We start from the raw sequence: 42,926 nt of genomic DNA on the forward strand, positions 1-42,926 counted from the left end.
TATTTTTGTATTTCGGGCTTACTAATTAACAATGAATTCACCTGTTTTTTCTTATGTGCATTTAGAGTATGAAGGAGATATCAAGGGCTGAAAAATAGAAAAATAAACGTAACTGGCACCGCTTCAGGGATTCGATGAGAAGTTGTTAAATATTGCTTATGGGAAGGGGCTTCAGTCATTGCCTGTAATATTAATGAACAATCCTTATCTGATTAAAAAAATTATTAATAGTTTTGCTTAATATCAATTAGATATAAGTATGAAGAAGTAGTTAATTTTTTTGCGATTGTAGATGAAGAGCATTCTGACGTAGATAGTTTAGTGAAAATTCCAGGTATCTATTTGGCTAAAGCTATACTTGATTATCAATTAATATGTTCCTAAGAAAGGAAAAAGGAAATGACGATATATATTGCGTTACTTAGAGGAATTAATGTAGGAGGCCATAATAAAATCATAATGGCACAATTAAAAAGCTCTCTTAAACAACTTGCATTACAGAATATAAGGACGTATATTCAAAGTGGAAATATCATTTTTGAATCAAATGAATATGAGGAAGATTTACAAAAGAAAATGCAAGAAAAAATTAATGAGGATTTTGGAATATTCACTACAGTTGTCATTCGAACGGCTGAAGAATTACGACAAATCGTGCGTCAATGCCCTTTTTCAGAGCAAAAAATTATCGAAGCAAGCACTTCATGTAAGGGGGAGTGTCTACATGTCGCTTTACTGCCGGCCTCACCTGCAATGGCTGATAGTGAGAAGTGTTTATCTTTTACAAATACAAAGGAACTTGCTGTGATCCAGGGAAGAGATGTCTATCTTTTATTTTATGACAGTATTCGAAATTCAAAAATTGGCAGCAAATTAGATATCTTGGGTATTCCAGCGACTGTCCGTAATTGGAAAACGCTTTCTAAGCTACTAAAGATGGTTGAAGAGTTCTACTCTAAATAGTAGGAAGAGCTAACGCTTAGTGAAGATTTCATTTGATATATCTATAGATTTTAAAAATAATAAAATTTACCACATTAAAATAAGAGTATGCTTTGACTAATTTTTATTTCAAAGCATGCTCTTTTGATTTTTTCTAATCTTTTTAAAAGTTGACAAAGTCCACTAAATGAAATATAGTTGACAAAATCCATTAAAAAGGAGCCTCTTAATGCGCTTAGAAGATAACAATATTGTCTCTGATATTCGGAAATTTAATCGCTTTTATACAAAGCTGTTAAATTTATTGGATAGTCATGTGCTAAATACCGATTATTCATTTACTGAGGCAAGGATTATTCTAGAAATTGGATTTATGGAACAGTGTATAGCAAATAATTTAGTTGAGAAGCTTGATATTGATCGAAGTTATATGAGTAGAATTATTGCCAAGCTAGGTAGAGATGGTGTCATTCGTAAAAAGGCTTCAACAGCTGATAGCAGAACAAGCCTTATTAGTTTAACACCAAAGGGGATTGATTTATTTAAGCAGCTAAATAAAAAATCGGATGAGCAAATTGTTAAATTGTTTCATGGTCTTTCACAGAAGGAAATAAAAGAAGTTCATTCTTCTATGATGTTGATTCAGCAAAAATTAGATAAATTGGGGGATTTGAATGATACGTTTTGAAAATGATTACGCAGAAGGTGCCCATCTACATATACTAAAAAGAATCGTGGAAACGAATGAAGAACAGTCTCCTGGATATGGAATGGATGAGCATTGTGAAAAAGCAAGAGCTTATATTAAAAAAGAGTGTGGTATAGACAATGCAGATATACACTTTTTAGTAGGGGGAACACAGACAAATACTACCGTTATTGCTTCAATTTTGCGTCCTCATCAAGGCGTTGTTGCAGCAAAAACAGGTCATATAGCTGTTCATGAATCAGGGGCAATTGAAGCAACGGGCCATAAAGTGCTGACCGTTCCGAGTGAAGATGGAAAAATTCAAGCAATACAGGTAAAAGAATTATTTGATACCCATTGGAACGATGCTACTCATGAACATATGGTGCAGCCAGCCTTAGTTTATATTTCTCATCCTACAGAAAATGGAACGACATATAGTAAAAAGGAATTGGGAGAATTAAGTAAAATTTGCCGTGAGTGTGGTATACCTTTATTTATGGATGGTGCAAGATTAGGGTATGGATTGGCTTCTAAGGATAACGATTTATCGCTAGTGGATATTGCGAGGCTTTGCGACGTGTTTTATATTGGGGGTACCAAAATAGGCGCATTATTTGGGGAAGCAGTCGTTATCATAAATGAGGACTTAAAAAGGGATTTTCGATACTTAATCAAACAAAAAGGTGGATTATTGGCTAAAGGAAGATTATTAGGAATTCAGTTTGAGACATTATTTGAGAATGGCTTATACTATGAGATTTCTAGTCATGCTGTAGCATTGGCAATGAAGATTCGAGAAGCATTTGTTGAAAATGGGTTTTCTCTACGATATGATTCTAAAACAAATCAACAATTTCCAATTTTATCAAACGATATGCTTGCTAAATTAAGTGGAAAATATGCCTTTTCAATGTGGGAACAGATCGATGCTAATTTTAGTGTTGTAAGATTTTGTACGAGCTGGGCGACAAAAAAAGAAAATGTTGACATGCTGATAGAGGATATAAAACAACTGAAAATCAACGGCTAAAAAACGATGCATCACCAAAGTTCCTTAGAGGGGCTTTGGTAATGCAATTTTACTTACTCTTTTATTGTTTCAGCAAACGTTTTTCTTCCAGGATTAATTTTGATGACATGGACAGCTAGTTTACTGATTGAATCTTTCGTCAATGGAATTTTCCCATCCTTCTCTAAATTTTTCCACACTTTCACGTTTTAACGATAAAGATATTCAGATAAACGTTAAATATCAGTGTCTATTTGTAATCCTTCCTCATAAGTTTCCATTACTTCTTTTTTTATTTGTTTTGTGATCTTCTCCCTAATTTCCTTGGAGACTACTTTGCCTTTAAAACCATTTAGTGAGGCATTAAGCTTAATATCAATATCAAACCAATTAACGATAACGATAACGATGAAGAGATGAATTGAATATAATGTTTCAAAAAAATTAATGAATTCGCAGGGAGGGGAAAGAATGGAATTTATTGTTGTAAGTGTGGTCATGATTCTTTTAGTGGGATTTTTACTCAACATAAAGAAGTCAAAACATAATATAAATGCAAAAAGCCGCTCTGGACATTCAGGCACTGGTACAACAGATTTTATTTCAACGGGTTCAGTAGTTTCTTTACAAGACAACGACAATAATCATTGTTCAGACAACACTTCAAATTACAGTGACTCATCAGACGGAGGTTCTTCTTGTGATTAATTGTCATTTCTCTTTAGTTACTGTGAATAATTTTTGAGCTTAAATTGCCTTTTGATTGTTCAGATTTTGTATAGAGCTATATGATAATCTAAAGTTGTCATGAATCAATGAAAAAATGACTAGGCATTCAATTTTGAGCCTAGTCATTTTTTTTGAGGAAACCTAGATATTAAAGCATAGTGAAAACATGTAGTGTTCAACATAAACCGAAAGGAAAATAATCGGTGTCCGAAAGGTTTACTTTCGGAAATCCACAATTGAAATTTCGGTATAACTATTGATAGGCTAGAAATAACCCAAAGGTAAGAAAATATGAATAGTATTCATAGAATGAGCACTTGTTTTAAAAATAGACTATAAATAAATAAAAAGGAGTACATACTATGAAATATCTAAAGTGCCTCAATTGAATCGATTCATGAAGTCAAAACAACTATTAAAGACCAGCGTTCAATTATTAAATTTTGAACCTGGTCCTTTTTTATGGTTGTAAAGGCTTGTTAACTACTTTAGTAATTTTCCTGATTATATTGTATTTATTCTATTATTGTTTCAGCAAATGTTTTTCTTCCTGGGTTTATTTTATTGATATGGATATTGATCTTACTAATTGAATCTTCTGTTAATGGGATCTTTCCATTTTTCTCTAACCCTTTCCACATTTTTACGTTATCTCTATAGAGTACTTCTGATAGACGATATATATCTGCGTCTAATTTTAGCCCCTCTCTATACGTTTCTCGTATTTCTTTTCTCATTTCTTTTTTTATTTTTTTTCTTAATTCATCTGTCGTAACTTTTGTTTTAAATCCATTGATTGTAACGTTAATATTTATATGAAATTCAAATGAAACCTGCTTTTCATTTTTTATGATGGGTTCCACTATAATTTTTAGCTTTTCAATACTTACAGTTAAATAGTCCTCAGGATTATCTAATTTAATAGTAAGTTCTCCTTGTTTTGTCTCATCGTGAGTCCACTGAAATCCTCTTGCTGAAACATTCTCTATACTTCCTTTAAAGCCATCTTTTGATAATATACCAATGCCTGAAAAGAAGGTCTCTTCTGTGGCTTCCTTTGTTGTTGCCCAATCTTTTTTCATTGTTACATAGGGGAGATTAATTTCATGGCTTGGTTCATCTAATCCAATAACTAGGTCTCTCAGGTTTCTTGGTAATATAAATGTTTCTTCTCTAGTCGGATTTATAGGATTACTTAATTTTGAAACAGCATGCGAACCTTCTAATAGTGGCGTTGTGAGTAATATTTCATTTATTGGATCTTTTGTACAATAGACCCAAATTTGGTATCGTGTATCTCTATAACGAATAAATGTATCAATCGCTGGAATACTTCGCTCATCCTCTAAAGCACTTTCTGAGAAGATCATGTATCTCATATGTCCCCAAAAAATCTTTTGATCACTTGAATTATATAATTTGTATATAGCCTCATCCACTGTCCTTCCTTTTGCATAGCCTATCTCTGCTGGTACAATTTCAGGATTTGGCTGTTCTGATTTCGCCACATCATCAAAATTAATAAATTGAACATACACCTCATACAGATTATCCTTAAAATCAACACCAACGGCATTAATATAATACATTCTTTGAGGTTCATTAACATCCCAGCAACCTGATAATAAGAATGTACTAACTATAATTATGAAAAGGGTTAAAGGATGTTTATTCATATGTATCCTCCCAATGGTATGTGTCGAATCGGATCATGGTCCATTACTATGAACACAGGGGGATAGATGGGGCTAATCATTGTTCATAGTAATAAACCTAATATTGTTTAGTATTGGCTTATTCGTAATAAGATAAACAAAAAATCACTACTAAATCTAGAAGTGACAAATTGTTAAATACTATAGCTCGGATAATAAAGAAAATGTTTTTGTTCCGAAGTTGTATTAAAGAGGGTGCTTTTTTATTTGGCATTATGATATAATTTTAGCATAAAATTCCTGTAAAGTGTTTAAGTGTGAAGGGACAAAAGATATAATTGACAGAGATTTGTTTCTATTAAGAAATTAAAAGAATATTTCAAACCAAAAAGGAGGACATAGCAAATGAGTTCAAGCGTAACGACCACTTGTAGAGACCTAGCTGAGTTATTACCTGCTGCACAAACTGCTTGCCGATTATTATTTCAGGAGTGTTTTAAAGCTGGAATTAAAAATATCTTTATTACAGAGACTTATCGCTCACAAGAACGACAAAATTTTCTTTATGCACAAGGACGTACAAGGCCAGGACAAATTGTTACATGGACTTTAGCCAGCAATCATAAGTCACGGTTAGCTTGGGATATTGCTGTTGGTCCTCCTCATTCCTTATATGATGTAACGACGCTCACTCAAGTAGGGGCTATTGCTAGAAAGCTAGGAATCACATGGGGGGGTGACTGGGTTGGTAGAATAGATCGACCACATTTTGAGACTAGAGCAAATTGGAAGATGCCAGTGGGCTATAAATTGGAAAACAAGGTTATTGTGCCAAATAGCTGTAAAACGAAAGTTGAAGTAATTGTTGAAAACAGAAAAAAGGAGGAAATAAAAGTGACGCAAACATGGAATCCAGGCTCTCCAACTATGAAAACTGAAACAGAAAATTTTATTGCACAGGCAGTTAAAGATGGCATTGTTCAGGAATTACATTTGAAGGATTTACAGAATGGTGCAATGACTACTGATCGTCTAATCGGTTTATACATTACGATTCAGCAAAGACGAAGTAATTTATAAACAGTTTCAAGAAAGAAGATTTGGTTACTAAATAGCTTGAATTCAAAGATTTGAAGCTGAAGTAAAAATTACATGAAGAGGCTTTAATTTTGGATGTTTGTGAACATGTTTAATAATTCTCTTCAGATAATGTAACCTATCACATGATTGGAGGGTATTTTTTATCAAAAAATTGGTATATGTGCATAAATTTAAAAATAACAATAGAACTTCCTCCATAACCTATGTATATTTATGGAGAAGGGGGCTCAAACAATGAAAAAAATACTTATATTACCACTAACATTGTTATTCAGTATTTTACTAGTAGCATGTGGTCAAGATAAAGAGAGTGAAAGTGGTAAGAAAAGCGAAAATGCTGATAGAGCAGCAGAAGAAACTAAAAATGAATCATTTAAAGTTGATAAAGGACTTTTAAATGTGGAGGTTACAATTCCAGCTTCCCTTTTCGAAGGCCAGGAAATCGATTCTGCTATTACTGAAGCAAAAAAAGAAGGGATTAAGGAAGTCATTAAAAACGATGACGGTTCGGTCACTTATAAAATGTCTAAATCCGTTCATAAAGAAATGATGAAGGAGATGGAAAAGGATATTTTAGAAACGATTGAAGAAATAAAAACTAGCAAAGATTTTGCCTCAATCAAGGATGTTTCATATAATAAATCCTTTACTGAGTTTACGCTAACTGTCAATAAAGAACAATTTGAAAACAGTTTTGACGCAATGGCTTCAATGGGACTAGCATTCACAGGCATGTATTATCAACTTTTTAGTGGTGTTGATTCTGAGAAATTTAAGGTTACAGTTATTTTTAAAGACGAATCAAACGGAGAAGTAATTAACACAATTGTTTATCCAGATGATCTAAAAGGATAATTAAATTAAAAAGGACTCTAATGGGTCCTTTTCTGTTGCTAGTGTAGGAAAAATATACGGATAAAATTCAAATCTTTTAAGATGAAGGAGTATTGTTAAATATTTTTTTATTTACCAACTTTCTATTTGCCACTGAAAAGTAAACAGTATAAAGTCATGTTGAAAAAACAGAATGACATGACTATTCAGTTGCCCTTTTTATGGCACAAGCCCAAGAAGCAGAAATTAACGATGAATTTCCGATGTTTGCCCATGGACTTTTCAAGAGGGCTTTAGATGCAGGCTACAGAAATCAAGGACTTGGTGCTTTGATTAAAGGATTGAGATAGTGTATTCTAGGAAAAATTGTGATGAATTTTGTGAATTGGTAGTTAAAAATATGTTAAAGACCACTTTATGGGTGGTTTTAGTTAATGTTAATGAGTAACCTCTATATAGAAATGAGAGTAAATCTCCAATCTAACATAAAAATTAAGTGAAATAATATTAAAAAATTATGAAAAATATATTGTTTATTTGATTAACTAGGCTAGAGATGGTAAAGTAAAGGTAACTTTAGGTAAAGGAGGAGAATTCTTATGAAAAAAAGATCTATTCGTTTTTTAAGTATGGGTATAGGATTCTCCACTGCTGTTTTTTTCTAAAATTGATGTTCAAGGGAGAAGTCTGCCCTTTTTTAGAAAAATAGTAACCTAAAGGAGATTATATCAATGAAATCAAAATTAGTTCGAAAAAATCCAATGCAGGTGCCAAATCCTGTTGGGAAATATAGCCATGTAACAATCATTCCTAAAGATGCGACAATATATGCATTTTCTGGACAAATCGGTGTAGGGCATGATGATCAATTGCCGACAACTATATATGAACAAATCGTAAATACACTAAAAAATATCGAAATTATTTTAGCGTCTGAGGGAATGGATGCCACACATGTTGTGAAGGCAAACATTTGGGCAACAGAGGAAATAGATTGGGATTATTTCGATCACAAATGGGATACTATGTTTGGTGATTCTTATCCCTCAATGACCATTGCCTACGTGTCAGCACTAGGTTTATCGGATATTAAAATAGAAATCGATATATGGGCTGCTAAATAAAGTGAAAAATCGATCATATCCTCCAAAAAGATTATGAAATGTTTTACAACCAGAATGGATTTCTCCGTTCTGGTTTTTCTTTTATGCAGTCAATTTTAGGTGACTGGATAACATCCAAGTTTAATGAATGGGCTTCAGCTCCAAAGGATAGTTAAATGTTCATACTTTAAATAGGCTAAAAAGCTAGATATTCATGGGGATGCACTAGGACAGGTAATATTGATTGGCCACACTTTGAGGTAAAAGCAAACTGAAAGATACCTTCAGTTATAAATTAGAAGGACAACTAAACATTCCAAGTAACAGTAAAATGAAAGTACAACTAATCAAAAGGATAAAAAAGAGAATTCAAAAATGAACAATTCAAAATGTTCAGTAAGGTTAGGCATTCTGAGGCAAGAAACTAAAAAAAGGGTCACTAGGCTGGGGGGTGACCCTTAAGGAATGTTAATATCCAGTCATGAATGTAGCGCCAACAATAATTAAAAGAATAAATAGAACGACAATTAGAACGAATGATGAGCCATTACCATAACCGCCGCCACCGCCGCAGTAGTATCCCATAAAAAACACCTCCTTTTTACTATATATTATGTTGGCTGCAGAGAAGGAGTAGGGTTGTTAAACTACTCAGCTATGAGCATTAAAAAATATATTTTTGTGAGATAAGTCAATAAAAAAGGGTCACCTGGGATAGGAGTGACCCTTAGTAAAAAAATTCGGAGGTGTAAGGCTAAATTAGCTTTACATTACTATTAATATGACATGATAGCTGTGTTTGTATAGTGAATTGTCTGTGAAATAGATTTTAAAAATAAAAAAGCCGTAGCTTCGTTGAATGCTACAAGGGCGTTGGAAGTGCTACTTTAACATGGCACAAGTAGTAAGATTTCGTATTAAAATTAAAAGTTTTATAGCATTTCCTTAATGTGGGTGTTTTTTATTAAAAAATGTTGGAGGTGGTGTTTATTAAATATAGCAATTGGAATGAAATTAAACAGGAGTGGGAAACCACGAAGATTGCACTGGTTGATCTTGCTGAAAAGCATAAAATATAGCTCAATCCATAAGAGCCGCGATGGTCGAGGGATGCAACCGAAGAAAAGCAGCTAGGAGCCCAAAAAGGCAATACCTCCGCTGTAGGAAAGGTAAATATTGATTGGCCACACTTTGAGGTTAAAGCAAACTAGAAGACACCTGTAGGTAATAAATTAGAAGGTCAACTAATCATTCCAAGTAAAAGCAAAATGAAAGTATAACTAATCGTAGAGATAAAAAGTAGGAAATCAAATTGACTCAAATATGGAACCTTGGTACACCAGTTATAAAAACGAAAAAGAAAACTTTTTTGCACAGGCGTTTAAAACCATTATTCAGAAATCGCATTTGAAGGATTTACAGAATAGTACGATGATGATTGACCGTTTAATGGGCCTTGTAACTTGATTCAGCAAATACGTGGTAAATAATCATATATAAAGTTCATCAAAGCTAATATTTTTAGCCAAGTTGGTTTTTTTAAAATCAAAATACCAATATTATCCTTTTTAGGGATTATGGAGAAATGAAGTAAAATAATCAAGTGTTTTAACAAAAAAGTTCACTAAAAACGTATCTTATGACATTTAAAAAATATCTGGACGCCCAAAAAATGGCGTTGTACTTGGCGTAATTTGGCGGTATAAGGTAAAAAAACAAGTAAAACCGCGGCAAAAAAGGAGGTGACCGAAAATGAGATTTCGGAAACTCACCATTGTAACTTCGGCATTGGTATTGATAGACTTTAGTTAACTCGCGAGATAAGTGATTATGCTATGGATTTATACAGTTAGATAGAAATTATAAAAATAAAAGGAGTACATGTTGTGAAAATATCTAAAATAGTTGTTGGTTTAGTTGTTTGTGGTACGTTAATTTTTCCAGGAGCATTAAGCTCATCAGCACAAGAAGTTAATTCCACTGTTTCTACAGAAACTATTAACTATTCAACAGGACAAGAAACAAAACTATTAACTTCTACTAGTACGAACCCAAGAATGCATTTTACAGTTATACCGTACTATGCGGGTGAAACATATGAATATACTATGATTACTATGGGTAAACACTATCGAGGAACTTTATATTATCAGTCTAAAGATAAATGGGGGTACTATTATACAGGATGGATGTATGAGTATACACCGTAAAAATAGTGATGGAGTATATAAATTCTAATTGAGTATGAAAAAGACTTTGATTAATATGGTTGTCTCACAATAGTCAGTTCATTAGAAAATAGGAGGATTTGTACTTACCTCTAAAAAGATCAGGACTCACTAAAATGAGTGCCTGATCCTTTTGCGTGTATTTTATTTATTGAGGTCAATAAATTTTACATTATGGGTTTGCGATAAGGCTTTTTTATAAGTTGGTAAAATATCCTTTCCTTTGAAAATTTAGATGATAATTAATGCAGGAAGTGGGGTAGTTAAATGTTGTTTTTACTTTTACTAATAATTTTAATAGCATTATTATTTAGATGGTTAAGAATTATTGCTTTAAATAGTAATATACAAGTTGAACAAAATAAAAAAATTATTGAGCTATTAACAAAGAATAGTGGAGATAAAGTGGAAGATGCAAAAAAATAGCACGCACATTTTTGAAAGGTACTACCAGAAAGGATAGTGTAAATATGGGGATGGCTGACTATAAAGAGAAGGGGAATATTCAAGAAACGCCTTTTGGATATGCATTGTCAGTGATTGGTGGTAAATGGAAAATTCTTATTATTTATATTCTTGCAGAAAATCAAACAGTTCGGTTTAATGATTTGAAAAGGAAAATAGGAGCTATTACCTTTAAAAAATTAAGTTCACAACTTAAAGAATTGGAAGCAGATGAGATGGTTAATCGGAAAAGAGTATCCCCAAATTCCTCCTAAAGTTGAGTACAGTCTCACACATAAAGCAAAAACTCTACTACCTGTTTTGGATCAGTTATGTGAGTGGGGAGAAAAAAACTCCAATAATTAAGTACCTTCTTTATAGTTGATGTAAAAAATAAACGTTCCATATTGTTCAGTAACGTTACTCGTTTTTGAGTGACGTATTTTTATTAGAAAGAAGGTGGTTGTTTGCTTACTGTTACAGAGACAATTAATGCTGATAAGATAAATCTTAATGGTGCAGTAATGGTTAGTGGTTCTATTTCTGGTGCTGCTACTATCCAAGTAAAAGACAATATTAAGGTAGGAAACTATTTAACAATAGGGGATAGATTTGATGGCGAATACGAGATTATTTTTGGAGACTCAGCAAAAGGTATGACTATCAGAGGAGATATAGATGATTCTATCGTTTTAAGTGCTATAAACGGTGTAAGTGTTCCAGCTGGTTACTTATTTATAGATGGTCGCTCAGTATTATTAACCAATACAAGTGGAATGCGATTAGATTGGAATGGTGCTTGTGGTGACCGGCTTTATGTTCGCACAGAAAGTGATCAAGTAGAATTTATAAAAATTAAAGCATAATAAATAGAACTATGAATTATCAAGTACAATTAAACAATGGACAGGTAATCAATTTAAAAAATGTGGAGTTTGATGCAGGTGTTGAGGCGGTAGGTTTTCAAATTCCATTGCCCTCGATAATGGTTGTAATACATCATATAATCTTCTAATGTTTCACATTTTTCTATAGTTGTTTCATCTTTTAAATGCAAAAAAATTGATTCTTATGGCGCATTTTCTGTTAATGACGGTGTTCTTTCAATATACAGACTTGAAATTTCCATAACAAATTCAAAAATCCCAAACTATTTGAGATTAAAAACTTCTAATGTTTGGGATTATCTATTGCAGTTTGTTATTTCCCTTCGAAATACTGGACTAAAGAATTTTTAAATGCGTCAAGTTTTTTCAATAATAAGCTGTATGCCTCACGCTCTTTAATTGCTTCTTCAATATCCTTGTTATTTTTTTCACGATATTTATTAAAAGCGTCCATATCGAGTATTTCAGCATTATCAGAATTTAACGTACCGTCTTTTAACTTTTCCTCGTATAACTTCATCATTCGAGAAATGCCCTCCTCAGAAACATGAACCTCCCCACTTGTTATGCCTAAACCCCTGATAAGAAACATTGCCATATCAGCTCTTGCATTCTTTTCCTTAAAATAATTTTGAGCCTCTTCATTTATGGCTTTAGCGCGAAATTCATCAACCAAATCTAAAACACTGTTCTGAAAAATCTGGTTGGTGTTGTTATCGTCTGCCTGTCCGTCAAATATGCCTTTTTCCTTATATTGTTCAATTTTTGTCAAAAACTCGCCTAATAATTCGTTATCAGAATTGCTATCGGAATTATTTTTTAAGCTTAACTTTAATCGAGCTAAGTCATTCGAAAAATCTTTTAATGTATCGTTAGACACGTTCGGACTAAAAGGTGAACGGCTAAAAATAACTGCTGCGCTATTTTTCGTACTTCCATTTGTGTTAATAGAGCCTTTATTGCTTTTGTTAAACATGCCGATATTGCATTTTTGCAACCCGCTTTCAACCGATGAACTATTCAAACTCACTTTCATAATATCGCCCCTTCATTTACTTCTCTTAATATACATCGGTTAAAATCCAAAATAATTTATACTTGGTATTTGTTTTAAAGATAGGTCATTTTTTCCTCTTGCTTTCTGTAGGTTTCAAAATTTTACAATCAATATTAATTAGTGATCGTAGACTTTTTTTAATATATATTGCACCTGCTCGTTACTTGTTTAATAAAGGATCTTAATTGGTACCCCAGAAATTACCCCAATTAAAAGAGTTAATACGAGTTTATATGGAATTAAGTTAATTATTGCAAAAACTTGTTTTTAAATTAAATATCAAAAGAACATTTCTCAATTTTTTCAATCTTCCAATTCCCCTAGAGCAAAAACCCACCAAATCAATATTTTTACGCTATAATGTAGGACGAGGTGAAGAAAATGTTTGTAAGTGAAAAACAAATTGAAATCCGCTATGCTGAGACAGACCAAATGGGCGTGGTGTACCATGCGAACTACATCGTTTGGATGGAAATTGGACGTACACAGCTTGTTAGTGATGCTGGCTTTGAGTATGCAGCATTAGAAAAGGACGGGTATGTGTCTCCTGTTATGGATTTATCCATTTCTTATAAGGCTGCGATGCACTATGGTCAAGTAGCTACTGTACGAACATGGGTTGAAAAGCATGACCGTCTGCGTACGACATATGGCTATGAAATTTTACATGAAGACGGCACGATTGCAGCGACAGCACAGTCCGTACATATCCTTGCACATAAAGATACACTGCGTCCTGTGTCTTTAAGTAAAATTGATCCAGCATGGGATGCGAAATATAAAGAAATCGCTCGTGAGGCGAAATAGGAGAACGAGATATGGAAATTTTTCTTACTTTAGGAGCTATCTTGGCTGGACTTGGTGTTGTCCTTGGTGCCTTTGGAGCCCATGCTCTAAAGGATAAGTTTTCGTCTCCATACTATGCGGCAATTTGGGAAACTGCTGTGCAATATCATATGTACCACTCATTAGGCATTCTAGGTCTTGGTATTTTATCAAGTGATGCCCTTTTAGGTGCTTCTAGTATACTTTCTTGGGCAGGCTACTTAATGTTCGCCGGTATTGTGTTTTTCTCTGGCAGTTTATATGTATTAGCCTTAACAGGTGTTAAAAAGCTAGGTGCAATTACGCCAATTGGTGGACTGCTATTTATCATTGCTTGGGTTCTTGTAGCTATCGCTGCGCTTTCATAATCATTAATAACGAGGTTACGCTAAATGATTTTTCATTGGGTAACCTCGTTTTGTTTTTACAGTAGTTTTAAAAAATATGAAACAATTTGTCTAATCTTGCGTACTACATAGAGATTAGATTATTTTTAATGATAAAATAAGCTTAAATATAGATGTTGAAGGTGGGAATTTTATGGGGTTATTAAAAGCAGGAGTAGGCGCATTAGTAGGCGTCTTGGAAGATCAATGGCGTGAGTATTTTTACTGTGATTCTCTTTCATCGGATGTGCTGGTTGAAAAGGGTGTAAAGCGTACCTCCAAACGCGGCTCTAATAAGGGCAACGACAATATTATTAGCAATGGTTCTATTATTGCCATTAATGAAGGACAATGTATGATGATCGTTGAACAGGGGAAGGTAGTAGAATTTTCTGCAGAGTCTGGTGAGTATGTGTACGATACATCCACTGAACCTTCCATTATGTACGGCAGTGATTTATCTCAAGGAATTATGGAAACATTTAAGCAGATTGGCAAGCGATTTACATTTGGGGGTGAACCAGCAAAGGATCAACGTGTGTATTACTTTAATAAAAAAGAAATCGTAGGTAATAAATACGGGACACCAGCACCGATTCCATTCCGTGTGATTGATCGTAATATCGGTTTGGATATTGATATTGCCATTCGTTGTCATGGTGAATATTCGTATAAAATTGTTGATCCATTATTATTCTATACAAATGTTTGTGGAAATGTTGAACGTGAGTACACAAGGGATGCCATTGATAGTCAACTGAAAACGGAGCTAATGACTGCGTTACAACCAGCTTTTGCACATATTTCCGCAAGTGGAGTACGCTATAGTGAAATTCCTGCACATACTGTAGCATTAGCAGATGCTCTTAATAAAGTGTTATCAGAAAAGTGGCTGACAACTCGTGGATTAGCTGTTGTCTCATTTGGTATTAGCTCTTTAAAAGCATCTGAAGAAGATGAAGCAATGATTAAGCAATTGCAACGAAATGCAGTGATGCGTGATCCAGGTATGGCAGCGGCACATTTAACAGGTGCTCAGGCGGAAGCAATGATTGCAGCTGCAAATAACGAGGGTGGCGCAATTGCTGGTTTTATGGGTATGAATATGGCAGCACAGGCTGGTGGAGTTAACCCCGGTCAACTTTATCAAATGAATGAGCAAAATAAGCAAGCTCAAATGGCACAAGCTGCTGCACAGGGTCAAGCAACTTCAGCTTCTGGGGTATGGACATGTGCATGTGGCCATGAGAATACTGGGAAATTCTGTTCAAACTGTGGGGGAGCAAAGCCGCAAGAAGAGGGCTGGACATGTGTATGTGGTGCAGTCAACAAAGGTAAATTCTGTGGTGAATGTGGAACCAAAAAACCTTCAGGGACTTTGCAGTATGCTTGTGATAAATGTGGCTGGGAGCCTGAGAATCCTGGGAATCCTCCAAAATTCTGTCCTGAATGTGGAGATGTTTTCGATGAAAATGACATTAAGTAAGGGGATGACTAGTGATGTCAACACAAGAAGCTGAAAATGTTAAACAAGTAAAGCTTGATTTCGATGCTGAGTGTCCATCATGTAGTGCCTCTATTGAATTTAATCCAGCAAGCGGTAAACTTTCATGCCCTTATTGTGGTTATGAGTCTGAAATTGCAATTCCAGAAAAGGAAGAAGAAAAAGTTGCCCAGGAAATGGACTTTGCAATGGCTGAAGAACGTGGAAATTTTAACTGGGGTGTTGAGAAAAAAACAGTTATCTGTGAGGCTTGCGCAGCAGAAACAATTTATGATGCTTTACAGGTAGCTGATCGTTGTCCTTATTGTGGCTCTAATCAGGTAATGGAGGCAAGTGCAAAAAATACATTGGCACCAAATGGGGTTTGCGCCTTTGAAATTACCGATAAGCAAGCTGGTGAGAACTTTCAAAAATGGATTAAAGGAAGATGGTTTACTCCTAGAGCGGCAAAAATAAGTGCAAAACCTGACTCCTTTAAAGGTGTATATTTACCTTATTGGACTTTTGATACGAAAACAAGCTCAAGGTATTCTGCAAGATATGGTAAACATCGTACAGTTACTGATAAGGATGGAAAAACTCAAACTGTAACAGACTGGTATTCAACGAGCGGTTTTTATCAGGAATTTATCGATGATCATTTAATTAGTGCTACCACTCGATATGATCGCAATATGATGAGGAAAATAGAACCCTTCAATCTACTTAATAATAAAGCTTATAAACCAGAATATGTAGCTGGCTTTCTATCAGAACGATACAGTATTGGTTTGCAGGATGGCTGGGGCCAAGCGAAGAAGGAAATTCATGATCATTTACATGCACAAATCACTTCTAAAATTCGTTGGGAGAAAAATGCAGACGTTGTATCCAGTTTACGTTTTTCTACTACACATGATGATATTACATATAAATATCTAATGTTACCGATTTGGCTGTCCTCGTTCCGTTACAAAGAGAAAATATTCCGTTTTATGGTGAACGGACAAACCGGTCAAGTAGGTGGAGATGCTCCGATTTCAGCGCTTCGGGTCACAATTGCTGTCATTTTATCATTAGTGACGATTGCTATTATTTGGTATTTCTTTATGTCAGAATAATTATAAGCAGTATTCCTGTGGGGCTTAAAATCCATGAATAGGAATACTGCTTTTTATTTGGAATGGTTGGAGAAAAGATTACCACCGAACCAAATTTTCGTAAAATCGTCCAAAATAATGGGTGAACGAATGAATAATGACAAGGAAATAGGTGAAATATCCTTAGCTATCACGACTTACACCAAGACCTACTGCATAAGGTATAGTGATAAAGTGAAATCACTCAAAGCAGGATTTCATTTCTGTAAAAAGTGTTTGTGTTAGAAGTAATTGCTAGGAGCTATAAAAAATTTTCCACAATTAATTTTGAACAATTTATGGCAAGTGAAGTTGCGAATTTACTGTAAACAAATTATGATACAGTCAGAGAGCTTTTTTACAAATAAGCTTTGAATGTAATGCTATTCTTGAATAACGGTTACTTGGTTATTCATGTATGGAGGTTTCGACAATGGACGCAATTGAAGTGTTAACAAATTTAGATCAAATACATGGGTATTTTCAACCGATATTTAGCGCAGATGCGCATACGGTGATTGCCTACGAAATTTCCGGACAGTTACAAATTGAGGGTCAACAAATTAATTTAAAGGATTTTGTTAATAATGAAGATATTCCAGAGGAGTATCGTATTGACATGGAACATAAAATTTTGCATGCTGCATTAGTTAAAATAGACGAAATTGGACCAGAGCTTGATATATATATCCCAAGTAATCCCAATGTTTTAATGCAAGATTTTGGAGAGAGTCATTTTAATATTATTCAGCAATATATTCGAGAAGAAGATTTCCACCGGATTGTATTGGTCGTTTCGGAGCATCGTTTTTTAGGGGATATCCATAAATTACACCATGCATTGCGTTACTTTACGACGTATGGTGTGAAAATTGCTGTTCAGGAAGTCGGTGCAGAGAGTCATCTAGAGCATATTGCACTGTTATCCCCACAAATTCTAAAGGTCAATACACGAGATTTAAATTATGATTCTTGGTCCGCTCAATCCGATATGATTTCAGCAATAGGGGGGCTAGCCTATAAAATTGGGGCAAACCTCTTATTTGAAGGAATTGAAACTGTCTATCAGTTACAATTTGCCTGGAAAAATGGAGGACGGTACTATCAGGGGCCTTACTTAGCAAACCCTGCAATAACATTTGTTGAGAAGGATATATTAAAGGAGCGCTTCAAAGAGGAATGTCAGCAATTCATTACCTCTGAGAAGAAAATGCTAGAGACACAATATTTTGAGCTGAAAAAGCTGAGAGAGGAGCTAGAAGCAATTATCCATCGAGTAAAACCTTCTAGTGATAGCATCTCTCATTTGGAGCATTTAGCACAGCTATTAGATCATTATTCGTTCCGTCTTTATATTTGTAATGAGGACGGTTTCCAACTATCACCCAACATCATGCGTATAGATGGGAAGTGGGAATTACAGCCAAGAGCAATCAATAAAAATTGGAGCTGGCGCCCATATTTCCTACAAACCATTATCAAGATGCGCAATGATCAAAGCGGAGAAATTTCTGAGTTATATCGGGATATTGAAACAGGGGAAATCACAAGGACGTTTTCTATCGCCATTAACGAGCATGAATACTTGTTTGTCGATCTATCGTATGATTACCTTTATGAGCATAGTATATTTAGGTAGTTTAAAAATGCTTATATAGCAAGGGTTGCGGGGTACAAATTACGTTTGTACCCCAATTTTGTGTAAAAAGAATGTGACACCATTAAAAAATGGTCGTTCGGGCAAAAACGGCACAATACGGTATCAATGCCACACTATCAAAAGCAGCAATGTAGGTGATCCAATTATATTAAAAGTTTAAAGGCTTCTAGACATGTTTTATCCCCTTTTATTGGCTGTTAGAAAGTAATTATAACACTTAGGAAGGGCAGAGCTTTGTGTGGTTTTAAGCGTGTAATTTATAGAATATGATTTCAATTTATAGCCTCTCGAATTATTATGAAGTATGGGGAGATATTGTTATCCTCGCAAAATGTATAAATGGAGTGGAGGTCCCAAATGACACCAGAGCAAATAGTTAAAAAATTTTTTGAAGAAGTACGTTCAGGAAATAATCTTGATTACGCAACTGAATTAATGGCAGACCAAGTACTGGCACACCAAGTTACTTCTGAAGAAGAATTAACGGTTACTAGATCACCCAAAGATTATGCGGACCATGTAAAAGAAATGGTAGAAACATATGGCGATTTTTCATTAGAAATCCAAGAGTTTATGGTGCAAGGTAATAAAGTATATGTACGCTGGAAACAAGTTGGTACCCATGTCGGAGAAGTCGATGGATATCAGCCGACAAATCTACCAGTTATTGAAATAGCAAGCGCAGTATATAGAATTGAAGAAGAAAAAATAGCAGAATATTGGATTCAAATTGATCGGGCTGGTATTGAGAACCAACTCAAACGTAATAAAAGTAATTAACTTGGGGCATATATCGCCCTTTATTAAAAAATGCCAAAGCGCTGTTTAACGCTTTGGCATTTTTATACCCATTCGTGTTGTTAGAAGTGCAAAATATAAGATGTCCCTAAAATTGACTAGTATATTTTTTAGAAATCACTGATGGTGCTGGAAAATTTATCTTTGGGCATTTAAGAACACCAACTACACTGATATCCAATGTGTATGTTTGATTTTCTGTATCATACTCAATTGAGTGTACTTTATTGACTGTTTGTCCTAAGCTATTAGGTTGTGTTGAATCAATAAATTGATAGTTAAGAATTTCAGAAACTAATTGTTGACTTTGTCTGTTAAACTCTTCTTGCTTTAAAGAATAGGGAAGGAAATCTGCCAAACCATATAATTCGGATGACCTAGGAGTTGTAAGAGCATCTTTGAAGGCTGGCAAAAATGTGAAAAAATTTTCAGAACCACTATTCTTATTGATGATGTCAATAGTATAGTTAGTATTGAATAGTTGTGCTGATAAACCATCAACTAAAGTTTCAGAAGTATTATCTGAATTTTCCCATTTCATATGTAGTTCACCTCCTTTTTTATAGCAATATTATACAGTAAATAAAAGGAATTATTTTAGTAAATTTCAATGATGTTGAAGAGAGTAAAAGTGGCTTGGTTGTAAAGGAGGCACCATCAACAAACCAGTTGCTACTTTACAGCATAAAATGGTTGTATTCGTTTTGTAGAAAATGGATGGTCATATGTACAGTATGGGAATGGGAGAGGTTAGGCTGCATCAAACTTCATGAGCAAATCTAAGCCTATTTTTTAACGCATGGTCTTGTAATTAGAAATATTTCAAGTCCTTTAGGAAGAAATCTGAAAGAATTAATGAAATACGATGAAGTTTTAGTCCATTCAGCTGTTGCAGGGTGGTCATATATTACGAGCTCGATATATGTAGTTGAATCTCATTTCACTTCTGATACGTCCTCAAATTCTAGCAGTGGTGAGTTATGGATTTTTAGATTTATCACTATTAATCTTATTTGTTCAGACTTTGTTGAGTACGATTTTGTAATATGTAAGTAGGTAACCAACCTAAAGGAGATCAGCTACTCGATATTGATGAGTAGCTGGTCTTTTTTTTAGGGTATTTTATGTTTCTATAAAAAAGGATAGACAAAAAGATAAAAAAGTCCATGTACTTCATTTTTTGTCCATGGACATTTTGCGTTTTTCTCATGAATGTATATGTTCTTTTGATAATTTATAGCATTTTTTCTTGGTAACCAGATGAAAAAAACGCATTAGCGCATCATCTTTTTTATTTGCTTTATTTCATTATTCAGTTCATCAATCTGTTTTTGCAATCTCTCAATATCGTTATTCGAGTTATTGTTTTCGTTTAATTCCTCATCTAAAGCAAGTCCCGCAGCAATTGTTGTGATTGCATCGCCAAGGGTTGTAATGGCACTACCAATCAGGGCAAGTTTAGTCGCTTGATTTTCTGATTTTGGAAGTTGATTTTTGGGAGTTGATTTCTTATTGTTCATCATTTTTCCTCCATACAGAAATGGTTTTCTTTACAATTTATGCATATGATGAAAGACTTGTGCAGCGCCTTAACATGTAGCGATCTAGAATAAAAAAGGGGTCACTCTTGAGAAGTGACCAAAGTAGCTTATTGAGGATGTGTTTCTAACTGAAGGTATGAGCAAAGATGGAAGTTAGTTGGGTATAGTATCAGTATATGAGTGAGCAAAGTACTTGATTAGGTAGTAGCCAATTTTATCTTAAAAATCTCTAGTGCTTTTAAACATGGAAGGTATAGTCCAATAAGTCCCCATTCGCCAAAGCCATTCAAATGGACCAAATTGAAAGAATTTTAGCCAAAGCCTACTAAATAATAATTGAATGATATAAATGCCTAGACAGATCCATAGAGATTGGATGTAGCTAATGTTTCCAATTAGCTGAAAAGCATGACCTACAACTAATATAAGAGCTGTTTGCCCTAAATAGTTGGTAAGAGCCATTCGTCCGTACCCTTTTAAAGGAGAGAGCACAAATTTAAAGAAGGGAAGCTGTAGTAGCAGAATAATTAAGCCTACGTAAAATGCGGAAACAAATGGGCTAAATTGTAGTCCTATTAATGAAAACTGTTCAATATTTGTGATATGCTCAGCAAATTCTTCCTCTGATAGCGAATTGAAGTCAATAAGTGAATTTGGTACATAATTCCATTGGTAAAGCCAGCCTCCAATGCAGATGAAGAACATCATTATCGTAAAGACAATAATCTTTTTTCGCTTGACATTCATATTTTCAAAAATACGATATTGTCCAGCAGCTAATCCAAGTAATATTAGTGGAAGTGGCATCGCGATCTTTATACCGTAATAAGCTGTTATAGCTAGCAGTATAAGTCCTATTGTAAGGTTGATTTCTTTTCGGACTTTATAGAATGGTAGAGCTAGTAAACCAAATATCGCGTATACCGTTAAGGCTTCTCCAGGATGGAAAAAAGCATGTACAAGCCCTATCAGGAATAAAATAATAATTCTTCTAATAAATAATAAAAATGCCTTTTCATTTTTCGCATAAGCTCTAGCTATAAAAATATAGAAGCCTACACCGAATAAAAATGAAAAGATAGTAAAAAATTTCCCTTCCACAAAAAGCATTAGTATATGATGATACGCAATATCTATCGGCCTTTTTGGTGCTTCAATCCACAGAAGCCCTGGAATATTAACTAGAATAATGCCTAATAATGCAAAGCCTCTTAAATAATCTAATGTATCCATTCGTTTGTTCAAATCAATTGGTTGCAATATGATCTCCTCCTCTATACAAAGTATAGGTGAGTTGCATGAACTGTAGTAATGATGAATGTTACGTGAATCTTACAAATTCGTCATCTCCAGCTTCACATTTGTGGATACATGGTTAAAATATCATTTGCATGCTGTCGTAAATTTTCGATCAATGCTTGTGGTTCCAAAATTTTTGCATGTACACCAAGCCGATAGAAAAGGGAGCTAATAAAATGAAGCTCTCCTTCATCAATTAAGGAATCGATATAGCCTGACCCATCTTCTTTAGTAATTACCAACTCTTCAAAGCTAGGTACACTTTTACATTGTCGGACACCCTCGCTGGTTAATTGTACATGTAGCCGAATGGGGTGGTTAATCACATAAGTGTTGCTGAACCATTGCTGCAAATTTAAAAATTCCTTGCTATTGTTTTCATATTCGATGATAGCGTGTATTCGGTCTACTCGAAACAGCAGAATCTTTTCCTTTGTTAAATCAAAGGCAGGCATATACCATAGTCCATCTTGTGCATAGACACCAAAAGGGTGAACATATTTTATGGTGGTGCCTTTTTTTGATGCATATTGAAACCATATATGTTTATTGTCAATGGCTGCTTCTAAAACATCTTTTAATAATGGTGTCTCAATTGATCTTTTAGGGCTCCAAAAGGCAACATAGGACTGAAGCTTATCTACCTTTTGCTGTGTCTCCTTTTGTAGAGAACTATATAATTTGCGAGAAACGGAGTGGATTTCTGTCTCGAAGGGTAAATCACGATAATAATTGAAGGCTTGAAACGCAAAGAAAATCGATACCGCTTCTTCTTCAGTAAATAAAATTGGGGGAATCAGCCTGCTCGACAGTACCGTATAGCCGCCATTACGTCCTTGTTCCGCATAAATAGGTAAGCCCATATCACTTAAATCCAGCATATAGCGGTGAACTGTTCGAATGGAAATCTTAAATTCATCAGCAATTTCCTGTGCAGTAAAATTCTTTTTGGTACTAACAAACATAAGAATATCTAATAAGCGTTGGGCCTTAGACATATTTTCACCTTTTCTTTAATCATGCCATTAGTTGTCATGTTTTACGTTTAGTATAGCCATAGTTAATGATTTTAGCAAAAATAGAGAGCTAAAGGTATGTCAAGATAGATTAGATTACTTTATTTATTGGACTAGTTTAGGGACTTTTCTCAACAGAAAATGATGATTTAAGATGGCTAGAGGAAGGAGAAGGGAAAGCAGATAATGGTTACTATAGATTACATTGTGGAGCACATTGAAGGCTTTCCATACCCAGATTAAAAATTTTATGTATTAACAACGACTGAAATTGGGGAAAATCAACATGCGAATTTATGAAGGGGTCGCCTTTATGAAAAAAAAAGAGGGAGCGGGAGGGTTCAAAATTTGGATGGTGAGAGGGACAGATTTCTTGGATGTGTTTATGAAGGAAAGGTTCATTGATGAGTTGATTATTACCATATCTGTTAGGCTCAGGTTAACCTTGTTAAAACTACATAATCCATATCAAGAGTTACAGCTAATTCATTCACAACGTTATGGCCAAATGGTGCAATTGCATTATAAGGTGAAAAAAGAGGCATTATACCCCTTTTTTTGATTGATAGATTTCTCCTATGATTCCCTTCATTTGATGTTTTCCTGTATCTGTATTCGTCATAATAATTAATCCTTTTTCTAAATATGGATAAGCTACTAGCATACATTGAAAACCAACTCCCCAGCCAAGTGAGGAAAATTCAAGCATCTCCTCCTGACCATCTAGAAATACTCCTAGCCCTGACCACTCTAAACATCCCTGCGGCTGAAACAGTTCTTTTATGTTTGTCACAGAAAGGCCTATTTTGCTTCGTCCTTTTACAGCATTTAGAACTTCCTGTAATAAAATGGCTAAATCACAAGCGGAAGTCCATAGACCACAGGCTGCAGGATACGGATAAATGGCGTATTTTCCTGAATTAAGAGTACCAGTGTGATGATGACCACAAGCGAGATTATCCATAGTTGACAATGTTAAATTGTTAGGAAATATGCTGTTTGTCATACCTAATGGCTGAAAAATAAGTTCTTCCATCAGAACGGGAAACGGTTTACACATTGTATCTTCAATAAGTAATTGAATGACGCAAAAGCCTGCATCCGAATAGTGAAATTCACTTTCAGGTTCATACGTTACCTCAATAGGTGTTTTGCAGTAGGGCGTTTTACCATCCAATATTTCTGCCATGGATGGCATTTTATTGACAGATTCTACGGCTGTAAAACTACCTTCCAGGTCCATAATACCTGATTGATGACAGAGTAAGTTGCGTAATGTAACTTTTTTACGCTTTGTAAATTGATTGTCAGGAATCTTCCACGAAATTATCTTCTTATTAATATCTTCATCTAAGTTAAAAAAACCTTGTTCCACCAATTTTAATACTAATATGCTTGTTAGAAACTTACTTATCGAACAAGCATTGAAAATCGTGTGCTCATTAATTTTTCTATGGCTACCTGCTTCTAGAACTCCAAAATGATCTGACATATTGATTTTACTCTTTTCAATAGCTACAAGACTGAGACCAGTTATACGATTATGCTTCATGCGTTCACAAATGTTTATCATCTATATGCTCCTAGTTTTTTCTTTATTATAGCAGATATTCGAACGAATGTTTGTATAATGGGGTTTATTTTGTTTAATCACGACATCTACAATCATAGATGGACTAACCTAGTAAAGATAATAGCCTTTTTATCTCCACTATGTATTAGACCGCGAGAGACAGCTAGCTTTGAAGAGCATTTCTCGTATTCTAATACAAAATTCTCTACATAGGAGTAAAATTGATTAAAAAATATTGGAATTAATTTCCTGTAGTAATAAAGGTACTTGAAGTAAGTTACACAAGACTAATTCTATTAGTAAGTATAAATTGTCTGATTGAATTGAAGGAAAAAGAGTGGGTAAAAATTATACCACGCTTTCTTTGTGAACTACATAGTAAAAAAAATTTCCGATTAGTTACTAGAACGCACAAATGTTTGACAAAAAATTTATAGGGAATGGAAAATATCTTTCAGTCCATTTTAAATCTCAATATTGTTTCTTTTGGATTTCCATTCATCCTCAACTCCCTCTAAACGTTGAAAAATAAGCTGATATATCAATTGGAAGTCCATCATTCTCTTTTTAGCTACATGATAGTTTTCCTTTTGGTCTTCCGATATTTCTGACTCTTCCGGCCATTTTTCCAATATGCTGTCGGTACTTGATAGAAAACGTTTCATTTTTGCTAAAAATGACTCGGCCATTACAAGGCTAAAATTATCTGCTATGTAATAATAATCTCGCCGATCACTTATCTTTGACTTTTTAACAGCTAATCCACCTGCCTCTAATTCACGAATTCGAATACTTACGGCAGCTTTAGTTACTTCTAATTGATCAGCCATTTCTTGTAAACTTAATGGTTTAGACGAAAACAATAAAAGAGAGAATAAGCGTTCAGCTAATAAATTACCTCCGCCATCACTTAATTTCTCTAATTCTTGACTAAATTGTTCTTGTAAATTTTGATGATTAGACATTTTAGCTCTCCTAATTAACGTTATTATTAATGTTGTTAATGATAAGTAATCGTTAGGTCATTGTCAATGAGTTATCATCTAACATTACTTATATTTTGCAATATTCAAGTTTTTTATTGACTAAATATTACATTTGTTTTATCGTTAATATCGTTAAAAACATTTTTAACGATATTAACTTTAAGGGGTGTTTCCAATGAAATTATCAATTGATGAAAAACATTACGAGCGTGCGGAGAGATTACTTGTTTGGAATACGCTAAAAGATGTGCTTAACGGAAAAGTGATTCCGAACTGGATCGGTGAATCAGAATGTTTTTGGTACCAAAGAGATATAAATACGGATAGCAAGCAATTTATAGTGGTTGATCCAGTAAGGAGAATAAAAAAAGAAGCATTCGATCATGAAAAGCTGGCAAAGGCTCTTTCTCATTCAATTGGGAAACATTTTACTTCTTATGACCTTCCATTTGATTCGTTCAGCTATCTCAATAACGAACATTCAATTCAATTTAGTATAGAGGAAACCTCCTGGCTCTGTAATTTACATCAATATGAATGCAAAATGTTAGAAACAAATAAGAAAGTTTTGCCTCATGAAAGCTGTTCACCTGATGGAGACTGGACTGTTTTTACTAAGGATCATAACTTGTATTTACGCAATTTAAATACTAAAGAAGTTGAAACACTTACGAACGATGGTGAACCATATTACGATTATGGAAGTCAGCCAGAGTCAAGCACAAGTGCAATCTTCGAACGTTTGTATCAACAGCAGCCACCACCTGTAGCATTATGGTCACCAAATTCTAAAAAAATTGTGTCGCATAGGTTGGATCAAAGAAAAGTTAGAACACTACATCTGTTGCAGTATGCTCCACAAAATCAAGCAGGTGAACCTGAAGCACACGCATACCGATATCCTTTGGTTGGTGATAAATACGTTCCGTTAATTGAATTTTTTATTTTTGACATAGAAAAGGGATCTACAATACAGGTTGACTTTGATCCTATAATTTCTGGAATGGTGTCACCCTTAACAGAGTATTCTCAAACTGCGTTTTGGACGGAAGATAGTAATAGTTTCTATTTTTTAAATTTTTCTAGGGATTATCGAGTGGTTCAATTTATATTAGTAGATTCTGAGACAGGTAAGGCTAAAATTTTATTAGAGGAAAAAAGTGATAGTTTTATATTTACAGATCTATACAATCTTGGATTTGGAGGTGTGAACATAAGATGGATAAATAAAAGCAATGACTTTATTTGGCATTCCGAACGAGATGGTTGGTCACATCTATACTTATATGATGGAAATACTGGACAATTAAAAAATCGTATAACGTCAGGAGAATGGGGAGTTCGCCAAATTATAAGTGTGGATGAAGAAAAGGAATGGCTATACTTTACAGCGGGAGGAAGAGAATCAAACCGTGATCCGTATCTTCAACATCTATATAGAGTCCGCTTTGATGGAACTGAACTCAAGCTTTTAACCCCTGAAGACGCAGAACATGATGTATTTATCTCTCCTAATAATACCTATTTTGTTGACACGTACTCCCGTGTGGATTTACCACCTCAAACTGTTTTACGTAAAACTGATGGAAGCTTTGTCTGTAATTTGGAAAAAGCAAACGTGGAACGACTTATGGAAAAGGGATACAGCATTCCTCAACGTTTCAAGGTGAAGGCTGCTGATGGAGTAACTGATTTATATGGGATTTTGATACAACCAGCAAACCTAATTAAAAATAAAAAATATCCAGTTCTAGATAGTTTTTATGGTGGTCCCCAACTGACCCACACCCCTAAAAAGTTTACTTGGGGTGGTGAATTTATAGAAGGTCCTGTAGATTTTACAGGTGGAGCTCAAGCATTTGCTCAGCTTGGATTTGCGGTACTTATAATGGATGGAAGAGGCACACCTTATCGATCAAAATCGTTTCATGATTATTCTAATGGAAACTTAGAACGAGCTGCCGGTTTAGAAGATCATGTAGCAGCGCTTAAACAATTAACACAACGGTTCCCCTTTTTAGATCAAAATAGTGTTGGCATATACGGAGAATCTGGTGGTGGCTACGGAGCTGCTAGAGCCATCCTTTCATATCCTGAAACCTATAAGGTAGCAGTTGCAGGCTGTGGCAATCACGATCAACGCTATTATTTAGCATTTTGGGGAGAACGATTTCAGGGAATGTATGATCCTGAACTATATAAAGAACAAGATAATACACTCCTAGTAAGTCGTCTAAAAGGAAAATTACTTTTAGTAACAGGAGATATGGATGATAATGTGCACCCCTCGTTGACAATCCGAATGGTACATGCATTAACAAAGGCAAATAAAGATTTTGATTTAATGATCCTTCCTAATCGACATCATGGTATTGGTGCAGATGTTTATTATATTCGACGACGATGGGACTATTTTGTTCAGCATTTACTAAAGGTGGAACCACCTAAAGAATATTCCATTAAGGATCCGATGTATCCAGGTTAATAAGGTATTGAGGAAAAAGATTGGTTCTATCAGTCTTTTTCTTCATTTAAACTTATCATAATGTGGGATTGATTTCCACTGCGGCTGAGGCTTTCCTAGTGACGTTCGATTATCCTCTTCGCTTACGTTCCGGGAAATTTATAGTAAAGCTCACATAAAAAGCGTATCCGAAAACCAGAATACGCTCTTTATCTTTTAAGCATTTTTCTTCGTTCTTGTAGTACGTTTCCTTGGTGCTGGTTTCTTTGTTTTATCTAATGAGGCCTGAAGTGCTGTCATAAGGTCTGTAACATTATCAGGAACTGGGCGATTATCGCTCGCCGAAATTGTACTTGTTGCTTTTTTCTCCTCTATTAGCTCCATTAGGGCATTTCGGTAGTCATCTGTGTATTTATCAGGATTAAACTCTGTAGTTAATTGCTCTACCAGCATGAGGGCAGTTTCCAGCTCTTTTGGTACAACTGTTTGTTCACTTGGAATATTTGGTACATCACTTACACTTCTAACCTCATCAGGATAATGGATGGTCTCCATTACTAAGGCATTTTGATAAACGCGGACAACGGCCAACTGCTCCTTAGAGCGAATAATAATTTTGGCTACACCAATCTTGCCTGATTGCTCCAATGTTTGACGTAATAGGGCATAGGCCTTACTGCCAGTAGTGTCCGGGGATAAAAAATAAGTGCGTTCAAAATAAATCGGATCAATCTCCGTTAATTTGACAAAATCAATAATTTCTACGGCCTTATCTTCATTTTCCTTGCGTAAGTTTTCCAATTCTTCTTGATCTAAAACGACAAACTTATTTTTTGCATATTCATAGGCCTTGACGATATCTTCTTCTTTTACTTCTTGATTACAGCCTTCACAAACCTTTTTATAGCTGATCGGCGTATGACATTCTTTATGAAGCTGGCGTAATTTAATATCTTTATTTTCCGTTGCAGCATGTAGCTTCACTGGTATATTGACAAGACCAAATGAAATGCTACCTTTCCACACTGTATGCATTGATGTCACCTCGTTTTTCTTACTATGCTATATTTTCATTATTTTTATGTATCTTAAATGAAAATCAACAAAAACTGTTGGAAAAAGCAAATGAGGTGATTTTATTGAAACCAATGCTTTTAACAGAGGCACTTGACATACCTGAAGGAGATGAATGGCTTTATGAAACAAAATATGATGGTTTTCGATGTCTATTAGAATGGGTCGAACAGCCAATGCTTATAAGCAGAAATGGCAATAATTTAAATCATTTATTTCCTGAGATTATTGCTTTTTGTCAGCACATTTCAGACCAAGTGAGGCCCTTTTTACCATTATTACTTGATGGAGAGCTAGTTTATTTAATCAATAATTATAAAAGTGAATTTTCGATTGTCCAAAAAAGAGGGAGGATGCAAAACGAAGGGGGGATTACTGAACATGCTAACTCGTTTCCTATCCATTTTATTGTGTTTGATTTATTAGTTTATCAAGGCGAGTCACTAACAAATCGTTATTTAAAAACACGAAAACAACAGCTTACAAACCTTTTTATGACTTTAAAGCTTCCCTTAACGATAAACTATGAGGATCAGCATTCATTGCAAGTAATCGCTAGTACTGAGCAATATCAGTCTCTTTGGCATGCCATAAAAGTGAACAATGGTGAGGGCTTGGTGGCTAAGAAAAAAACGAGTAAATGGATGGAGGACACACGATCTTCACATTGGCTAAAAATTAAAAATTGGCATCTCGTAGCCGTTATCGTTACACATTACAATCATAGTAATGGTTATTTTCATGGGGCTGTGTACCTGCAGCAACAATTAGTAGAGATCGTCAACTTTAGGCATGGCATGACAGAGGAGGAACATAAGACCCTTGTTGCTTTTTTTCAAGCAAATGGTCAACGAAATAATGAAATTTGGCAGTTAGAGCCTTCTATTTGTGTAGATATCGCCTGTATTGATTTTGATGGTACTAAGCTACGAGAACCAAGATTCTCTAAATTTCGCTTAGAGCTTGCACCAGAGGATTGTCAATGGCAGCATATGCTTCGACAGTTGTTTCCAATACCAGAGACAGTAAGCATAACACATCCAGATAAGCCTGTATGGCCAGCGATTGGGATGAACAAGGATAATTATTTGCATTATTTACAAATGATTTCACCATATATTTTACCATTTCTGCATAATCGCCCGCTAACATTAATTCGTTTTCCGCATGGGGCTCCTGGTGAAAGCTTCTATCAGAAGAGTAGTCCTGAGAAAATACCTGAATTTGTGTCAACAGGGTGGATGGATGAAATTAATTATCTAGTATGTAATAATCTTGAAACTTTATTGTGGCTCGGCAATCAGCTTGCGTTAGAGTTCCACATTCCATTTCAAACATTGCAAACAATACATCCGACGGAGATTGTTTTTGATTTAGATCCTCCTTCAGTGGAGTATTTCTCACTGGCCATGAAGGGGGCACTTGATTTAAAGGAGATCATTGACTTTTTTAAGCTACAATCTTTTGTTAAAACATCAGGAGGTAAAGGCTTACAGCTCTATATTCCATTACCTGAAAACGTATTTTCCTATGATGAGGTGAGAATATTTACGGAATTTGTCTGTACGTTTCTATGTGAGCAAAAACCGGATTTATATACAATAGAGCGATTAAAGAAAAATAGACATCAAAAATTGTATTTAGATTATATACAGCATGCGGAAGGAAAGACGATTATCGCACCCTATTCCACACGTGGAAATGAGAAAGGGCTAGTAGCAACACCGTTATATTGGGAAGAGGTTCAGCCACAGCTAACACCGGATCTTTTTACAATTCCTGCTGTGTTGGAGCGTATGAAAAAAGTAGGGAACCCTTTTAAGCATTTTCGTCAGATAGGGGAAAATCAGGATTTTCAATCAGTTTTAGATCATTTAAAAAATTCCTAATAGGATTTATACTAAGAAGTTAAAGCATCGGTGAGAGATCCGATGCTTTAGCCATTTAAATCAGGACTGCTGTACTTTTACTTTTGCAAGGTAATCTAGAATTCCCATGGAGGAAACAATTGTATCAAACGGAATGGTTTCATATACAGGGTGACTTGCTGGTATGCCATTTTCCTGAAGATAGTTAAATAAAAGCTCTTTTAAACGTGCATCTAAATAATGGACTTGTTCTTGGAAAATGCTTGATACCTTACTTGCTTTTTCTCCCTCAGCTAGAAACAGTGGTGTCCAGTAGCGTACTTGGCGATAGGCTTCCTGTGGATTTTTATATGCACCATAGTGTCCAAAATACAATTCACTGGCATTCAGTCTTTCATATAGCTTGATGGATTGCTCCATTGTCTCAGGGTTATACTGATTAGGTGAGGTTGATGGGATGATTACATCAATCGCTTCACCATCCATTTCGGGATAACGGACACCTGTTGTATCGCCTACAAACAGGCCATTTGTTGCGGAATAAAGCATGGAAACATGATGTTTTGCATGGCCCTCTGTATGAAAGAAAGTTAGCTTGTGCTGACCCAATATTAATTCTTGCTCATGCTCAATTTCTTTTATTCGATTTGCATCGATTGGGACAATTGGGTCGAAAAGACGCTCAAACTCCTCTCCATAAACACTCTTTGCACTTGCTATTAGTCGACTAGGATCAACCATATGAGATACACCTCGTGGATGTACAACAAATGTGGCATTTGGACAGCTTTGTAAAAATAGCCCTGCTCCACCAGCATGATCTAAATGGATATGCGTGACAATTACGTAGTCGATGTCCTCTAATGCTATATTTAATTCATCCAACCCATCTATTATATATGGCACAGACGGGCTGGCAGACGTTTCAATTAGAGCAATTTTTTCATCAATTAGTAAATAAGAGCTTGTACGCTGTTCTCGATTTAAATCATGTGTATCAATACAAAAAAAATTTGGCGCTATCTGTTGGACTCTAGACAATCTAATTTCTCCCTTCGGATTCAAATTTGTACAAAATATTCTCTTGTAGGAATTTTTTAGCTACAAAAAGTAGTAGTTATACTATATAATAATAGAAAACTAAACTGAATGTCCATTCATTTTTTAGGGGGATTAATTAATGGAGAGAAGGATTCGCTATGACACACGAAAGGTTCATCGGGTTAATTTAGCTATTATTTCAATTTTGGCCATTCTAATTTGTGGACCCATGATTTTTTCAAAGGGTATTATGTTCTTATTTATTGGACTTACTGTTATTGCATTCGCGATAGGAAATTATTTTTTACCTATTAAAACATATGTCAAAGGCTTTATTTTTGGTATGATTCCTTCAAGCGTAGTTTTTACATTATTTTTAGTCGATAGCTTTTCATTAAATAAACATTATATTTTACTTTGTACAGTAGCCATTATTGCTCTATATTTTAAAAAGGAACTAATTGTATTTTTTGGTGTACTAACAAATATAAGCTTTGTCTTCTTGTATATCGCCAATTCTAAATCATTGCTAGGACCCTTTGATGATATTATCGTTTTTATTACGCTATTAGCCATTATGAATGGGGTTATCATTGCCTTTTTTTTAATTGCCAAGTGGGGCAATGAATTGATTGAACATGCAGCAATTCAGCAAAATGAAGTAAAAGCATCCTTAGAGCAGCTACAGAAAACATTTCAGGAGATAGAAAATAGTAGCCAAGCATTGGACGAGCATGTTACACAATTCCAACATACAATGCAGAGAATATCAACGTCGAGTAAGCAGATCCTCTTAGCTACCGAGGATATTTCTGCAAGTATTCAGCAAGAGTCCTCAAGCCTACAAATGATTCATGGAACGATGAAGGAATCTGTCCATTTTGTCAACGAAACATTTTCTATTTCCAAGGAAACCGTCTCTAAATCTACAGATCTTCAAGAGGAGGTTTTAGCAGGATGGGAGAAAATGCAGGATGCAATGGCACAAATGGAGGTTATGAGTCATGCAATAGGCTCTACTGCAGAAACTGTCAATGAGTTACAGCTAAGTCTGCAAACGGTAGACAGCTTGTTACAGGGAATTCAGCATATTGCAGAACAAACAAATCTATTGGCTCTTAATGCAGCAATTGAAGCGGCAAGAGCAGGAGAGCATGGTAAAGGCTTCGCTATCGTTGCCGATGAAGTACGGAAATTAGCAGAAGAAAGTGCAGCCATAACAGTAAGCATTACGGAAGTGACAAAAACATTGTTTGCAAAATCTACAGAGGCGCACCAACGCTCAGATGCAGGCGAAAAGGCATTACATCATGGGGAGATACTGTTACGAGATGTCAGCAATTTCTTGAATGTTTTAAAAGATTCTTTTGCGATTACAAATACGGATTTAACTAGAGGGATGTCTGAATTAAGTAGTGCCATTTCACAGTTTGATAAAATACAGTCACAAATAGAAAAACTTAATGAAATGACTGAGCAAAACGCAAATTCTACTGGTGAAATTCTACTTTCCGTAGAGGATGAAAACAGCATGCTAGAAATGATGACGAACACTACAAATCATATACAAACATTAAGTAATACCTTAAAGTTGCTCGTTACAAATAAGGAAGAAAGATATTCATAGAAAGAAAATAAACACAGGGGATAAAGATATTTTTCCTCCTGTGTTTTTATTTGATTTGAATACCGAATGAATAGGATGGAATACAAAAGGTTATTTTGGCAATTACTTGGATTTAAAGAAAGTAGTTTTTATATAAGATTGTTTAAAATACTAAAATCTCCTATTGTCAAATTAGAATTTTAACGAGTAAAGTTTGTGATTCAAGCGCCCCTACTTGTTTAAGTATCTGTGAATAAGCCAATCCTGAAAGGAAAAGGAGTGGTTTGTGTGGAAAACAGATTTTTTATTGGTATTATAAATGGCTTTATTTTAAGTGCAATTTTGTGGATTTCAATTTTTGGGTGGATTCGAATAATTAAATATTTATTATAGGGTAGTACTTAAAACGGAAAGCTGCTGTTAATGTTAAACGGTTAAATGAAAAAGAGTAGCTAGTCGAAGTCAATACTCACTACATTAGAGTACTCCATACAAATGCATGCTATTTTTGTAAACGTTAAGTGCTGGATTTACATACATAAAATTTTTTCTCTGTTGAGTATGCAGAGAGGAGGGATTATCGTAAATAGTACAAGCTCCACAATTTTGGAAAAGAATCGAAATTTGTTCAGATTTTGTATAGAGCAATATGCTAATCTATTCATGTCGAGGAATGCGAAAGCAAACCAACACGCACAAATAGACCAGGCTCTCAATTTTTAGTAGAGCCTGGTCTTTCCAATATTTTTAATGAATTTAAAATTTTTATAGAGATCAAATTAATTGGAAGTGATCGTCTATTTCCTCCTTCATTGCTTTTAATTTAGCCTTGTGTTTAGCCTTTGGAATCGAGTGATACTGCTCATATCGACACATTCTACATGAACAGTGAATTTTGCCTTTGCTTAATTTGCCGCGTACTGGCATGTAATTTCTCTCTAGTAAAAATACATTTTTTAAAGTGGCCCATTTTTTTCGAATTATTCGCTCTCTTTGGTGGCGAATATAGGCTTTTGATCGATTTTTCATAAACTATCAGCTCCCTTGAGAAACCCAAGCTTGCAGGGAAAGTCAAGGGATATAATAGCACTCCCTACAAGCTTGGTATTGAGCTGATAGAATGGATGAATTGAGGCATATTATCATTCCTTTTTATAAAATTATCCAAGAGTAGTGAATTCTTATAATCAATGCTAAATGAAAAGTTGTACTTATACTAGATTCTACGAATTATGATCGCGTTCCAATCTTTTCATTTCTTCTGCTACTGCACATGCGTTCAAATCATTTTCCTCATATAGATGATGGATAATATTTGAATAATCTTCTTTATTTCGATTCTGGCTTAATTTATATGCAGCTTGTATTTCTTGTACTTTAACCCTTACACCAACAATTCCTTTCATTTCTTGTTCTAATAATTGGGGAGAAAGTGTATCCCATAATACGGGATGCTCACGATGTTTTTCATATTTCTCAAGTAAATTTGACAAATCTTTTTCGAGCTCTTTGCCTTCAAAGGTTTCAGCTTTTCCATATACATGTACTGATTGGTAGTTCCATGTTGGAACATTCTCTTGCTCATACCAAGAAGACGAGATATAGGCATGAGGCCCTTGGAACATAACTAGTACCTCATCTGTCTCTTGAAAAGTTCTCCATTGAGGATTTCCATATGCTAAATGCCCTGTGAGGTAATAATCATCACCTTGTTTGCTGAGAAGCAGTGGTAAATGGGTAGCAATGGGTCTACCTTTTTTTATAGAAACTATTGTAGCAAAAGCGTTTAAACGAATAAATTTTTTAATTTCCTCTAAGTCGGTTACTTTGTAATATTTAGGAATAAACATAGAAATCGCCCTCTCTCTGATTTTTTAGTGAAATGCCTTAAAACCTTTACATTTTACATCTCACAATATAGATTTAATTATAATCATTCATTGGTACCTATCAAAGTGCCAATAATGTTATTTGTAAAGGAGCCAATAAAATGATTGAAATAACACCAATTTTACATAAAGATGGTCCGCTGTATCTTCAGCTATACAAATTTATCAAAAATGAAATTCAAGTAGGGAATATTCGTGCAAATAGTAAATTGCCATCTCAACGAAACTTAGCTAAACATCTAAATATAAGTCGAAACACTGTTGACGCTGCCTATCAGCAACTTATCGCAGAGGGCTATGTTATTAGTAAAGAAAGAGATGGAATATATGTGGTGGAATTAGAAAAGGATTTCTTTCTAAAGAATAATCAAATAGATAATGATATTTTGGCAGCTAGCTCTAATCAAGAGTTAGAAGATATAAAAGTAAAATACGATTTTAATTATGGTGATATTAATTTAAAGGATTTCCCCTATAAAATATGGCGGAAATTGAGTTTACAAAGTTTAAATGAAGAACATGGTTATTTATATTTGTATGGAGATCCTCAGGGAGAGTCTGAATTAAGAAATTCAATCTCTCAATATCTTTATCAGGCTAGAGGTGTAAGTTGTTCCGCAGAGCAAATTATTGTGGGAGCTGGATTACAATATCTCACTGGACTCCTATGTAATTTGATTGGAAGAGATGTTGTCTATGGTATGGAAGATCCCGGATATTATCGGGTTCGGTATTTTTTTGAGGATAGTGGTATACATATTCAGCCAATCCCTCTTGATAATAGTGGCATTAGTGTTTATCATCTTAGAAAAAATAAAGTAAAGGCTGTCTATGTAACACCCTCTCATCAATTTCCAACAGGAATTGTTATGCCTATTGCCAGAAGGATGGAATTATTAGAATGGGCCAGAGAAGAGAACGCTTATATAATCGAGGATGATTATGATGGTGAGTTTAGATATAGTGGAAAGCCTATACCTGCTCTTCGTGGATTAGATAGCTATGAAAATGTAGTGTACATGGGGACATTTTCGAAATCATTAATTCCTTCTATTAAATTAAGCTATATGGTTTTACCAATGGGATTAATTAATCTTTATAAAAAGAACAATTTCTATGTTCAAACTGTGTCAAGGCTCCATCAGCATACTTTAAGATTATTTATGGAAAGTGGCCATTGGGAAAGGCATCTAAATAAATCAAGAAATATTTACAAGGGAAGACATCTTGCCTTATTAAATGCAATTCATCAAGTGATGAACGACGATGTCAAGGTATATGGCTCTGGTTCCGGTTTGCATATCCTTCTTGAACCGAACAATCATATGACAGAAAAACAGCTTATTCAAACGGCTCGAGAGCAAGGGGTCATCATCTATCCTACTTCAGTTTTTTATGCCAACCCTCAAAAAAATCAATCAGCTAAAGTATTACTTGGTTTTGCAAATTTAGATGAAGCTTCTATTTTTAAAGGGATTGAGCTTTTAAATATAGCGTGGTTTGAATAGTAATTGATTGTCAGTCATAATTGGGAGCTGTATCAAACAGCTCCTTACTAATCATCAAAATTCTAAACGCATGGTATGGTTCATATCTTTAAAACCATGTTTTTCATATAAAGAAATAGCACCAGTATTTTCAGCTAATACGCTGAGCTCCAAGTAATCTAAATTGCGATCTTGAGCCCAATTTTTCGCTTCTAATAGCAAAGCTGAACCAATTCCTTGATTCTGATAGGATTTTCCAACAATAACATCAGTAATAAAGGCATACTTATGTTGAACTAGACATGAATATGGGGAGGTTATTGTTTCTTGAACAAGCAGAAAGCCAGCTACATGCTTATTTATTTCAGCTATGAGAATATCTGATTCTTTTTCATTAATTGTATTTCTAATAAACTCGACATCTTGTTTTGCAGGCTTCCAATAGTTAGGTTGTAAGATAGACATTTCTAAAAATAGTTCTTGGTATAAAATTTCAATTTGTTCAATTTCATCTACTGTTGCTATCTTTATCTTCATGTTATACCTCCATTAAGTTTTTAATAACCTCAAGTAATATTTTAGATTATTGGTTGATTTATAGATATAAAATTTCAATATGGTAAGTAATTAATATAAATATTATACTCCTCAAGGTTTTGCCTACTACATAATCTCCAGTAGGATTAAATTATTTGATATTTGGTACGATATTTTATAAATGTGGATATGAAGCGATCTCAGAGGGGTTAGCACTATACCACTTCGCAAAGTAACTACACAGATTTTAAGGGACAGTGAGAGCTAATAGAGAAGAAGCGGTATAGATCAAAAACAGAATCTAGCCGCTTCTTTTTATATAACTGATATTGTTATTTTGGAAAAAATGTAAAATCAAATTAAAATGTTAAAAGTGGTGCTGCAAATGATGATTGTATTAAACTCGGAATTGAGATGCCAGGTCTCTTAACTCCTCTGCCAAGTTTGCAAGTGCATTAGCAGATGATGAAATTTCCTCCATTGATGCCATTTGTTCTTCAGTTGTAGCAGACATACTCTCTGCTCCAACAGTAGTAGATTTAGTTATGGAGTGAATTGTATTCATACTACCAACAATTTCCTGAGTTCCCGCAGCCATTTCCTCGACTGCTGCCGATACTTCTTCTACCTGTGTTGTAACACTTTGAATTGCATTTTGAATTGAAGCGAAAGTTGTACGTGTATTTTCCGTTGTTTTAATCCCTTCTGTCACTTCAGATGTTACTAACTTCATTGATTCAACAGCCCTAAGCGTATCTTTCTGTGTCTCAGAAATCAACACTTCAATTTGGTTTGAAGAAACAGCAGACTGCTCTGCTAGTTTTCTAACCTCATCTGCAACGACAGCAAAGCCTTTCCCATGCTCGCCAGCACGTGCAGCTTCAATTGCTGCGTTCAGGGCAAGAAGATTCGTTTGTTCAGCGATTGCTGTAATTGAATCAATAATTTGACCAATTTTATTTGAACGTTGTCCTAACAAGTCCACAATTTCAGATAACCCTTTTACACGATCTGTGATGTCCATCATTTGTTGATTCATTTGATTCGCGGCATCTATACCATTTATTACCAGGGATAATGAATCCCCTGAAAGTTCACTTACAGCTTGAGCATTTCCAGCCACTTGTTGAACACCTGTTGACAGTTCATTGACGGTATTGAATGTGTTAGAAACATTATTGAGTTGCTCTACTGATCCTTGAGCGATGGTTTCCATTGTATTTGCAACCAATTCTGTTGCTTTTGAAGTTTCTGCTGCATTAACATTCAATTCTTCAGATGCTGCAGCGACATGATTAGCAGTTTCAGTGACTTTCGTTACTGTATTATTAATATTATTTATCATTGTATTGAAAGATTGGGTTAATTGACCGATTTCATCCTTTGATGAATAGGTACCCTCCACAGTCAAATCGCCATCGCCAACCTTTAACATATTAGCCTGCAATTCTTTAACTGGACTTACAATTAATCGTGCAATCCATGTTGCCAATGTAATAAAGAAAATAACGGCCAAAACAGAGAGAATGATAGTCATCATCATAGTAGTGAATAGACTTTGTTCATTTTCTTTATTAAGCTTATCGGCATCCTCAGAACATAGAGTCATAAGATTGCGTGCATCATTTGCCATATTCTCACTAAAATTAGCTAAGGTTGTAATGAACATAGAATAGGCTTCGATGTTTTTGTTCTGACCAGCCAAATCAATAACTTCTTCCATGGCATTAAAATAACCATCGACATTGAATTTAAGAGATTCTAACAGTTTTTGTTCAGCTTCATTTCCATTGTAAGAGGCCTCGAATTTCACGATTGAGTCTTTAATAGTTTCAGACCTCTTTGAGATGTTTGTTTGTAGGTCGGCATTACGATTTGCATCCGTTGTAATCATGAGCTCTAAAACGAAAGAACCCATCGCACGAATGTCAGTTCGAATTTCACCTATGTATTGAATTGGCAAAAGTGACTCGTTGTACATCTTGCTGGATTTATCCGCCATATCCTTTATGTAGAAAAAACCAACTCCTGAAATAAGTAGCAGAAAAATAACAGCAGATGTAATAAGTGTTAGCATTTTCTTTCCAATTGATAAGTTTTTCAAAAATTTATCCTCCTATAGGCCCAACTATCTTCAAAAATTATTGTGAAAAAAAAGTATAACTTTGAATATATTGAGTAAATCTGATTTAGTAATAATATACTACATCTAAATCTATTATAAGAGAAGAGTATATTGCGAAATTTTTATTACGAAAATTAAGGATTACTGGCAATGATGTTTACTGAAGGAAAGAAAGCCTTAATTGGAATTGAAAAACTAAACAAAATACAAACTATGTATTTCTAGATTCGTTAGAAAAATAATAATAAAGAGGGGATGTTCGGAAAGGTTGCTTCTTCGATTTAGATAGTAAAAAAACAAAATCTGGTCTTATAATGAAGAAAGGAATTGAATAGAATAGAATAGGTGATTATGTAGTAAAAATAGAGCAATTTAATATTGATTTTAATTGTAATAAAATGACTCCTATTAAGCAAAAACACTTTCTATAACATACTTAATTTTAATCGCTTAAACAAGTGATAGCTAGGCTGTATTCGTTTTTTTGCTATGCCTAGCTTATGTTAGTTTGACTTCATATTGACATATTTACTTTATTTTGAGGCGACAGTTTTGTAGTAACATGATGATATTAGTTATAGGGGGTATACCATGCCTGATTTTTTGCTTGTGCTTTTCTTATTTAACCTATCTTTATTTCTTTTGCATGAAATGGATGCCATAAAGCGCTCAGAATGGCGATTGTTTATTGTACTGAAAGATATGGAGGACTCTAAAGCATATAAAGTTTTCACGTTTCTTCATCTTTTTTTATATGTAATAATATTTTCTTTACTATTCAGCGAGTATCAGATAATTGTGTTTTGGTTCCTAGATTTATTCCTTATTATCCATGCAATCTTACATTTATTTTTCGAAAAACACCCTCGAAATGAATTTAAAAATACATTTTCAAGAGCCATAATTTATCCAATGGGGATTCTTGCAGTTGTACATTTCTTGTTTTTAATTAATAGGTAATTTTTTAAAAAGTCACATCTTACTTGGTGTGGTTTTTTATAACTTTAAAAGGGAGAAAGAAATCGAAAGTAGACGTACTTGGAGGTAAGGGAATCTTACATGCTTCTTAATGTCAATTGGCAAGCATCTGAAATTATTGAGCACAACCTAATCAAGAGGTTTCTTTTAAATATGCTTTGACAGGAATATTCCCTATGGGTTATATTAATAACAGGTGATAATGCCTGTGCGATGTAGATGATATTATACAGGCGACCATCATATGACGAGGTGAGTAACATGTCAGGGAAAATTCCAGGCGTAAATATATCGACATTAAGCGCTTTGTCTGAAACAAACCGTATAAATATTGTCGAACTCTTGCGCCAGGGTCCTCTAACCGTGGGTGAAATCGCCGACCAGCTGGAATTGAGGCAGCCCCAAACTTCAAAGCATCTAAAGGTTCTTAGTGATAATGGGATTGTGGAGGTGCAGGCTGAAGCTAACCGCCGAATCTACAAGCTCCGACCTGAGCCATTCCAAGAGCTGGATTCATGGATACAGTCCTTCCAGTGTGTAATGCAGGAAAGATACGATAACCTAGATGCATATTTGAAGGAATTGCAGAAAAAAAGATCATAAAACCATTTCATGATTAAAGGAGGAAGTGCAATGTCAAACAATTCAATGGTATCTAGGGTAGAAAATGATTGTGTACTTATACTAGAGCGCGTTTTTGATGCTCCACGTGATTTCTTATTCAAAATGTTTAAAGAGCCAGAGCACCTGAAACGCTGGTGGGGGCCAAAGGGATGGGAAGTTCCAGTTTGCACCGTTGATTTCCGTCCAGGAGGCGTTTGGCACTACTGCATGAAATGTGTTGATCCAAACCAAGGTCAATTTTTTGGTATGGAATCGTGGGGCAAAGGGATTTATAAGGAGATTATTGAGCCAGAGAAAATTAGCTATACTGATTACTTTTCAGATGCTGAAGGAAATTTGAATGATTCCATGCCATCGACAGAGATGACAATGGAATTCATCGATTTTAATGGCAAGACTAAGCTGATAAACCGTGCAGAATACGTGTCTGCCGAGGCACTTAAGACTGTTATGGATATGGGCATGTTACAAGGAATTACAGAAACTTGGGATCGTTTGGATGAGATTATTCAGTCACTGAAGTAAATTATCAAAAAAATGTAGCCTGAAAATTTTAATGTTTTTGCATAAAAGATTTCGATAAATTATAATTTTGCAGGTAATTTAAAACACTTTGCAGTAAGTAAATAGAAAAAATAAATTTACGAGTGCGATGCTTGAATAAAAGCATCGCCTTTTATAGTTAGATAATCACCTGTATTAGAACCTCTCAGGTTTATCAAGGCATTCAAATTCTATTATGTACTATCTTTTACTAATAAAGTAGAAAATTGATGATTATCAAAGAAAAAAGGAAACCACTAGTTATCTGGTTTCCTTTGATAGATATTTTAAACAAAGCAAGCGAGAGTAGTTTTATCACTATTAGGAGTACTAATTCCAAGTAGCCAATCATCTATCAACGCTAAGTGTTTATCTAAAACTTTATCAGAGTATCTACTCCATAACTCTTTTGTAAATCTAATGTGGGTTTCGTTTAGAGTGAAATCAACCTGTCTTACGGTATTTTTACCACCACTATAAAGCATTGTAACTGAACTTGAATAAATACAAAATTCAATTTCTTCATCTTTGCACACAATAATATTTTGAGCAAATATATTTTCTGTATTGGCTTTATTAGATCTTGAAGAGGCAGCTTCTGCTAAAGCTTGTAAACTATTTTTAATTTTCTCTTTATCTTTTTCTGTGATGCCATCATACAAATTACTGATTTCATCAATGGCTGTCTTCCAGCTAGAAGTTCGTTTTGTGTATTTTTTTTCATAGTTGCTTTTTAAGTGCATTAAAGGATTTTGCAACACCTTCGTAATATATTGGTTGTATGCAATAACTCTTGCTTTTTTAGTTTCATCATTTTCTTGATCAGTGGGCAAAGCCGGGTTGTAATTGGAAACTATTCTTGCAATATCAAGTATAGTTGTTAATCCAACAATCGGACTTACTTGAGCAGATTCTTTGACCTCATTACTAAAACGACCGTATGTTTGCAGTGCATTTTTTACATTATTATTGGCATCGATAGCTTCGTTTTGTGTGTTACCAATAATTAAACCTCCACTTATAGTATCTTGGACAGGTGCTGCATCTAGTAGAGAGGAAGTAAGGTCGAAAGAAAGTGGTGTTTGAATATTTTGATGAAGGGAAACATCATTTACTGTTAACCAGCTTTCCATCTGTAAATCTTGATTTGACATAATATAAGCCTCCTAAAAAAATTGTTTTTGGAATTAACAAAACCATATTTATAAATTCCATAATTGGTAATATAAACTATTAAGGTTAAAATTAGGTTAAAAAATTCAAAAAATAAAAAATTTATTTACATAGTGTTGAAAAACTAAATG

Annotated in this window: 44 protein-coding genes and 1 pseudogene; 28 read left to right on the plus strand and 17 right to left on the minus strand. The window is 34.6% G+C overall.

Translation table 11 applies throughout. The annotated features are described in order from the left end of the window. The first annotated feature begins 399 nt into the window (after positions 1 to 399). The 3 genes from B2R82_RS07470 to B2R82_RS07480 all read left to right on the plus strand — a co-directional run bounded on the left by B2R82_RS07470 (position 400) and on the right by B2R82_RS07480 (position 2,663). Positions 400 to 963: a DUF1697 domain-containing protein gene (locus tag B2R82_RS07470; RefSeq protein WP_286924270.1), complete on the plus strand. Its 564-nt coding sequence runs from the start codon at positions 400 to 402 to the stop codon at positions 961 to 963. A 208-nt stretch (positions 964 to 1,171) separates the two neighbouring features. Then, on the plus strand, positions 1,172 to 1,630 hold the full coding sequence (locus tag B2R82_RS07475; RefSeq protein WP_283868221.1) for a MarR family winged helix-turn-helix transcriptional regulator: 459 nt from the start codon (positions 1,172 to 1,174) through the stop codon (positions 1,628 to 1,630). Further along, positions 1,617 to 2,663 (plus strand): threonine aldolase family protein, encoded by a 1,047-nt coding sequence (locus B2R82_RS07480; RefSeq protein ID WP_283868220.1) that lies wholly within the window; start codon positions 1,617 to 1,619, stop codon positions 2,661 to 2,663. The genes B2R82_RS07475 and B2R82_RS07480 overlap by 14 nt, the downstream gene beginning before the upstream one ends. Before the next feature lie 53 nt (positions 2,664 to 2,716). Here B2R82_RS07480 and B2R82_RS24045 read toward each other — a convergent pair whose 3' ends face one another. Next, positions 2,717 to 2,848, minus strand: a complete 132-nt coding sequence (locus B2R82_RS24045) for a hypothetical protein (protein ID WP_313373289.1) — start codon at positions 2,846 to 2,848, stop codon at positions 2,717 to 2,719. Between the two features lie 265 nt (positions 2,849 to 3,113). Between B2R82_RS24045 and B2R82_RS07490 the strand changes: the two genes are divergently transcribed. Next, a complete protein-coding gene (locus tag B2R82_RS07490) occupies positions 3,114 to 3,350 on the plus strand; it encodes a hypothetical protein (protein WP_286924308.1) in 237 nt (78 codons plus the stop codon). A gap of 536 nt (positions 3,351 to 3,886) precedes the next feature. Here B2R82_RS07490 and B2R82_RS07495 read toward each other — a convergent pair. Beyond that, positions 3,887 to 5,047 carry a Ger(x)C family spore germination protein gene (locus tag B2R82_RS07495; RefSeq protein WP_286924271.1) on the minus strand — a complete coding sequence of 387 codons (1,161 nt, stop codon included), beginning with the start codon at positions 5,045 to 5,047 and terminating at the stop codon, positions 3,887 to 3,889. Between the two features lie 384 nt (positions 5,048 to 5,431). On the opposite strand from B2R82_RS07495, the gene B2R82_RS07500 reads away from it, so the two are divergent. The 4 genes from B2R82_RS07500 to B2R82_RS07515 all read left to right on the plus strand — a co-directional run bounded on the left by B2R82_RS07500 (position 5,432) and on the right by B2R82_RS07515 (position 8,085). Continuing rightward, positions 5,432 to 6,106: a M15 family metallopeptidase gene (locus B2R82_RS07500; protein WP_286924272.1), complete on the plus strand. Its 675-nt coding sequence runs from the start codon at positions 5,432 to 5,434 to the stop codon at positions 6,104 to 6,106. Between the two features lie 255 nt (positions 6,107 to 6,361). Continuing rightward, positions 6,362 to 6,982, plus strand: coding sequence for a hypothetical protein (locus B2R82_RS07505; RefSeq protein WP_286924273.1), 621 nt, complete (start codon positions 6,362 to 6,364; stop codon positions 6,980 to 6,982). A 200-nt stretch (positions 6,983 to 7,182) separates the two neighbouring features. After that, on the plus strand, positions 7,183 to 7,311 hold the full coding sequence (locus B2R82_RS07510; protein ID WP_286924274.1) for a hypothetical protein: 129 nt from the start codon (positions 7,183 to 7,185) through the stop codon (positions 7,309 to 7,311). A gap of 381 nt (positions 7,312 to 7,692) precedes the next feature. After that, complete coding sequence (locus tag B2R82_RS07515; protein ID WP_286924275.1) at positions 7,693 to 8,085, plus strand: RidA family protein; 393 nt, start codon at positions 7,693 to 7,695, stop codon at positions 8,083 to 8,085. Positions 8,086 to 8,532: 447 nt separating this feature from the next. Here B2R82_RS07515 and B2R82_RS07520 read toward each other — a convergent pair whose 3' ends face one another. After that, positions 8,533 to 8,649: a YjcZ family sporulation protein gene (locus B2R82_RS07520; protein WP_286924276.1), complete on the minus strand. Its 117-nt coding sequence runs from the start codon at positions 8,647 to 8,649 to the stop codon at positions 8,533 to 8,535. A gap of 738 nt (positions 8,650 to 9,387) precedes the next feature. Between B2R82_RS07520 and B2R82_RS07525 the strand changes: the two genes are divergently transcribed. The 6 genes and pseudogenes from B2R82_RS07525 (at position 9,388) to B2R82_RS07550 (ending at position 11,751) form a co-directional block, all read left to right on the plus strand. Beyond that, positions 9,388 to 9,531 carry a hypothetical protein gene (locus tag B2R82_RS07525; protein WP_286924277.1) on the plus strand — a complete coding sequence of 48 codons (144 nt, stop codon included), beginning with the start codon at positions 9,388 to 9,390 and terminating at the stop codon, positions 9,529 to 9,531. Between the two features lie 419 nt (positions 9,532 to 9,950). Further along, positions 9,951 to 10,274 carry a hypothetical protein gene (locus tag B2R82_RS07530; protein WP_286924278.1) on the plus strand — a complete coding sequence of 108 codons (324 nt, stop codon included), beginning with the start codon at positions 9,951 to 9,953 and terminating at the stop codon, positions 10,272 to 10,274. 285 nt (positions 10,275 to 10,559) lie between these two features. Further along, positions 10,560 to 10,718, plus strand: coding sequence for a hypothetical protein (locus tag B2R82_RS07535; protein WP_286924279.1), 159 nt, complete (start codon positions 10,560 to 10,562; stop codon positions 10,716 to 10,718). 44 nt (positions 10,719 to 10,762) lie between these two features. Then, positions 10,763 to 11,102 (plus strand): annotated as a pseudogene (locus B2R82_RS07540) (winged helix-turn-helix transcriptional regulator). 101 nt (positions 11,103 to 11,203) lie between these two features. Next, the gene (locus B2R82_RS07545; protein ID WP_286924280.1) at positions 11,204 to 11,602 is read left to right on the plus strand and encodes a hypothetical protein; all 399 of its coding nucleotides are present in this window, start codon (positions 11,204 to 11,206) and stop codon (positions 11,600 to 11,602) included. Positions 11,603 to 11,613: 11 nt separating this feature from the next. Then, entirely contained in the window at positions 11,614 to 11,751 is a 138-nt protein-coding gene (locus B2R82_RS07550) for a hypothetical protein (RefSeq protein ID WP_286924309.1), read from the plus strand. A gap of 185 nt (positions 11,752 to 11,936) precedes the next feature. Here the strand turns inward: B2R82_RS07550 and B2R82_RS07555 are convergent, their stop codons facing one another. Beyond that, a complete protein-coding gene (locus B2R82_RS07555) occupies positions 11,937 to 12,659 on the minus strand; it encodes a hypothetical protein (protein ID WP_286924281.1) in 723 nt (240 codons plus the stop codon). A gap of 402 nt (positions 12,660 to 13,061) precedes the next feature. On the opposite strand from B2R82_RS07555, the gene B2R82_RS07560 reads away from it, so the two are divergent. From B2R82_RS07560 to B2R82_RS07585, 6 genes are all read left to right on the plus strand, one after another. Then, positions 13,062 to 13,487 (plus strand): acyl-CoA thioesterase, encoded by a 426-nt coding sequence (locus tag B2R82_RS07560; protein WP_286924282.1) that lies wholly within the window; start codon positions 13,062 to 13,064, stop codon positions 13,485 to 13,487. A gap of 11 nt (positions 13,488 to 13,498) precedes the next feature. After that, positions 13,499 to 13,873 (plus strand): DUF423 domain-containing protein, encoded by a 375-nt coding sequence (locus B2R82_RS07565; protein ID WP_286924283.1) that lies wholly within the window; start codon positions 13,499 to 13,501, stop codon positions 13,871 to 13,873. 172 nt (positions 13,874 to 14,045) lie between these two features. Next, positions 14,046 to 15,377 carry an SPFH domain-containing protein gene (locus B2R82_RS07570; RefSeq protein ID WP_286924284.1) on the plus strand — a complete coding sequence of 444 codons (1,332 nt, stop codon included), beginning with the start codon at positions 14,046 to 14,048 and terminating at the stop codon, positions 15,375 to 15,377. A gap of 14 nt (positions 15,378 to 15,391) precedes the next feature. Continuing rightward, the gene (locus tag B2R82_RS07575) at positions 15,392 to 16,495 is read left to right on the plus strand and encodes a TFIIB-type zinc ribbon-containing protein (RefSeq protein WP_286924285.1); all 1,104 of its coding nucleotides are present in this window, start codon (positions 15,392 to 15,394) and stop codon (positions 16,493 to 16,495) included. 451 nt (positions 16,496 to 16,946) lie between these two features. Next, positions 16,947 to 18,152, plus strand: coding sequence for an EAL domain-containing protein (locus B2R82_RS07580; RefSeq protein WP_286924286.1), 1,206 nt, complete (start codon positions 16,947 to 16,949; stop codon positions 18,150 to 18,152). Between the two features lie 378 nt (positions 18,153 to 18,530). Further along, positions 18,531 to 18,953, plus strand: a complete 423-nt coding sequence (locus B2R82_RS07585) for an ester cyclase (protein WP_286924287.1) — start codon at positions 18,531 to 18,533, stop codon at positions 18,951 to 18,953. A gap of 106 nt (positions 18,954 to 19,059) precedes the next feature. Here the strand turns inward: B2R82_RS07585 and B2R82_RS07590 are convergent, their stop codons facing one another. The 4 genes from B2R82_RS07590 to B2R82_RS07605 all read right to left on the minus strand — a co-directional run bounded on the left by B2R82_RS07590 (position 19,060) and on the right by B2R82_RS07605 (position 22,809). Beyond that, complete coding sequence (locus B2R82_RS07590; RefSeq protein WP_286924288.1) at positions 19,060 to 19,512, minus strand: hypothetical protein; 453 nt, start codon at positions 19,510 to 19,512, stop codon at positions 19,060 to 19,062. A gap of 733 nt (positions 19,513 to 20,245) precedes the next feature. Further along, complete coding sequence (locus tag B2R82_RS07595) at positions 20,246 to 20,491, minus strand: hypothetical protein (protein WP_286924289.1); 246 nt, start codon at positions 20,489 to 20,491, stop codon at positions 20,246 to 20,248. Positions 20,492 to 20,731: 240 nt separating this feature from the next. After that, entirely contained in the window at positions 20,732 to 21,745 is a 1,014-nt protein-coding gene (locus tag B2R82_RS07600; RefSeq protein WP_286924307.1) for a DUF418 domain-containing protein, read from the minus strand. Between the two features lie 122 nt (positions 21,746 to 21,867). After that, positions 21,868 to 22,809, minus strand: a complete 942-nt coding sequence (locus B2R82_RS07605) for a helix-turn-helix transcriptional regulator (protein WP_286924290.1) — start codon at positions 22,807 to 22,809, stop codon at positions 21,868 to 21,870. 331 nt (positions 22,810 to 23,140) lie between these two features. Here B2R82_RS07605 and B2R82_RS07610 point away from each other — a divergent pair, with 331 nt between their 5' ends. Beyond that, positions 23,141 to 23,389: a hypothetical protein gene (locus B2R82_RS07610; protein ID WP_286924291.1), complete on the plus strand. Its 249-nt coding sequence runs from the start codon at positions 23,141 to 23,143 to the stop codon at positions 23,387 to 23,389. Here B2R82_RS07610 and B2R82_RS07615 read toward each other — a convergent pair. Next, complete coding sequence (locus B2R82_RS07615) at positions 23,372 to 24,400, minus strand: serine hydrolase domain-containing protein (RefSeq protein WP_286924292.1); 1,029 nt, start codon at positions 24,398 to 24,400, stop codon at positions 23,372 to 23,374. The two genes, B2R82_RS07610 and B2R82_RS07615, sit on opposite strands and share 18 nt — an antisense overlap. A 464-nt stretch (positions 24,401 to 24,864) precedes the next feature. Next, entirely contained in the window at positions 24,865 to 25,365 is a 501-nt protein-coding gene (locus B2R82_RS07620; protein WP_286924293.1) for a GbsR/MarR family transcriptional regulator, read from the minus strand. A gap of 196 nt (positions 25,366 to 25,561) precedes the next feature. On the opposite strand from B2R82_RS07620, the gene B2R82_RS07625 reads away from it, so the two are divergent. Further along, positions 25,562 to 27,871: a S9 family peptidase gene (locus B2R82_RS07625; RefSeq protein ID WP_286924294.1), complete on the plus strand. Its 2,310-nt coding sequence runs from the start codon at positions 25,562 to 25,564 to the stop codon at positions 27,869 to 27,871. A gap of 195 nt (positions 27,872 to 28,066) precedes the next feature. On the opposite strand, the gene B2R82_RS07630 is transcribed toward B2R82_RS07625, so the two are convergent. Then, entirely contained in the window at positions 28,067 to 28,885 is an 819-nt protein-coding gene (locus B2R82_RS07630) for a Ku protein (RefSeq protein WP_286924295.1), read from the minus strand. Between the two features lie 104 nt (positions 28,886 to 28,989). Between B2R82_RS07630 and B2R82_RS07635 the strand changes: the two genes are divergently transcribed. After that, positions 28,990 to 30,813 carry a DNA ligase D gene (locus B2R82_RS07635; protein ID WP_286924296.1) on the plus strand — a complete coding sequence of 608 codons (1,824 nt, stop codon included), beginning with the start codon at positions 28,990 to 28,992 and terminating at the stop codon, positions 30,811 to 30,813. A 60-nt stretch (positions 30,814 to 30,873) separates the two neighbouring features. Here B2R82_RS07635 and B2R82_RS07640 read toward each other — a convergent pair whose 3' ends face one another. Then, positions 30,874 to 31,833, minus strand: a complete 960-nt coding sequence (locus B2R82_RS07640; protein ID WP_286924297.1) for an MBL fold metallo-hydrolase — start codon at positions 31,831 to 31,833, stop codon at positions 30,874 to 30,876. A gap of 139 nt (positions 31,834 to 31,972) precedes the next feature. Here B2R82_RS07640 and B2R82_RS07645 point away from each other — a divergent pair, with 139 nt between their 5' ends. Further along, a complete protein-coding gene (locus B2R82_RS07645; RefSeq protein WP_286924298.1) occupies positions 31,973 to 33,460 on the plus strand; it encodes a methyl-accepting chemotaxis protein in 1,488 nt (495 codons plus the stop codon). Positions 33,461 to 34,213: 753 nt separating this feature from the next. Here B2R82_RS07645 and B2R82_RS07650 read toward each other — a convergent pair. Together B2R82_RS07650 and B2R82_RS07655 are read right to left on the minus strand one after the other, a co-directional pair. Next, complete coding sequence (locus B2R82_RS07650; RefSeq protein ID WP_286924299.1) at positions 34,214 to 34,468, minus strand: hypothetical protein; 255 nt, start codon at positions 34,466 to 34,468, stop codon at positions 34,214 to 34,216. 194 nt (positions 34,469 to 34,662) lie between these two features. Next, positions 34,663 to 35,289, minus strand: a complete 627-nt coding sequence (locus B2R82_RS07655) for an FMN-binding negative transcriptional regulator (RefSeq protein ID WP_286924300.1) — start codon at positions 35,287 to 35,289, stop codon at positions 34,663 to 34,665. Between the two features lie 140 nt (positions 35,290 to 35,429). On the opposite strand from B2R82_RS07655, the gene B2R82_RS07660 reads away from it, so the two are divergent. Then, entirely contained in the window at positions 35,430 to 36,836 is a 1,407-nt protein-coding gene (locus B2R82_RS07660; protein ID WP_286924301.1) for a PLP-dependent aminotransferase family protein, read from the plus strand. 54 nt (positions 36,837 to 36,890) lie between these two features. Here B2R82_RS07660 and B2R82_RS07665 read toward each other — a convergent pair whose 3' ends face one another. Beyond that, positions 36,891 to 37,352 carry a GNAT family N-acetyltransferase gene (locus tag B2R82_RS07665; protein WP_286924302.1) on the minus strand — a complete coding sequence of 154 codons (462 nt, stop codon included), beginning with the start codon at positions 37,350 to 37,352 and terminating at the stop codon, positions 36,891 to 36,893. A 397-nt stretch (positions 37,353 to 37,749) separates the two neighbouring features. After that, positions 37,750 to 39,456: a methyl-accepting chemotaxis protein gene (locus tag B2R82_RS07670; RefSeq protein ID WP_286924303.1), complete on the minus strand. Its 1,707-nt coding sequence runs from the start codon at positions 39,454 to 39,456 to the stop codon at positions 37,750 to 37,752. A gap of 612 nt (positions 39,457 to 40,068) precedes the next feature. Here B2R82_RS07670 and B2R82_RS24050 point away from each other — a divergent pair. The 3 genes from B2R82_RS24050 to B2R82_RS07680 all read left to right on the plus strand — a co-directional run bounded on the left by B2R82_RS24050 (position 40,069) and on the right by B2R82_RS07680 (position 41,604). After that, complete coding sequence (locus B2R82_RS24050) at positions 40,069 to 40,437, plus strand: DUF6713 family protein (RefSeq protein WP_313373290.1); 369 nt, start codon at positions 40,069 to 40,071, stop codon at positions 40,435 to 40,437. A 279-nt stretch (positions 40,438 to 40,716) separates the two neighbouring features. Further along, on the plus strand, positions 40,717 to 41,058 hold the full coding sequence (locus B2R82_RS07675; protein WP_286924304.1) for an ArsR/SmtB family transcription factor: 342 nt from the start codon (positions 40,717 to 40,719) through the stop codon (positions 41,056 to 41,058). Positions 41,059 to 41,088: 30 nt separating this feature from the next. Continuing rightward, a complete protein-coding gene (locus B2R82_RS07680) occupies positions 41,089 to 41,604 on the plus strand; it encodes an SRPBCC domain-containing protein (protein ID WP_286924305.1) in 516 nt (171 codons plus the stop codon). Between the two features lie 305 nt (positions 41,605 to 41,909). Here B2R82_RS07680 and B2R82_RS07685 read toward each other — a convergent pair whose 3' ends face one another. Continuing rightward, on the minus strand, positions 41,910 to 42,776 hold the full coding sequence (locus B2R82_RS07685) for a hypothetical protein (protein ID WP_286924306.1): 867 nt from the start codon (positions 42,774 to 42,776) through the stop codon (positions 41,910 to 41,912). Positions 42,777 to 42,926: the final 150 nt, after the last annotated feature.

Origin of the sequence: Lysinibacillus sp. UBA6686, assembly GCF_002455205.1 — a bacterium.
Classification (GTDB): Bacteria; Bacillota; Bacilli; order Bacillales_A; family Planococcaceae; genus Lysinibacillus; species Lysinibacillus pakistanensis.

Coding starts and splice junctions, on each gene's coding strand:
- B2R82_RS07470 (WP_286924270.1), top strand. CDS start 400: ATGACGATATATATTGCGTTACTTAGAGGAATTAATGTAGGAGGCCAT.
- B2R82_RS07475 (WP_283868221.1), top strand. CDS start 1,172: ATGCGCTTAGAAGATAACAATATTGTCTCTGATATTCGGAAATTTAAT.
- B2R82_RS07480 (WP_283868220.1), top strand. CDS start 1,617: ATGATACGTTTTGAAAATGATTACGCAGAAGGTGCCCATCTACATATA.
- B2R82_RS07490 (WP_286924308.1), top strand. CDS start 3,114: ATGGAATTTATTGTTGTAAGTGTGGTCATGATTCTTTTAGTGGGATTT.
- B2R82_RS07495 (WP_286924271.1), bottom strand. CDS start 5,047: ATGAATAAACATCCTTTAACCCTTTTCATAATTATAGTTAGTACATTC.
- B2R82_RS07500 (WP_286924272.1), top strand. CDS start 5,432: ATGAGTTCAAGCGTAACGACCACTTGTAGAGACCTAGCTGAGTTATTA.
- B2R82_RS07505 (WP_286924273.1), top strand. CDS start 6,362: ATGAAAAAAATACTTATATTACCACTAACATTGTTATTCAGTATTTTA.
- B2R82_RS07510 (WP_286924274.1), top strand. CDS start 7,183: ATGGCACAAGCCCAAGAAGCAGAAATTAACGATGAATTTCCGATGTTT.
- B2R82_RS07515 (WP_286924275.1), top strand. CDS start 7,693: ATGAAATCAAAATTAGTTCGAAAAAATCCAATGCAGGTGCCAAATCCT.
- B2R82_RS07520 (WP_286924276.1), bottom strand. CDS start 8,649: ATGGGATACTACTGCGGCGGTGGCGGCGGTTATGGTAATGGCTCATCA.
- B2R82_RS07525 (WP_286924277.1), top strand. CDS start 9,388: ATGGAACCTTGGTACACCAGTTATAAAAACGAAAAAGAAAACTTTTTT.
- B2R82_RS07535 (WP_286924279.1), top strand. CDS start 10,560: ATGTTGTTTTTACTTTTACTAATAATTTTAATAGCATTATTATTTAGA.
- B2R82_RS07550 (WP_286924309.1), top strand. CDS start 11,614: ATGAATTATCAAGTACAATTAAACAATGGACAGGTAATCAATTTAAAA.
- B2R82_RS07555 (WP_286924281.1), bottom strand. CDS start 12,659: ATGAAAGTGAGTTTGAATAGTTCATCGGTTGAAAGCGGGTTGCAAAAA.
- B2R82_RS07560 (WP_286924282.1), top strand. CDS start 13,062: ATGTTTGTAAGTGAAAAACAAATTGAAATCCGCTATGCTGAGACAGAC.
- B2R82_RS07565 (WP_286924283.1), top strand. CDS start 13,499: ATGGAAATTTTTCTTACTTTAGGAGCTATCTTGGCTGGACTTGGTGTT.
- B2R82_RS07570 (WP_286924284.1), top strand. CDS start 14,046: ATGGGGTTATTAAAAGCAGGAGTAGGCGCATTAGTAGGCGTCTTGGAA.
- B2R82_RS07575 (WP_286924285.1), top strand. CDS start 15,392: ATGTCAACACAAGAAGCTGAAAATGTTAAACAAGTAAAGCTTGATTTC.
- B2R82_RS07580 (WP_286924286.1), top strand. CDS start 16,947: ATGGACGCAATTGAAGTGTTAACAAATTTAGATCAAATACATGGGTAT.
- B2R82_RS07585 (WP_286924287.1), top strand. CDS start 18,531: ATGACACCAGAGCAAATAGTTAAAAAATTTTTTGAAGAAGTACGTTCA.
- B2R82_RS07590 (WP_286924288.1), bottom strand. CDS start 19,512: ATGAAATGGGAAAATTCAGATAATACTTCTGAAACTTTAGTTGATGGT.
- B2R82_RS07595 (WP_286924289.1), bottom strand. CDS start 20,491: ATGAACAATAAGAAATCAACTCCCAAAAATCAACTTCCAAAATCAGAA.
- B2R82_RS07600 (WP_286924307.1), bottom strand. CDS start 21,745: ATGGATACATTAGATTATTTAAGAGGCTTTGCATTATTAGGCATTATT.
- B2R82_RS07605 (WP_286924290.1), bottom strand. CDS start 22,809: ATGTCTAAGGCCCAACGCTTATTAGATATTCTTATGTTTGTTAGTACC.
- B2R82_RS07610 (WP_286924291.1), top strand. CDS start 23,141: ATGAAAAAAAAAGAGGGAGCGGGAGGGTTCAAAATTTGGATGGTGAGA.
- B2R82_RS07615 (WP_286924292.1), bottom strand. CDS start 24,400: ATGATAAACATTTGTGAACGCATGAAGCATAATCGTATAACTGGTCTC.
- B2R82_RS07620 (WP_286924293.1), bottom strand. CDS start 25,365: ATGTCTAATCATCAAAATTTACAAGAACAATTTAGTCAAGAATTAGAG.
- B2R82_RS07625 (WP_286924294.1), top strand. CDS start 25,562: ATGAAATTATCAATTGATGAAAAACATTACGAGCGTGCGGAGAGATTA.
- B2R82_RS07630 (WP_286924295.1), bottom strand. CDS start 28,885: ATGCATACAGTGTGGAAAGGTAGCATTTCATTTGGTCTTGTCAATATA.
- B2R82_RS07645 (WP_286924298.1), top strand. CDS start 31,973: ATGGAGAGAAGGATTCGCTATGACACACGAAAGGTTCATCGGGTTAAT.
- B2R82_RS07650 (WP_286924299.1), bottom strand. CDS start 34,468: ATGAAAAATCGATCAAAAGCCTATATTCGCCACCAAAGAGAGCGAATA.
- B2R82_RS07655 (WP_286924300.1), bottom strand. CDS start 35,289: ATGTTTATTCCTAAATATTACAAAGTAACCGACTTAGAGGAAATTAAA.
- B2R82_RS07660 (WP_286924301.1), top strand. CDS start 35,430: ATGATTGAAATAACACCAATTTTACATAAAGATGGTCCGCTGTATCTT.
- B2R82_RS07665 (WP_286924302.1), bottom strand. CDS start 37,352: ATGAAGATAAAGATAGCAACAGTAGATGAAATTGAACAAATTGAAATT.
- B2R82_RS24050 (WP_313373290.1), top strand. CDS start 40,069: ATGCCTGATTTTTTGCTTGTGCTTTTCTTATTTAACCTATCTTTATTT.
- B2R82_RS07675 (WP_286924304.1), top strand. CDS start 40,717: ATGTCAGGGAAAATTCCAGGCGTAAATATATCGACATTAAGCGCTTTG.
- B2R82_RS07680 (WP_286924305.1), top strand. CDS start 41,089: ATGTCAAACAATTCAATGGTATCTAGGGTAGAAAATGATTGTGTACTT.
- B2R82_RS07685 (WP_286924306.1), bottom strand. CDS start 42,776: ATGTCAAATCAAGATTTACAGATGGAAAGCTGGTTAACAGTAAATGAT.